This window comes from Streptomyces sp. NPDC048600 (assembly GCF_055587025.1).
Window position 1 is genome coordinate 112,774 of record NZ_JBVJGZ010000019.1, and the last position, 56,431, is coordinate 169,204.

Here is a 56,431-nt window from a genome sequence, read left to right on the forward strand (position 1 = left end):
CCGGGTGACCTCGGCGGGCCTGACCGAGCAGGTCGAGTTCGTGCTGCACCACGCGGCGCGCGGACTGCGCCTGGTGCTGGTCACCCGTACCGAACCCCTGCTGCCGCTGCACCGCTACCGGGCCGCCGGCACCATGACGGAGATCCGCAACGCCGAGCTGGCCTTCACCCCGGAGGAGGCGGCCGCGCTGCTGAAACTGCACGGGCTGGACCTGAGCGTGCAGGCGGCCGGCTCGCTGGTGGAACGCACCGGCGGCTGGGCGGCGGGCCTGCGGCTGAGCGCGCTGGCGGCGCGGGAGACCCTGGACCCGAGGGCGTATCTGAAGGAGTTCGAGGCGGGGCAGAGCACGGTCGCCGACTTCCTGCTGGCCGAGGTGCTCAAGCGGCAGCCCGACGAGACCCAGGAGCTGCTGCTGCGGGTGAGTGTCCTGGAGCGGTTCTGCCCCGACCTGGCGAACGCGCTGACCGGCCGGGGCGACGCCGGGCCGATCCTGGACGAGCTGCGCCGCCAGAACGCCTTCGTCGACCAGCTGGGGCATTCCTGGTACCGGCTGCATCCGCTGTTCCGCGAGATCCTGCGGTCCCACCTGGAGGTACGGGCGCCCGGCCTCGCGCCCGTGCTGCACGGGCGGGCCGCCCGGTGGCTGCGGCACGCCGGGTTCCTGCCCGAGGCGCTCACGCACGGCGCCGCCGCGGGCGACTGGGAGTTCACCGCCACGGCGCTGGTGGACGACCTGGCGATCGGGGAGCTGTTCACGGGACTGCGCACCGACACGATGGACGAACTGTTCTCCCGTATGACGCCCGAGGCCCGCGGCCCGGCGGCGGATCTCGTCCGCGCGGCCCGCGCGCTGTCGCACTGCGACGTCGACCACGGTCTGGCACATCTGCACCGCGCGGAGGAGACCCTGGCCGCCGAGACGTCCGAGCCCGCGGCGGCCCGGCTGACCGCCGCGCTGCTGGACGTGCACACGGCCCGGCTGGGCGGCGAGCCGGACAAGGCGGAGAAGGCCGCCGAACGGGCCCGGCAGCTCCAGGTGGAGGTCCCCGAGCGGCTGCTGGACGAGCACCCCGAGCTCAACGCGCTGCTCCTGACCCACCTGGGCACCGCTCGCCTGTGGGCGGGGCGGTTCGACGAGGCGCGCGAGGCGCTGTCCGCCGTCGTCGGGGCCACGGGCGAGGCCGCCACGGCGCTGCCCCGTCAGGAGTGCCTGGGCCATCTCGCGCTGATCGACTACCTGGCCGGCTGGCCGAGCCGGGCGGAACGCAAGGCGCTCGCGGCGCAGGCCGAGACGGAGCGGTTCGGCCTCCCCCCGTCGGCCGGTTCCGGCGTCGGCCCCCTGGTGCGGGCCGCCGTGGCGGTGGAGCGCGACGAGCTGGACGAGGCCCAGGGTCTGCTGGAGGAGGCCGCCTCGTCCGGTCTGGTGGGCCAGGACCCGGTGCTGAGGGCGGGCAGGGCCATCGCCTCGGGGCGGCTGATGCTGGCCCTCGGGGACGCGCGGGCCGCGCTCGCCGCCGTGGAGCCGGTGGTCGCCGCGGGAGTCGGCTCGCCGTGGGTCCAGGGCCAGGCGGCCGCCATCGCCGGGGCCGCGCAGCTGGCGGAGGGCCGCGCGGAGGAAGCCGCGCGCACCCTGCTGGACGCGCCGGAGGACCAGGTGGTCTGCCGGGTGGAGGCGGCACGGGCGCTGGTCTCGACGGGCCGTCCCGACCGGGCGACGGCCCTGCTCGACGCCGTGCCGCCCGGGACCGCCGCCGGTCCGGCCGTCACCGTCCGGGCGCTGCTGGTGCGGGCGCAGGCCGCCGACCGTGCGGGGGACACCGCGGGCGCGTGCCGGGCGCTCGGCCGCGCGCTGGCCCTCGCCCGCCGCGAACGGCTGCGGCGGCCGTTCCTGGAGGCCGGCCCCTGGGTCCGGCCGCTGCTGGAGAGCGAGCCGCTGGCCGCACTGGCCGACGGCTGGCTCGGCGTCGGTCCGCACCCGCCCGGGCGCACGGCCCACCCGCAGCGCCGGCTCGCGCGGCCGGAACCACTGGTGGTGGAGGACCTCAGCGCCCGTGAGCACGACGTCCTGGTGCGGCTGTCCCGGATGATGTCCACGGAGGAGATCGCCGAGGACCTCCACGTGTCCGTGAACACCGTGAAGACCCACCTCAAGAGCGTCTACCGCAAGCTGGCGGTGAACCGGCGCACCGAAGCCGTACGCCGCGGGCGGGAGCGCGGGCTGTTGTGACGCGGGACCGGCCGGCGCGCTCCCCCGTGGCGGGTGAGGCGCCGCCCCGGCGTTTCGGGTGCCATGGCAGGGGCGGCACAGCCCACCCCCGCCGGACGCGTCTCTGCCGGGTCGGGGCCGGTCGTTCGACATGGTCGAGGTGACAGGGTGCGGCACTGGCAAGCTCTGATGGTCCTCGGGACGGCCCAGTTCCTGATGGTGCTGGACACGTCCGTCATGAACGTCTCGATCAGTCAGCTGGTGGAGGACTTCGACACCGAGGTCACGGCCATCCAGGCCGTCATCACGCTGTACGCGCTGGTGATGGCCGCGTTCATGATCGTCGGCGGCAAGCTCGGCGACATCCTGGGCCGCCGTCGGCTGTTCCTGATCGGCCTGGTCGTCTACGCCGTGGGCTCGGGGCTCACCGCGGTCGCCCCGACCGTCTGGGTCCTGGCCCTGGGCTGGTCGGTGATCGAGGGCCTGGGCGCCGCGCTGGTGCTGCCCGCGATGGCCGCGCTGGTCGCCGAGTCCTACCGGGGCGCGGACCGGGCGGTCGCCTACGGCGTGATCGGCGGACTGGCCGGCGCGGGCATCGCCGTGGGCCCCCTGCTGGGCGGCTGGGTCACGACGTATCTCACCTGGCGGCTGGTGTTCGCCGGGGAGGTCGTGGTGGTCCTGGCCATGCTGCTCTGCCGACGGGTGATCAAGGAGACCCCGATGGCCGGGCCGCGCCCCCGGCTGGACGCGGTCGGCGCCGTCCTGTCCGCGACCGGGCTGGCGCTGGGCGTGCTCGGCGTGCTCCAGAGCGGCACCTGGGGCTGGGTGGAACCGCGGAACCCGCCGTTCACGGTCTTCGGGTTCGCCCCGACGCTGTTCGTCATCGGGGCCTCGGTGGCCGTGCTCGCCGGGTTCGTCCGCTGGCAGCACCACCGGGTCGACCAGGGCACCGACCCCCTGGTGCATCTGCCGCTGCTGCGCAGGCCCGCCGTGCGGTCCGGGCTGCTGACGCTGCTGAGCCAGAACCTGATCCTGCTCGGGCTGTTCTTCGCCATCCCGCTGTATCTCCAGGTGGTCCAGGGCTTCGACGCGTTCGAGACCGGGCTGCGGCTGCTCCCGGTCTCGGTGAGCATGGTCGTCGCCTCGTTCTGCGCCTCGCGGTTCGCCCGCGGGGTGAGTCCGCGCCGGATGGTCCGGGTGGCCCTGCTGACGCTGGCCGCGGCCATCGTCTGGCTGCTGGCCACCATCGACCCGGTGATCGACGACGGCCAGTTCGCGGGCGCCATGGCCCTGCTGGGCATCGGCATGGGCCTGCTGGTGTCGCAGCTGGGCAATGTGGTCCAGTCGGGCGCCACGGAGGAGGAGCGCAGCGAGGCCGGGGGGCTGCAGTACACGGCGCAGAACCTGGGTTCGGCGCTGGGCACCGCGTTCATCGGGTCACTGCTGATCGGCGCCCTCGCCACGGCGTTCACCAATGAGATCAAGGACCATCCGGCGGTGTCGGACGCCGCCCGCGAGCAGGCCGGTATCGCTCTGGAGGCCGGGATCTCCTTCGTCCCCACCGATCAGGTCGAGGCGGCCGCCGAGCAGGCGGGACTGCCGGCCGCCGAGGTGGACGCCCTGACCGACTCGTATGCGTCGGCGCAGCTCAAGGGCCTGAAAGCGGGTGTCCTCGCGGCCGGGGCGATCACCCTCGCGAGCCTGCTCGTCACCTCTCAGCTGCCCGGCGCTCCGGTGGGCGGCGCCGACACGTCCGCCCCGCGCCCGGGGGCGGGGCGGAAGAAGTGACGCGCCTGCCGTGGCCGGGCCGCGGCCCCGAGGCCGTCGCCCGGCGGGCCGAGCGGCGGGCCCACACCGACTACACGGGCGGTGTCTACGGTTCGATGCTCGCCGCCTCGGTGGTGCTGGGCGCGGGCACCCTCGGGGACTTCCCCCGTGTGCAGCTGGTGCTGATGCTGCTGCTGACCGGTGCGGTGTTCTGGCTGGCGCATGTGCACGCCCATGTGTTCGGGGCCCGGCTGGCGCGGGATTCGCTGGACTTCGCGGCCGTGCTGAGGGTGTGCCGGGAGGAGTGGCCGATCCTGCGGGCCGCCGTGCCGCCGGCCGTCGCGGTGGCCGTCAGCCCGCTGTTGGGCCTGGACATGACGGGCACGGTGTGGCTGGCGCTGGGCGTCGCCGTGGCGGGTCAGGTGGGCTGGTCGGTGGAAGCGGCCCGGCGGGCGGGGGCCTCCTGGGGGCTGGTGGGCGTCTCCGCCTGTGTCAACCTGCTGTTCGGACTGGCGATCGTCGCGTTGAAGCTGATCCTCAAACACTGAGGTGGTGTCGGCCGCCTGACGCCGTTGCCGCTGGTTCACCTGTTCGGGGTGAGGCCGGACGGGTGAACGGGAGGGACGATCTCAGTGCGGGGTCCACTCCGCCCGCCCCACGCCACCCGCGGGAGGGCCGCTCATGCGCTACGAGATCCGCGTCGACGGGCTCATGTCGGAAACGATGACCAAGGCGTTCCCGGAACTGGAGCACGTGGTCATGTCCGGCCAGACCGTCCTGTTCGGCCCGGTCATCGACGAGGCCCAGCTGTACGGACTGCTGGCCCGCTGCCAGTCGCTGGGACTGCGGGTGGTGGAGATGCGGCGGGTGCCGGAGTGAGCGTCGCGGGGTGACAAGTGAGGTGCCCGGTACCGGAGTTCGGTACCGGGCACCTGGCCCGATCTGTGTACCGGGCAGCCGGCCCGGTCTGCGTTCGGGGCAGCTCGCCCGATCTGTGCGGCCCCCCGCCTCATGCCCCGCTCACAGCATCGACGTCCCGCTCTGCCCCGCTCACAGCATCGATGTCCCGCTCAGAGCATCGTCCGCGCCGTCACCCGCCCCGAGCGCACGGCCTCGCCGAGCGCCTCGAAGTCCCGCTCGTTCTGGTCGGCGTACGCCTGCGCGAACTCGGCGAGCGCGTGCTCGAAATGCTCGCCGCCGCCGAGGTACGCGGCGATGGCGACGGGGTCGCCGGAGCGCGCGTGGGCGCGGGCCAGGCTGGCGCCGCACACCTGGGCGAACAGCCGCAGCATGTCCGGACCCATGGTCTCGGGCCGGGCGATGCCCTTCCAGTCGCGCAGCTGGCGCACGTAGAAGTCGCGGCCCTGTCCGTCCAGGCCCGTCACATGCGTCCAGCCCAGGAAGATGTCACTGGTCGTCTGGATGAGCCGCTGCCCGCTGACGACCCGGCGGCCCTGGTTGTCGTACGGCTCGCCGCCGGTGTACGGGGCGAGCACCGACGTCTGCGCCTCCTTGGCCTGGAGCAGCAGCGGGTCCTCGTCGTCGCGGCCGAGCAGGAGCATGATCCAGCAGCGGGTGCCGACGCTGCCGACACCGACGACCTTGCGGGCCAGGTCCACCATCCGGAAGTGGCTGAGCAGATGCCTGCGTTCGGAGGACAGGGTCTCCGCGTAGCTCTCCACGACCGCTGTGAGCTCCTTCTCGACGCCGGCCGCCTCCGGGGAGTCGGCCGCCACGTCGGCGAGCGGGGTGATGAGCGGCGGGTCCGGGGCGATCCGGCGGCCTTCGGGAGTGTTCGTGGTCAGCTTCTCGAAAGCCTCCATCTGGGTCCGGCTGCGGGCCTTGGCCGTGGCGCGTGCGGTGCGCCGTCGCTCCTCCTTGTCCATCTCGGACGCCATCAGCTTGCGCAACTGGTCGGCCTCGTCGAGGGCGTACCAGATGTCGAGGGTGCGCATCCCGGCGAACTCCCGCATCCGCTCGCGGTAGGAGCGCGCGGCCTCCCGGGCCGTGGCCTTCTGCACGTCGGCCGGGAACTCGTTGGCGCGGGAGGCGATGACGAAGCTGGCGGCCAGGCGCTTGACGTCCCATTCGAAGGGGCCGGCCAGGGTCTCGTCGAAGTCGTTGATGTCGAACACCAGACGCCGCTCGGGCGAGGCGAGCAGCCGGAAGTTGAGCAGGTGGGCGTCTCCGCACAGCTGCACCGTCAGCCCGGAGTGCGGGGCGGGACCGAGGTCGGCGGCCATGATGGCGGCCGCGCCCCGGTAGAAGCGGAACGGCGATTCCATCATGCGGCCGTACCGGATGGGCACCAGGTCCTGCACGCGGGTCGCCGACTGCCTCTCGATGATGTCGATGGGGTCCGGCCGTCCGGCCGGATCGAACCGTGCCTGGTCCGCGCGGGAGACCCGGGTACGGGCGTTCCGGCCGGCGTCGGCCCGCTCCGCAGGCGTCGGGGTGGGGGTGAGCGCGCTCTCTGCCGTCATGTCCGGTCTCCTTCTCCCGCCCCCTGCCTGAGATCCGTGCGCCCCATGGCGGGCGACGGTCCGTGTCCACCCTCACCGGCGCCGTTCGCGCCCGGATCACCCGCCGTGGGTGATCCGGGCGTCCGGACGGGGCGGCACTGTGGGCCGGGTGGGTTCTCCGCAGCCCGTCCCGCCGGCTGTCCGCCGGCACTCCTGTCGATCCGCCGAGGAGGAGCCATGACCGAATCGCGCACATCGGCACAGCCGGCGTCAGGAGCGGGGCCCGGCGGGACGGGCGAGACCGAACAGGCGCTGGCGGAGCTCGGCCGCTCCTGGACCTGGCTGCTCGCCTCGGCGTTCGCCACCCTGATCCCCGGCATCCTGCTGCTGGTCTGGCCGGACGTGACGCTGCACGTGGTGGCTGTCCTCATCGGGCTGTATCTGCTCGTGGGCGGTGTCTTCCGCTTCGTGGCGGTGTTCGCCCAGGAGCGCGGCGACCGGCTCACCGGGCTGCTGCTCTCGGTGCTGTTCGTGCTGGCCGGGGTGCTGTGTCTGCGCAATCCGCTGCAGACCATCGCCGCGCTGTCGGTGATCGTCGGCGTGGTGTGGCTGGTGTCCGGGATGCTGACCGCCTACGCGGCGATCGCCACGAAGAGTCTTCCGCACCGCGGCTTCGTCTTCGGCGCGGCCCTGCTCGGCATCGTCGCGGGCATCGTGGTGCTCGCCCTGCCGAGCGAGTCCGCCGTGGCCCTGACCCGGCTGCTGGGCCTGTGGATGGTGCTGATGGGCGTGGTCGAGGGCGCCGTCGCCTTCGCCTGGCGCTCCGCGCTGCGCCGCGCGGGCATCCCCGGGCATCCGGCCCCCTGACGGGTTCGCCCCGCGATCACCCGATTCGGGTGAGGACGGCGGGTGCCGGGCCGGGCACGCTGAGAGTGCAGTCAACGGCCACCGGTGAGCGGGGCCGGGACGGAGGCAGAAGATGAGCACTGCGACCTACCTCGCGTACGACTACCCACTGCTGAGCATGTTCTGGACCATGCTGTGGTTCTTCCTGTGGATCCTCTGGTTCATCCTGCTCTTCCGGATCATCGTCGACATCTTCCGTGACGACGCTCTGAGCGGCTGGGCCAAGGCGGGCTGGCTGGTGTTCGTGATCCTGCTGCCCTTCCTCGGCGTCTTCGTCTACGTGATCGCCCGGGGCAAGAACATGGGACGCAGGGAGATCGCCCAGGCGCGTGAGCAGCAGCAGCAGTTCGACGACTACGTCAGGGAGACCGCCGGCGGGGGACAGAAGTCCAGCGCCGACGAGCTGAAGAAGCTGGCGCAGCTGCGTGCCGACGGCCACATCTCCGAGGACGAGTACCGCCGCGCCAAGGAACTGGTCCTGTCCGACTACGGACCGGCGGGCGCCAAGCACGAACCCACTGCCCCGGCCACCGGCGCCTGAGCCCGGCGACCGCAGGGAGAGGAGCACCCACATGACCACGTCCGCGACCGGCACCGGCCGGCCCTCGTCGGCGAAGCAGAGCTGGGCCGAGGGACTGACGGTCTTCGCCGCGGTGATGCTGATGATCGAGGGAATCCTCGACATCATGCGCGGCATCATGGCGATCGCCAACGACGACGTCTTCCTCACCACCCCGAACTACGTGTTCGAGTTCGACCTGACCGCCTGGGGCTGGATCCACCTGATCCTCGGTGTGCTGGCCCTGCTCGTGGCGTACGGCCTGTTCACGGGGGCGACCTGGTCGCGGGTGGCCGGCGTGGTGATCGCCTCGCTCGTCATCATCGCCAACTTCCTGTCCCTGCCCTACTACCCGGTGTGGTCGATCGTGGTCATCGCACTCTCCGCACTGGTGATCTGGGCCCTGTGCGTGAAGCGCACCGGAACGGCCGCCCACTGAGCCGACACGCATCGCGCGGAGTTCCGCCCGATGCGGTGGGACACCTCTCTCGCGCGTAGTGTGCGTGCGGCCCGCCCTCGTCTGAACGGAAGGCGACGGCGGGCCGTACGCATGTCTACGGGCCAGGTACGGGAGGACCACGGGTGTCGCAGGTCGCGGGACAGCCTACGGACACGAAGGCGGAGGGGGCTCAGGAGGCGGAGCGGGAACAGGCCGATCCCGACGCCGCGCGCAAGCAGGCCGAGCGGGAACCGGACGTCGAAGGGGAACAGCCGGCCGAGACGCCCCCGTCACCCGGATGGCGGCAGCGGTATCCGCGCACGGTCCGGGCCGCCGCGCTCACCGCCTCCGTCCTGGCCGTGGCCCTCCCGCTGTGCGCCCTGCTGCTGCCCAACCGCCTGGAACGGCTGTCGTTCTGGGCGTTCCTGCGCATCCCCGGCGAGGGTGTCCTGCTGGCCGGGCTGTTGCTCGTCCTGCCGCCCAGGCCCCGGCGGTTCGTGGCGGCGGGCGCCGGGGCGCTCCTCGGTCTGGTCACCGTACTGAAGTGCCTGGACATGGGCTTCTACCAGGTGCTGGCCCGCCCCTTCGACCTGGTGCTGGACTGGATCCTGCTGGACGACGCCGCGGAGTTCGTCCGCGAGTCGTTCGGGCGGACCGGGCAAGTGGTCGCCGTGGGCGGGGCGTCGGCGCTGCTGCTCGTGGTGATCGCGCTGATGACCCTGTCGACGATGCGGCTCGCGCGGCTGCTGGACCGTCACCGTCCGGTGGCGGCGCGCACGACCATGGTCCTCGGCACCGCGTGGATCGTCTGCGTGACCTTCGCCGTGCCGGGCATCGGCGCCCCACTGGCGACCAGGGGAACCTCCGAATTCCTCGGCAACCGCGTGGAGATGGTGCGCGCGGGCATCGCGGACGCCGAGGTCTTCGAGAAGGAGGCGGCGGTCGACGCCTTCGCCGCCACCCCGCCGGACCGGCTGCTGACCGGGCTGCGCGGCAAGGACGTGCTGTTCACCTTCGTCGAGAGCTACGGCAGGACCGCCGTCGAGGACCCCGACATGGCCGCGCGGGTCGGCGCGGTGCTGGCCGACGGCACCGCGTCGCTGAAGGCGGCCGGGTTCGAGGCGCGCAGCGGCTGGCTGCGCTCCCCGGTGACGGGCGCGGGCAGCTGGCTGGCGCACTCCACCTTCCTGTCCGGACTGTGGATCAAGAACCAGCAGCGCTACCGCAGTCTGACCACGAGCGACCGGATGACCCTCACCGGCTACTTCCGCAAGGCGGGCGCGTGGCGCACGGTGGGCATCGTGCCGGGGGTGCGCCGCGCCTGGCCCGAGGGCCGGTACTTCGGCCTGGACCACATCTACGACTCGGAGCGACTCGGCTACCAGGGACCGTACTTCAGCTGGTCGCCGGTCCCGGACCAGTTCAGCATGGAGGCCTTCGAGCGCCTGGAGCACGGCCGGGCGGACCGTGGGCCGCTGATGGCCGAGATCATCCTCGCCTCCAGCCACAACCCCTGGGCGCCGGTCCCGCGCATGATCGACTGGGAGGACCTGGGCGACGGCTCGGTGTTCCACGGCATCGCGGAGGAGGGCAAGGACCCCGAGGAGGTCTGGCGGGACCCCGACAGCGTGCGCACCGAGTACCGGCGGGCCATCGAGTACTCGCTGCGCAGCCTGACCGGCTGGCTGGAGCGCTACGGCGACGACGACACGGTCCTGGTCTTCCTGGGCGACCACCAGCCGGTGCCGACGGTGACGGCCGGCAGCACCAGCCGGGACGTCCCGGTCACGATCGTCGCCCGCGACCCGGAGGTGCTGGACCGGATCGCCGACTGGGACTGGTCGCCGGGCCTCAAGCCCGCGCGGACGGCCCCGGTGTGGGACATGGACCTCTTCCGCGACCGCTTCATGACGGCCTACGGCGATCAGGCCGCGAAGAAGCCCGCGACCCGGTCGGCGAACCGCTCCGGGTCGTCCAGCCAGGGGTAGTGGCCCGCGCCGGACTGCACCACGAGCTCGGCGTGCGGGAAGACCTCGGCCGCCCGCCGGGCGAGCTCCGGCCGCGGCCCGCCGTCGGCGCCGCCCGCGTACACGAGCACGGGCGCGGTGAGGGCGGCGAGCGCGGCCAGGGTGGTGGGCGGGTCGTAGGCCCCGGCGGAGCCGTAGCGGTCGCAGGCCTCCTCGTTGGTCTGCTCCACCTCGCCCGCGGCGTGCGCGGCGGCGCCGGCGTCCCAGCGGCCGTAGAAGAAGGGCAGCAGGGCGTCGTCGAAGTCGCCGCCGGAGAGCCACTTCTCGTAGGCCGGGAAGGCGTCCGCGAACCAGGGCTCGTGCGCCCGCTGCCGGGCGGCGGCGAGCCGGTGCGCGGGGGTGGCGGGCATGCCGAGGGCCCAGGGCGTGGCGGTGATCAGCGCGAGCCGCCGCACCCGGGCCGGATACCGGGCGGCGTAGAGCATCGCAAGGCTGCCGCCCGCCGAGTGCGCGAGCAGGTCCATCCGTTCCAGCCCGAGGTGGACCCGCAGCGCCTCCACGTCGTCCACCAGCCGGTCGCAGCGGTACGTCGCCGGGTCCGCGGGTACCTCGGAGTCGCCGGTGCCGCGCAGGTCGAGCCGGGCCAGCGGGCGCCGCGCGGCCAGTCCGCCCAGGTCGCCGAGGTAGGCCGAGGCCCGCATCGGCCCGCCGGGCAGAACGACCACGGGCTCACCACTCCCCCCGAGCGAGTGGTGGGCCAGGACGGTTCCGTCGTACGCGGCGAAGGTCGGCATGCGGCCGATCCTGTCCCCTTGACGGCGTGGACGACAACGGAGTTTCGGCGGGCCGGAACCCCGTCGCACCGGCGGGACGCCGGCCCGGGAAGGGCGCGGACGTCCCGTCGGCGGGACGCGCGGATCAGTCGGGCAGCCGGTCCAGGACCCACTCGCCGATCTCGGGCGTCATGATCGCGTGCGGGTCGTTGTTCTCGGAGAGCAGGAAGTCGTCGAGGTCGGACTGGTCCGGGGGCAGCCGGTCGATGTCGGCGTACAGGTCGTCCTGCCGGTCCAGGTCACGGACGGAGACCGCGCTGACGGACGGCACGAAGCAGACGGAACGGCGGGCCAGGTCGATGTTCTCGCCGATGGCGGTGAGGGTGTCGCCGACGATGCCGAACGACTCGAGGGTGCCGCCGGGCGCGCCGTCCAGCTCCGGGAAGCCGCGCGTGGCGATCGGGTGGGGGCCGCCGAGGATGCCGTTCAGCACGGCCACCTCCGCCGGGTCGCCCTTCGCCTGGGCCAGGAAGTACGTCCCGTCGAAGAGCGGACCCGAGCAGCTCAGGGCCTTCTCCCCGGCACGGACGCCGTTGCCCACGCCGTCGCCGCGTCCGCTGGAGACGCCGAGCAGACGCGGGATGCGCGGCCAGGAACCGACCCGCTCGAGCGCCTCCAGGAACTCGGTCCGCATCGGGCTCTGGCACGGTGTGCCGTCCACGCCGTCCAGGTACTGCCAGAGCATCTGCTGCGCGGCCGGACTGCCGATCTGGCGCAGATAGGTGTCGTCGGCCGGGGCGAGGTAGTGCGCGAACGCCTGGAGGCCGACGGGCACCCACGCCCCGCGGTGCGGGGTGTCGAACGAGACGTAGACGCCGACGCGATGGTCCATGCGCTGCATCTCCATCTTGGCCAGCGCGTACCGGGCGACCATGCCACCCATGCTGAAGCCGCCGACCGCCATCCGTGCGTCGCCGAGCTGCTCCGCGATCGTCCGCATGAGCGCGGCGGTCATCGTCTCGGCGTTGCGCAGGATCGACTCGCTGCGCTCGTCGAAGCCGACGAGGACCAGCGTCCGGCCGCGGGCGCGGAGCCGGCTGACGAACGGGAACCGGCCGTTCTCCAGGCCGTCGTAGAGCTGGTCGAAGTCGGTCGGGCCGAGGTTGAACCCGTCGGCCAGGACGACCGGGCGCATCACTCCCTGTTGGCCCTGTCCGTAGTACACGCGCGCGCTGCCGCCCGGCAGCTGCCACGTCTCGTCGGCCTGGGGCGCGGCGGGTACCGCCGGTGCGGCCAGCGGGGTCACGAGTCCCATCGACGCGGCCGCCTTTCTGGCCTTGTCGATCTTGCTGTCTGCCATGTACGTCCCTTTCGGCGCTGACGGCAATTGCTTCACGGCACCTTTCGCCGGGCACATCCCGATTTACTCATGCATGAGGCATATTTCACCGGACGGGATGATCACCGGTCAGCGCGTTGACGCCCCCGCGGGCCGCGACACCGGCGAGGAATCCCGGGCCACCCCCTTGCCAGGCACCCCGGGCGACTGGATAACTGATCCCTGACACCACGACCGAATGATCGGTCGCCCGAATTGGCACGGTTGGTGAGAGAGGCGGTCCCATGGCGGACACGACGGAGCTGCTGGACGCGGGCGAGCGCCTGGACAGGGACGAGCTGCGCGCCCTGCAACTGGACCGGCTGCGCGCCTCGCTCCGTCACGCGTACGCGAACGTGCCCTTCCACCGCGAGGCCTTCGACAAGGCGGGAGTCCGTCCCGAGGACTGCCACACCCTCGCCGACCTGGCCCGCTTCCCCTTCACCACCAAGGCGGACCTGCGCGAGAACTACCCGTACGGAATGTTCGCCGTGCCCCGCGAACGCGTCCGCCGGCTGCACGCCTCCAGCGGCACGACCGGCCGTCCGACCGTGGTCGGCTACACCGACGACGATCTGTCCATGTGGTCCGACATGGTGGCCCGTTCACTGCGCGCGGCCGGCGCCCGCCCCGGCGACACGGTCCATGTCGCCTACGGCTACGGCCTGTTCACCGGCGGCCTCGGCGCGCACTACGGCGCCGAGCGCCTCGGCTGCACGGTCGTCCCGGCCTCCGGCGGCATGACCTCCCGTCAGGTCCAGCTGATCCAGGACCTGAAGCCGCGGATCATCATGGTCACACCGTCCTACATGCTGACCCTTCTGGACGAGTTCGAGCGGCAGGGCGTGGACCCGCGCGGCACCTCGCTGGAGGTCGGCGTCTTCGGGGCCGAGCCGTGGACCGAGGCGATGCGGGAGGAGATCGAGGAGCGGTTCGGGATCGACGCGGTCGACATATACGGCCTGTCGGAGGTGATCGGCCCGGGTGTCTCCCAGGAGTGCGTGGAGACCAAGGACGGCCTGCACATCTGGGAGGACCACTTCTACCCCGAGGTCGTCGACCCCCTCACCGGCGAGGTGCTCCCCGAGGGCGAGGAGGGCGAGCTGGTCTTCACCTCGCTCACCAAGCAGGCCATGCCGGTCGTCCGCTACCGCACCCGCGACCTGACCCGGCTGCTGCCCGGCACGGCCCGGGTGTTCCGGCGGATGAGCAAGGTGACCGGGCGCAGCGACGACATGATCATCCTGCGCGGGGTGAACCTCTTCCCGACCCAGGTCGAGGAGATCCTGCTGCGCACCCCCGCCGTCGCCCCGCACTTCCAGCTCCGGCTCACCCGCGAGGGCCGGCTGGACGCCCTGACGGTCAAGGCGGAGGCCCGCGCCGACGCCACGGCCGAGGCCAGGCAGGCGGCCGCCCGGTCGGTCGCGGCCGCGGTGAAGGACGGCATCGGGGTCTCGGCCGGGGTGGAGATCGTCGACCCCGGGACGCTGGAGCGCTCGGTGGGCAAGATCCGCCGGATCGTGGACGAGCGCCCGCGCTGAGCCGCCGCGGGCCGGTCCTGGGGAGCCCTCCCCCGGTTTGTGCCGGGACCGTCGGTCAGCCCAGCCGGTCCCGCAGCTCCCGCTTGAGGATCTTGCCGCTGGCGTTGCGCGGCAGCGCGTCGACGAACACCAGCCGCTTGGGCACCTTGAACGCGGGGAGCCGTTCCCGGACGTGGGCGAGCAGTTCCTCCTCGCCGACCTCGTCCCGGGCGACCACCACCGCGGTGATCGCCTCGATCCACTTGGGGTCGGGCAGGCCGATCACGGCCACCTCGCCGACCGCCTCATGGGCGTAGAGGGCGTCCTCCACCTGCCGGGAAGCGACCAGGACGCCACCGGAGTTGATGACGTCCTTCACCCGGTCGACGATCGTCAGATAGCCGTCGGCGTCCCGGACGGCGAGGTCGCCGGAGCGGAACCAGCCGTCGCGGAAGGCCGCTTCGGTCTCCTCGGGCTTGTCCCAGTACCCCTCGCACAGCTGCGGTGAGCGGTAGACGATCTCACCGGGGGTGTCGTCGGGGACGTCCTTGCCGTCCTCGTCGACCACCCGCGCGTCGACGAACAGCACCGTGCGGCCGCAGGAGGCGGGGCGGCCGTCGTGCTCGTCGGGGCCGAGCACCGTGGCCAGGGGGCCGATCTCGCTCTGCCCGAAGCAGTTGTAGAAGGCCAGCCGGGGCAGCCGCTCGCGCAGCCGGGCCAGCACCGGGACCGGCATGATCGAGGCGCCGTAGTACGCCTTGCGCAGGCCGTCGAGGTCGCGGGTGGCGAAGTCGGGGCGGTGGGACAGTCCGATCCATACCGTCGGCGGGGCGAACAGACTGTCCACACGGCCGGACTCGACGAGGTCGAACAGCACGTCGCCGTCGGGGGCGTCGAGAATGACGTTCGTCGCGCCGACGGCGAGATACGGCAGCAGGAACACATGCATCTGGGCCGAGTGGTAGAGCGGCAGCGCGTGCGCCGGGCGGTCCCCCGCGCTCAGGTCCAGCGCCGTGATCGCGCTCAAGTACTCGTGCACCAGCGCCCGGTGGGTCATCATCGCGCCCTTGGGCAGCGCGGTCGTGCCCGAGGTGTACAGCAGCTGCACCAGATCCTCGGTGCGCGGCTCGGGCCCGTCGTACGGCGGTGTCTGCCGCAGCCGCGCGAGCAGCGAGTCGTCCGCGTCCCGCAGCGGCAACGACCTTACGCCTGCGGGGAGTCGGCTCGCGAGGTCCGGGTCTGTGAGGACCAGCGTGCTGCCCGACTGCTCGATCAGGTACGTCAGGTCGTCGCCGGTGAGGTTCTGGTTGACCGGGACGTGCACCAGGCCCGCGCGGGCGCAGGCGAGGAAGGCGATGAGGTAGACGTCGGAGTTGTGGCCGTAGGCGGCGACCCGGTCCCCCGGTGCGAGGCCCTCGGCCCGTAGGGCGGAGGCCGCGCGCGACACCGCGTCGTCGAGTTCCTCGTACGTCCAGGTGCGGTCGTGGTACGTCAGCGCGCGGCGGGCGGGGGTGCGGCGGGCGGTTCGTCGCAGCACGCCGTCGACCGTGCTGCCGTGTCCTGGCGTCATGCCACATCCTCGGCCGGGCGGCCGCGCAGGGTCAAGCACCCTCCCCCGGGCCGTGCAACGCCGCGGCTCTCCGCCGTTCCGCCTGCCACCCCAACAGCCCCTCCCTCAACGGGGTTGCCACCCACGCCCCCACGCAGCACGACTCCGAGCCACGTCATCCACACCCTTTCGCGCAGTTCCCCGCGCCCCCTAAGGACTTCGACTGCGCGTTTGTTCGTGGCCGTTCGCGCAGTTCCCCGCGCCCCTTCTGGACTTCGGCTGCGGGCCGTCCGTAGCCGATCGCGCAGTTCCCCGCGCCCCTTGAGGACTTCGGCTGCGGGCCGGTTGTGGCTGATCGCGCAGTTCCCCGCGCCCCTGAGGGGGGGTGGTCTGGGGGGTTGATCATGGGCTGATCAGCGGGGTCCAGCGCCCCTCAAAGGCCTGGATGCTTGGGGTGTTCGGGCTTGGGGTGGTGTTCTTCATGTCTCTGCAAGGCAGCCGTGCAACACCCCAGGGGCGCGGGGAACTGCGCGAGCGGCCATCGGGCACCCGCACACGGCGACGTGCATCAGCCGGCCACGAGCTGTCCGACTCGTATTCAGGCCCGTTCGGACCAGTACGGGTCCCGGAGGCGGCGTTTGTAGAGTTTGCCGTTGGGGTCGCGGGGCATGCGGGCGACGAAGTCCACACTGCGGGGACGCTTGTAGCCGGCCAGAAGCCGCCCACAGTGTTCGAGAAGCTCCGCGGCGAGCGCGGACCCGGCCTTCCGGCCCGGGGCGGGTTCGACGACGGCCTTGACCTGCTCGCCCCACTCGTCGTGCGGCACACCGAAGACCGCGGCGTCGGCGACAGCCGGATGGGCGAGCAGCGCGGACTCGATCTCCGCGGGGTAGATGTTGACCCCACCCGAGATGATCATGTCGATCTTGCGGTCGCGCAGGAAGAGATAGCCGTCCTCGTCGAGATGGCCGAGGTCACCGACCGTGAAGAAGTCGCCGACCCGGTTGCGGCGCGTCTTGTCCTCGTCCTTGTGATAGGCGAAGCCACCCGTGGTCATCTTCATGTAGACCGTGCCGAGTTGCCCCGGCGGCAGAGCCTTCCCGTCGTCGTCGAGGACCGCGAGCTCGCTGATCGGCCAGGCCCGGCCGACCGTGCCGGGCTTCTTCAGCCAGTCCTCGGCGGTCGCGAAGGCACCACCGCCCTCGCTGGCCGCGTAGTACTCCTCCACACAGGTCCCCCACCACTCGATCATGGCCCGTTTCACATGGTCGGGGCAGGGCGCGGCGCCATGGACCGCGTGTCGCATGGAGGAGACGTCGTAGCGGCGGCGGACCTCCTCCGGGAGGGTCAGCAGACGGTGGAACTGTGTCGGGACCATGTGCGTGTGGGTGCACCGGTGGGCGTCGATCAGCCGCAGCATCTCCTCGGGCGTCCACTTGTCCATCAGCACCAGTTGATGGCCGATGTGCAGCGAGGCGCCGGCGAACTGGAGCACGGCCGTGTGGTAGAGCGGCGAGCAGACCAGATGGACGTTGTCGTCGTACGGCCGAATGCCGAAGATGCCGAGGAAGCCGCCGAGGTAGGCCTCCTCGGGCGGCTTTCCGGGCAGCGGGCGGCGGATGCCTCGGGGGCGTCCGGTGGTGCCGGACGTGTAGTTCATGACCCAGCCGAGCGTGCGGTCGCCGGGGACCGACTCCGGCTGCCCGTCGAGGAGTTCGGGATAGGGCCGGAAGCCCTCGGCGCTGCCGACGGCGTAGCGGCGGGCGCCCGGGAGCCCCGCCTCGTCGGCCGCGTCGCGGGCGGCCCCGGCGAACCGCTCGTGCGCGATCAGCACCTTGGCGCCGGAGTCGGCGACGATCCAGGCGATCTCGGGACCCACCAGGTGGTGGTTGACGGGCACGAGATAGAACCCGGCCTGCTGGGAGGCCAGATAGGCGGTGAGGAACTCCGGGCCGTTCGGCAGTACGACGGCGAAGGCGTCCCCGCGCTCGAGGCCCGCGGCGCGCAGGCCGTGGACGAGGCGGTTGGCGGCGCCGTGCAGTTCTCCGGCGGTCCATGGCGTGCCGTCGGCGGCGACGAGGACGGTGCGGTCGGGCTCGGCGGTGGCCTGGGCCCAGAATCCGGCGGGAGGTGTGCTCATGGGCGGCCGCTCCTTCCGGCGGGTGACGAGGTGGGGGCGAGTCCGGCGCGCGGTGTGCCCGTCATCGGCCGTTCCTCCCCGCGATGCGGTTGACACGGTCCACGGCCCGTTCGAAGCCGCGGGTGAGGTCGTCGAAGACCTCCTGGACGCTGCGTTCGCTGTTCATGCGGCCGACGATCTGGCCGACGGGTGTGCCGAGCAGCGGTTCGACCTCGTGCTTCTGGATGCGGGACACGGCCTCGGCGACGAGGAGTCCCTGGAGGGGCATCGGGAGCGGGCCGGGCCCGGCGGGGTCGTCCCAGGCCTCGGTCCAGGCGGTGCGCAGCTGGCGGGCGGGCTTCCCGGTCAGCGCGCGGGAGCGGACGGTGTCGCCGGAGCCGGCCGCGAGCAGTTTGCGGGTGAGGACGGGCGAGCGCAGCCCGGCCTCGGTGGTGGTCAGCCACAGGGAACCCAGCCACACGCCCTGGGCGCCGAGCGCGAGGGCCGCGGCGACCTGCTGCCCGCTGCCGATGCCGCCCGCGGCGAGGACGGGCAGCGGGGCGACGGCCTCGACGACCTCGGGGGTGAGCACCATGGAGGCGATCTCGCCGGTGTGGCCGCCGGCCTCGTACCCCTGGGCCACGACGACGTCGATGCCCGCGTCGCGGTGCTTGAGGGCGTGCCGGGCGCTGCCGGCGAGGGCGGCGACCAGTACGCCCCGCTCCTGGGCGCGGGTGACCACGTCGGCCGGGGGCGAGCCGAGGGCGTTGGCGAGCAGCCGGATCGGGTAGTCGAAGGCGACGTCGAGCTGGGTGCGGGCGACCTGTTCCATCCAGCCGGTGATCCGCCAGCCGGAGGCCTCGCCCTCGGCGAGCCCGGGCACCCCGTACCGGGCGAGGGTGTCGCGCACGAACGCGCGGTGCCCCTCGGGGATCATCGCCTCCACGTCGGCCTCGGTGACGCCCTCGACCTTGCTGGCGGGCATGACGACGTCCAGGCCGTACGGCCGTCCGTCCACGTGCGCCTCGATCCAGTCGAGGTCGCGCTTGAGGTCGTCGGGGGCGGTGTACCGCACCGCGCCGAGCACGCCGAACCCGCCCGCCCGGCTGATGGCCGCGGCGACCGCGGGGAACGGCGTGAAGCCGAAGACAGCGTGCTCGACGCCCAGTTGCCGGCTCAGCTCCGTCTGCATGGGCGCAGGATGCCCGAGTCCCCCGGATGACGGAAGAGGTTCTCTGACACATCGTCAGATTCGTGGACGGGAGCCTGCCGCCGAGCGCGGTCGCACGGCAGGACGGACCCCGGACACCGCGGATACCCCAGCCCCCGGACGGACCCAGGGCCCGGGCAGACGCTAAGGCGCGGTCTCCAGCACCGCCATCGCCGCGTTGTGCCCCGGCACCCCGCTCACGCCGCCCCCGCGCACCGCGCCCGCCCCGCACAGCAGGACGTTGGCGTGCGGGGTCTCCACGCCCCAGCGGCCTGTCCCGTCCTGCGCGTAGGGCCAGGACAGCTCCCGGTGGAAGATGTTGCCGCCGGGCAGCCGCAGGTCGCGTTCCAGGTCGAGCGGGGTCTTCGCCTCGATGCAGGGGCGGCCGTCGGTGTCGGTGGCCAGACAGTCGGCGAGGGGCTCGGCGAGATGGGCGTCGAGCTGGGCGAGGGTGAGTTTGAGCAGTTCCTCGCGGACGCCGTCGTTGTCCCGGTCGAACAGCCGGGCCGGGGTGTGCAGCCCGAACAGGGTGAGCGTCTGATAGCCCTGCTCGACGAGGTCGGGGCCGAGGATCGTCGGGTCGGTCAGGGAGTGGCAGTAGATCTCCGAGGGCGGCGCGGCGGGCAGCTCGCCGGCGGCGGCCTGGCGGTGGGCCTCGGCCAGCTGCTCGTAGCCCTCGGCGATGTGGAAGGTTCCGGAGAACGCCTCACGCGGGTCGACCGCGGCGTCCCGCAGCCTCGGCAGCCGCTTGAGCAGCATGTTCACCTTGAGCTGTGCGCCCTCGGCCGGGGCGGGCGGCTCGGCGCCGGTCAGCGCGGCCAGCGCCTGCGGGGAGGCGTTGACCAGCACGTGCCGGGCGCCGACGACGCCCTCGCCGTCGGCCGTGCGGTAGGTGACCTCCGCCGTACGGCCGTCCGTGTCGATGCGGACCGCCTCGTGGCCGGTGGCGATGACGGCACCGGCCTCGCGCGCGGCAGAGGCGAGCGCGTCGGTCAGCGCGCCCATGCCGCCCACGGGCACGTCCCAGTCGCCGGTGCCGCCGCCGATGACGTGGTAGAGGAAGCAGCGGTTCTGGGCCAGCGAGGGGTCGTGGGCGTCGGCGAAGGTGCCGATGAGGGCGTCGGTGAGGACCACGCCGCGGACCAGGTCGTCGGCGAAGCGGTCCTCCACGGCGACCCCGATCGGCTCCTCGAACAGGGTCCGCCAGGCCTCCTCGTCGCCGACCCGGTGGCGCAGTTCCTCCCGGGTGGGCAGCGGTTCGGTGAGGGTGGGGAACACACTGCGGGCGACCCGGCCGGTCATGTCGTAGAACCGCTGCCAGGACGCGTACTCGCGCTCGCCGCCGGTGAGCCGGGCGAAGGCCTCGCGGGTGCGCTGTTCGCCGCCGCCGACGAGGAGTCCGGTGGGACGGCCGTCGCGCTCGGCCGGGGTGTACGAGGAGATGGTGCGCGAACGGACGGCGAAGCGCAGGCCGAGGTCGCCGACGATCTTCTCGGGGAGCAGGCTGACCAGGTAGGAGTAGCGCGACAGCCGGGCGTCGACGCCCGCGAAGGGGCGGGTGGACACGGCCGCGCCGCCGGTGTGGCCGAGCCGTTCCAGGACCAGCACGGAGCGGCCGGCGCGGGCCAGGTAGGCGGCGGCGACCAGGCCGTTGTGGCCGCCTCCGACGATCACGGCGTCGTAGGAGCGGGCTGCGGGGGCTTCCTCGGGTGCGGACATGGTTCTTCGTAACACGAGGTGATCACCGGCGGCCAGAGGGCGGTTTCCGCCGCGGCCGGCTCCCGGGTCCGAGCCGGGCCATGGCCCGCAGGATGTGCTGGGGCGGCAGCTGCCACCGCAGTCGCGCCGGGATCAGCCGCAGAAGCAGCCCGGCCGCGCGCAGCCCGCGGGTGACGGCGACGGGCTTCGGGGCGGGCCTGCCGTACAGCTCGTGGGCGTGGGCGGGGAGCGAGGCGTAGGCCAGGCGCGCGACCGGCCGCCACAGCAGGGCGCGCAGCGGCAGCAGCAGGGGATGGACGGGCGGGCCGCGCAGGAAGTCGTCCACCTCCACCGCCTCGGCCCCGGCGGCGAGTTGGGGCCGTACCCGGGCGAAGTAGGCGGCCAGCTCCGCCCGGTCGGCGGGGACGGTCGCGGGGTCGAGGCCCACCAGGCGGGCGCTGACGAGGTGTTCGCGGACGTAGCGGTCGGCCTCGGCGTCGGTGAGCGGGTAGCCGGAGCGGCGCAGCACGTGCAGATAGGAGTCGATCTCGGCGCAGTGCACCCAGAGCAGCAGTTCGGGTTCGTCGATGCCGTACGACTCCCCGGTGGCGGGGTCGGTCGCGGTGAGCCGGGCGTGGATGCCCCGGACCCGGGAGCCGGCCCGCTCGGCGGCCTCGGTGGTGCCGTAGGTCGTCGTGCCGACGTAGCTCGCGGTGCGCAGCAGCCGGCCCCAGGCGTCACGCCGGAAGTCGCTGTTCTGGGTGACCCCGCGCACCGCGCGCGGATGCAGGGCCTGGAGGTAGAGCGCCCGGACCCCGGCGATCCACATGATCGGGTCGCCGTGGCACTGCCAGGTGACCGACTCGGGACCGAACAGTCCCGGGTCTCCCGTGCGCGTGTCCGCCATGGACAGCAGGTTATCGCCGCACCTTCGGCATGCCGAGGCCGATCCAGGAGATGATCTCGCGCTGGATCTCGTTGTTGCCGCCGCCGAAGGTGAAGATGACGGCGGAGCGGTAGCCGCGTTCGAGTTCGCCGCGCAGGACCGCGCCCGCGGAGCCCTCCTTGAGCGCGCCGGGGGCGGCGGTGACCTCCAGGAGCCAGGCGTAGGCGTCGCGGCGGGCCTCGGAGCCGTAGACCTTGACGGCGGAGGCGTCCTGGGGGGTGAGGGTGCCGTTCTGGAGGGCGCCGACCATCTGCCAGTTGAGGAGCCGGAGTGCCTCCAGCCGGACGTGCGTCCGGGCCAGGCTGCGGCACACCCAGGGCAGGTCGAGGACCCGGCGGCCGTCGGCGAGCTTGGTCTGCGCGGCCCAGTTCCGGACGTCGTGCAGGGCGCGGACGGCCATGGTGCCGTGGGCGGCGAGGGTGACGCGCTCGTGGTTGAGCTGGTTGGTGATGAGCCGCCAGCCCTGGTTCTCGGCGCCGACGCGGCGGTCGGCGGGGACGCGGATGTTCTCGTAGTGGCTGGCGGTGGTGTCGTGTCCGGCGAGGGTGTTGATGAGGGTGCAGGAGTAGCCGGGGTCGGTGGTCGGCACCAGGAGCATGGTGATGCCCCGGTGGGCGGGGGCGTCGGGGTCGGTGCGCACGGCGAGCCAGACCCAGTCGGCGGTGTCGCCGTTGGTGGTCCAGATCTTGTGGCCGTCGACGATGTAGTCGTCGCCCTCCCGCACGGCCCGGGTCTTCAGGGCGGCGAGGTCGGTGCCCGCGTCGGGTTCGCTGTAGCCGATGGCGAAGTCGATCTCGCCGGAGAGGATGCGCGGCAGGAAGTACGCCTTCTGCTCGTCGGTGCCGTAGCGCATGATCGTCGGGCCGACGGTGTTCAGGGCCATCAGCGGCAGGGGCACTCCGGCCTGGGCGGCCTCGTCGAAGAAGACGAACTGTTCGGTCGGGGTCAGGCCGCGGCCGCCGTACTCCGTGGGCCATCCGACGCCGAGCCAGCCGTCGGCTCCGAGGCGGCGGATCGTCTCGCGGTAGAAGCGCTTCTGGGCGGCCGGGTCGGCGTGCCGGGCGTAGGCGTTGTCCGGTACCAACTCGGCGAAGTACGCGCGCAGTTCGCTGCGCAGCCGGAGCTGCTCGGGGGTGTGGTCGAGATGCACGGCGTCTCCAGTCTCGCGCTGGGCCGGTCCTGACGGCGCACACCGTAGAACGTGTTCCAGAAATTGGGAACGCCCGCGCCGTGAACACCTCCCGTGACCATGCGGACACCCATGGTCATTTGCCGTCCGCCGTCCCTCCAGGGGGTGTTCGGTGCCTGATACGCGGGTATTTTGGCTGGTATGAGTACCGCTTCGATGCAGCTGGCCGATGCGAGCGGTCTCCTCAGTCTGGGGATGTTCGGTGTCGGCATCGTCCTTCTGGCCGTGCTGGCCGGCAGCTTCTGGCTGGGCAACCGCATCCGCAGCGAAGAGCCACCCCGGCCGAAGCCGGAGGAACAGCCTCATCTGCCGGAGGGCGGCCCGGTCCACGAGATCCGTGAGAACCGCGAACCCGAGGAGATCCCGAAGACCCCCAAGGGCGAACGGCCCCTCACCCCGTACGAGCTGTCCAACTCGCAGACCCGGGCCAGTGCCAAGAAGGAACGACCACGGTGGAGCAAGGGCAGCAGCGGCTCCTTCGGCGGAGGAGGACTCGGGGCCCACTGAGCCGCCCCCGGCACACCCGGTATCCGTCACCACCCACCCCGACCGGCGCCCGGCCGGCGCGGTCCCGTCCCGCAGGGGTTCAGTCGGGCAGCGTCAGCTGCACCGTCTCCCCCGGTTCGAGGCGGACCTCGCGGCCGGGCAGCCGTACGTCCACGGGTCCGGCGTCGGAGTGCGGCACGGTGATCTCCAGCCGGCCGTGCCGCAGCCGCAGATGGATGCCCCAGTGGCGGCGGTGGCGCAGGGAGAAGCCGTAGCTGGACAGCTCCGGCAGCGGGACGGGGTCCAGATGCAGGGCGCCGTCGCGGGCCTCAAGACCGGTCAGACCGCGCTGGACGAGGTCCAGGGTGCCGGCCATGGCGCCCAGGTGGATGCCCTCGCCGGTGGTGCCGCCCTGGACGTCGGCGATGTCGCCGCGCAGGGCCTCCTGGCAGAACTCCCAGGCCTCCGCGCGCCGGTCGCGGGCCAGCACCCAGCCGTGCACCAGGCCGCTGAGCGTGGAGCCGTGGCTGGTGCGGTGCAGATAGTGGTCGACCGTGCGCCGCCAGATGTCGTCGTCCAGCAGCACACCGAGCCGGGAGAACAGGCCCTTCAGCGCGGACGGCCGGAACAGATAGCCGAGCATCAGCACATCGGCCTGCTTGGAGGCCCGGTAGCGGTTGACCGTGTCGCCCTCGGCCTCCAGGATGCGGTCTAGGCGCCGGATGTCGTCGTAGCGGGCCCGGTAGCCGCTCCAGTCCAGCTCGGCCAGCTCGCCGTAGCCGTCGAACTGGCTGATGACGCCCTCGTGGAAGGGCACGTACAGGGTGCGCGACACCTCCTCCCACAGCTCCAGCTCACCCTCGTCCAGGCCGGTGCGCTCGCCCAGTTCGCGGCGCCGCGGCTCGGGCAGGCCGCTCAGCACGTCCAGGGTGCGGGCCAGCACCCAGGCGGCGGTGACGTTCGTGTACGCGTTGTCGTCCAGGCCGGGCTCGGCGGCGTCGGGGTAGGCGTCGTGGTACTCGTCGGGTCCCATCACCCGCCGGATGCGGTGCCGGCCGAGGTCTTCGTCCCAGACGGCCGCGTCCGCCCAGAAACGGGCGATCTGGAGCAGCATCTCGGCGCCCTTGGTGTGCAGGAACTCCACGTCCCCGCTGGCGTCGCAGTACCTGAGCACGTTGTAGGCGATGGCCGAGCCGACGTGGTACTGCAACCGGGAGCGGTCCGGCAGCCAGCGGCCCGAGCGCGGGTTGAGATGCACCCGCTGGGTCTCCTCGCGGCCGTCGCTGCCGCTCTGCCACGGGTACATCGCGCCCCGCCGCCCGGCGTCCCGGGCCGCGGTGCAGGCCTGCTCCAGACGCCGGTGCCGGTAGCGCAGCAGGGCGCGGGCCACCTCGGGAAAGTGCAGGTCCAGATACGGCAGCACGAACAGCTCGTCCCAGAAGACATGGCCGCGGTAGGCCTCGCCGTGCAGTCCGCGCGCGGGTACGCCGACGTCCAGGTCGGCGGTGTGCGGGGACAGCGTCTGGAGCACATGGAACATGTGCAGCCGCAGGATGCGCCCGGCCTCACCGGGCACCTCCAGGTCGGCCCGGCGCCACAGCTGGGCCCACGCCGTGCGGTGCGAGTCGAGCAGCGCGTCGAAGTCCGCGGCCCGCTCGACCCGGGCGACCGCCGCGAACAGCGGGTCGCTGATGGCCGGGTCGTGGGAGGTGTGCAGGGCGACGATCTTGTCGACGGTGGCGGTGTGCCCCGGCCGCAGGGTCAGGCGCGTGCACTGGACGGTGCGTGAACGGGTGTGCCGTACGGCGACGGGCTCCGCGCAGTCGAGCCGGGCGGCCATGCCGATGCGGATGTCGGAGGTACGCGTGCGGCAGCGCAGCCACGCCGTGTCGGCGTCGGCGGTGCCGGTGTGCACATGGGTGAGGTGGTGGCCGTCCAGATCCCGGTAGCGGGTCACTCCCGCGTTGCTCACCCCGCCGTCCAGCGCCGCCTCGACCTCCAGCTCCCCGGTGTGGCCGTGCGCGGTGAACTCGGTGCGCAGCGCGGCCAGATGCGGGTCGGCCATGTGTGCCAGCCGCAGCTGCCGCACCCACAGGGTGCCGCCCTCCGCCAGCGCGTAGCGGGTACGGCGCTCCAGCACACCGTCGGTGAGGTGCAGCACCTGCGCGTGGTCGAGCACCTCGGCGGTGTCCGGGGTCAGCCAGGCCCCGCCATGGGTGCGGAAACGCAGCGGCAGCCAGTTGGGGACGTTGACCATGTCCTCGTTCTCGACCGCCCGGCCCGACACGTGCGAGACCAGCCGGTTGTAGCAGCCCGCCACATAGGTGCCCGGGTAGTGCACGTCGTCGGCCGCGCACTCGGGCAGCGCGCCGCGGGTCGCGAAGTAGCCGTTGCCGAGTGTGCACAGCGACTCGCGCAGCCGCTCGTCGGCGGGCTCGTAGCCCTCGTACTCCCAGGTCCAGCCCGTCACCGCGCCTCCTTGTCGGCGGCCGTCCTACGGTCTTGAGCCCCCCGGCGTCGTACGGTCCTGCCCTCGGGGTGCCCGGTCAGCCGGGTGTCGCCCGGGCGGCGTCCAGGCCGGCGACCCTGGCCATGTTCTCCCGGTCCTCGGCGTCCTCGCTGGGCGAGGCGGCGAACCAGGCGTCGAGGATCTCCTTCAGCAGGGGTTCCGAGGTCAGCCGCAGGCTGAGGGCGAGGACGTTGGCGTCGTTCCAGCGGCGGGCGCCGTCCGCGGTGCCGGCGTCCGTGCACAGGGCCGCGCGGACCCCGGGCACCTTGTTCGCCGCGATCGACGCCCCGGTGCCGGTCCAGCAGCAGACCACCGCCTGGTCGGCGCCGCCCTCGGCGACCTCGAGGGCGGCGGCCGCGGAGCACACCGCCCACCGAGGGTCGTCGCCCGCGCGCAGGGCCCCGTGCTCGCTGACGTCGTGGCCGCGCTCGCGCAGTTCCACGACGAGCCGCCGGGCAACGGGTTCGTCCATGTCGGACGAGACGGAGATCCGCATGCTTGGGAGCGTACCGGTGGCCCCGGGCTCAGCGCCGCTTGAACTCCACCGGGCCGGCGTTCATCTCGACGGCCCCGTCGGGGTGCAGCACGGGGCGGCGCTCGGTCATCCGGCCGCTGTACGCCTCGACGTGCCGGATGGCGGCGCCGTCGGGGTCGGTGAAGTCGACCAGGGCGATGGCCACCCAGTAGCGGGTCTTGGTGTTCTCGAACAGCGGCACGGTGACCGTGGAGCCCCGTCCGTCGGTGACGACGACCTTGGCGCCGAAGCTGCGGAAGGACCCGAAGCCGTTGCTGACGGCGGAGTACGCGCACAGCAGGACGTAGCCCTGCCGGTCGGGGCGGACGATCCGCACGGTCTCCTTGCCGGGGACCCTGGCGTCGCCGTCCAGCTGGATGTGGGGCGCCTGCTTCAGCGCGCCCTTCTGGTTGTAGTAGACGACGTCGGCGCCCTTGCCCTTCTTCGCCGTGCCCCTGGCCGGGGCCGGGGAGCCCGTCGCGGGCAGTGGCTCGCCCTCCGGCCTGTGGCCGGACTTCACGACGGTTCCGGGGGTCCTGGCACCGCGCAGGGCCTTGTGGGCGGGCACGAACAGGGCGTACAGGTCGAGGTCGGCGCCCCGGCGGCGGCGTTCGTCACTGCCTCCGTCCCATTCCAGGGTGGCCGTGACGACGAGTTCCTGGTCCTGCTTGTCGAGGCTGATGGTGGCCTGGCTGCCCTTGTCGAGGCTGACGGTGCCGAGCGGGGGTTTGCGCAGGCTCATGGGGGCGGACGGGGGCTGGGCGGGCCGGGGAGGCTGTGCCGCGGTGTCGCGCGGCCCGCTCGCGTCCTCGGGCCCGGCCACGACTGCGCCCTCACCCTCGCCCTCGCTCCCGTCGCCGTCCTCGGCGACGTCGATGCCGAAGTCGGTGGCGAGGCCCGCCAGGCCGTCGGCGTAGCCCTGGCCGATGGCGCGCAGCTTCCAGCCGGGGCCGCGCCGGTACAGCTCCATCAGCAGTACGGCGCGCTCGCCGTCAAGGAGGGGCGGCGGCCGGAAGTCGACGGGTTCGGCGCCGTCCTGACGGGCCCGGACGAGCACGTCACGGACGGCGGAGAAGGTGCGCGAGGTGTCGTCGGGGTCGCAGCTTCCGACGAGCACGACCCGGTCGACGTCGGCGGGCAGCGCGCCGGGGCGCACCTCGACGCGCTCGGGCCCGGTGGCGTCGGCGGGCAGATGGCGCACGGCCCCGGACTCGGCCTCGGGCTGGTTGTAGAAGACCAGGTCGTCGTCGGAGCGGACCCTGCCGTCCGCGGTGACCAGCAGCGCGCTGAGGTCCACCTGCTCACCTTCGGCGTGCAGTTCCGCCGTGACCGGATCTTCCCCTACCGCCGTGTTGCCGCCCTTGCCGAGCTCCGGCACGCCGCCCACCCCCTGTGGTTCCCCGTCGACTTCCGGCCACGATGTCATATCGGGTCGGGATTCGGGGAAGCGTCGCACAGCGGCGCGGGCCGGGCCGCCCCACCGTCGCGCCGGGCGTGGGCGTCCAGGTGGGCCTGGATGTACGGCACGGCCACGGTGTGGAGTTCGCCGTCGACGAAGGCGGGCTGGACATTGACCTCGAAGACGACCCCGCCGTTCTCCACGGCCAGGTCGACCCCGGCGAAGGGCAGTCCGACCGACGCGGTCGCGGCGACGGCCAGCTCGGTCAGCCGGGGGGCGAGATCGGGCGGGGCGATGGGCACGGGGACGGCGCCCTGACAGGTGTTGCAGGGGGTGTCGGGCGAGGACTGGATGTGCTCGCGGGCGTGCACGACCTCGCCGTGCAGCACGAACACCCGGAACTGGTGGCGGGCGCCGCCGGTGGTGATGTTCCCCGCGTCGCGGGACAGCAGCCAGTCGGTGCCCCGCAGGGCGTAGTGGTCGGCGGCCCGGCGCAGGGATTCCGGGCCGGTGACGTGGAAGGTGTCGTCGCCGCCGGTGCCGACGACGGGCCGGGCCCAGGCGTCGCCGCCGAGCTTGTCCAGGGCCGCGGCCGCCTCCTCGTGAGCGGGGCCGGACAGCAGGAGCGTCTCCATGTGGCCGACGCCGTCCCGCCGGAGGCGTTCGACGGTGAGGTGCTTCTCGGTCGCCGCCCGCCAGGCGTCGGGCCGGGACGCGAGCGTGACCGGGCCGTACCGGTCCAGCAGCAGCTGGAGCGGGGCGAGCGCGCTCCTGCGGTGCGGCGGGATCTCGTAGAGGACGACGATGTCGGGCACCAGGTCCAGCTCCTCCCCGGGCAGGACCAGGCGCAGGCCGTCCGGGTCCGGCACCGCGCGGCCGAAGCCGCCCGGGACGAACTGCCGGGAGTCGACGCGGACCGGCGGGGCGCCGGTGAGCAGGTCCACCGCCTGCGCGAGGACGTCCGCGCAGCCTTCGGTGGACGTGGGGTCGGCGATCAGGGCGATGCACGGTCGGGACACAGGGCCTCCAGCGGTCGGCGACGCGCCGGACCGCGCCGGGCGGCGCGGTCCGGACGTCTCACGGGTGGTACCTGTCACGCGCGTGGTCAGCGGCACATGCCCTCGGCCGGACCGCTCCCGGCCCGCGCGGTGGTGCCGCGGCCGGACGGCGGCCCGGGCCGGCCGGTGACCGAAGGGTGAGCGTCGCCCTGCCGACGGGGCTCAGGGCGACGGAAAGCCACACTGTAGGCGCCGCCTCGCGACCGGGGCAGGGCGCATACGCCCCCATGTTCCGCTCCCGGCTCTGCGCCGTCCGCCCCGTCCGTGCGCCGAGCGGTTTCAGGCCCCGGCCCGCTCGGGCCCGCGACGGCCGGGCCGGGCGTCCGGCAACCGGGCGGCACGCCAAGGTTCCTGGCGATACGGTCGTCGCATGAACGGTGATCTTCGGGGCTGGCGCCCGTGCCTGCTCGCCGGGGCGGTGTTCGCCGTCTGCATGGCCGGCACGACGCTGCCGACGCCTCTCTACGGGCTCTACCAGGAGAAGTTCGACTTCTCCGAGCTCACCGTCACCGTCGTGTACGCCGTCTACGCCCTCGGGGTCATCGGTGTGCTGCTGCTCGCGGGCAACGCCTCGGACGCCGTGGGCAGACGGCCGGTTCTGCTGTGGGGCCTGGGCTTCGCCGCGGTGAGCGCCGTCTGCTTCCTGAGCGCGAGCGCGCTGGGCTGGCTGTACGCGGGCCGGCTGATGTCGGGCCTGTCGGCCGGCCTGTTCACCGGGGCGGCCTCGGCGTACGTGATGGAACTGGCCCCGCGCGGCGGCTCCTCACGGGCCACCCTCGTGGCGACCGCCGCCAACATGGGCGGGCTGGGCTGCGGTCCGCTGCTCGCGGGGGTGCTCTCGCAGTACGCCGACTGGCCTCTGTATCTGCCGTTCGCCGTGCATCTCGCCCTGGTGGCCCTCTCGGCGCTGGTCCTGGTGCGGCTGCCCGAGACCGTGCGGGAGCGGCGCCCGCTGAGCACCGTACGGCCGCAGAAGCCGGAGCTGCCGCCGAGCGTGCGGCCCGTCTTCGCGCCGGCGGCGGTGGCCTCCTTCGTGGGCTTCGCCCTGTTCGGGGTGTTCACCTCCGTCAGTCCGTCCTTCCTCTCGCAGTCGCTCGACGTGCACAACCGCGCGGTGAGCGGGCTGGTCGTCGCGCTGGCCTTCTTCGCCTCGACGGCCGGGCAGTCGGTGGTCGGCCGGGTCGGGGTGAGCCGTTCGCTGCCGCTGGGCTGTGTCGCGCTCCTCGGCGGGCTGGCCCTGCTGGCCGCGGCGCTGCACTGGGACCTGCTGCCGCTGGTGGTGCTGAGCGCGCTGGTCGGCGGCGCCGGGCAGGGGATGTCGTTCCGCGGCGCGATGGCGGCGGTGGCGCGGGCGGCCGGGTCCGAGCACCGGGCCGCCGTCATCTCGGCCCTGTTCGTGGTGGCGTACACCGGCATCTCGCTGCCGGTCATCGGCGTGGGCCTGCTGGTGGGACCGATCGGCCTGGAGGGCGCGGGTCTGGTCTTCATCGCCTGCATGGCCCTGCTGGTGACGGGCGCGAGCGTGTATCTGCTGCGGCGGCCGGTGCCGGCTCCGGAGGCCGGCGTGGCGCGCTAGGTCCTGTCGTCGGCGGATTCCCGTCCGCCCCGCGCCGCCTGGCGTGACATCCACGTGACCTTCTTCCCCGCAAGGCAGATACTGACCGGCAGGGCTCACCAGGAGGTACGCATGAAGATGCTGATCAACGTCCCGGAGACCGTCGTCGCGGACGCGCTGCGTGGAATGGCCGCGGCTCATCCCGAGCTGACCGTGGACGTGGAGAACCGGGTGATCGTACGGCGGGACGCCCCGGTGGCCGGGAAGGTCGCGCTGGTGTCCGGCGGCGGGTCGGGCCACGAGCCGCTGCACGGCGGGTTCGTGGGACCGGGCATGCTGTCGGCGGCCTGTCCGGGCGAGGTGTTCACCTCGCCGGTACCTGACCAGATGGTGCGCGCGGCGGCGGCCGTGGACAGCGGGGCCGGGGTGCTGTTCGTGGTGAAGAACTACACCGGCGACGTCCTCAACTTCGACATGGCGGCCGAACTCGCCGAGGACGAGGGCATCCAGATCGCCAAGGTCCTGGTCGACGACGACGTGGCGGTCGACGACAGCCTCTACACCGCCGGCCGGCGCGGCACGGGTGCCACGCTGTTCGTGGAGAAGATCGCGGGCGCCGCCGCCGAGGAGGGGCGGCCGCTGGAGCGCGTGGAGGCCATCGCCCGCCGGGTGAACGAGAGTTCGCGCAGCTTCGGCGTCGCGCTGAGCGCGTGCAGCACGCCCGCCAAGGGCAGCCCCACCTTCGATCTCCCGCCCGGTGAGCTGGAGTTGGGCGTGGGCATCCACGGCGAGCCCGGCCGGGAGCGGCGGCCGATGATGACCTCGGGCGAGATCGCCGACTTCGCGGTGCACGCGGTCCTGGAGGACCTGTACCCGCGCGATCCGGTGCTGGTCCTGGTCAACGGCATGGGCGCGACACCGCTGTTGGAGCTGTACGGCTTCAACGCCGAGGTTCAGCGGGTGCTCGGCGAGCGCGGTGTCGCCGTGGCCCGCACGCTGGTCGGGAACTACGTCACCTCCCTCGACATGGCGGGCGCCTCGGTGACGCTCTGCCGGATCGACGAGGAGCTGCTGCGGCTGTGGGACGCGCCGGTGCGCACGGCCGGGCTGCGCTGGGGCATGTGAGAGGGCTGTAGAGAGCCGCACGACGTACCTACCACGCAAGGAGATCCAGTGCTCGACGCCGATTTCTTCCGTCGCTGGATGACGGCGACGGCCGCGTCCGTCGACCGGGAGGCGGAACGGCTCACGGAACTCGACTCCCCCATCGGGGACGCCGACCACGGCAGCAATCTCCAGCGGGGCTTCCGGGCCGTGGCGGCCGCCCTGGAGAAGGACCCGCCCGGCACCCCGGGCGCGGTGCTCACCCTCGCCGGGCGGCAGCTGATCTCGACGGTCGGCGGCGCCTCCGGTCCGCTGTACGGGACGCTGCTACGGCGCACCGGCAAGGCGCTCGGGGACGCGCCGGAGGTCGGTGAGAAGGAGTTCGCCGACGCGCTGCGGGCGGGTGTCGAGGCGGTGATGGCGCTCGGCGGAGCCGCGCCCGGCGACAAGACCATGATCGACGCGCTGGTGCCCGCGGTGGACGCGCTGGGCGATTCCTTCGCCGCCGCGCGCACGGCCGCCGAGGAGGGCGCCGTGGCGACCGTTCCACTGCGGGCGCGCAAGGGCCGGGCCAGCTATCTGGGTGAACGCAGCATCGGCCATCAGGACCCGGGGGCGACCTCGTCCGCCCTGCTGATCGCCGCACTGGTGGAGGTCGCGGGTGAGTGACGAGAAGCTGGTCGGGATCGTGCTGGTGTCCCACAGCGCCCAGGTGGCCGCGTCCGTGGCCGAACTGGCGCTGGGGCTGTCCGGCGGCGGGACGGCCGTGCCGGTGGCCCCGGCGGGCGGCACCGGGGACGGCGGGCTCGGCACCAGCGCCGAGCTGATCGCCGCCGCGGCCGCCTCGGTGGACCGGGGAGCGGGGGTCGCCGTCCTCACGGACCTGGGCAGCGCGGTCCTCACGGTCAAGGCCCTGCTCGCCGAGGGCGACGAACTCCCGGACGGCACCCGGCTGGTCGACGCGCCCTTCCTGGAGGGCGCGGTCGCGGCGGTGGTCACGGCCGGGACGGGAGCGGACCTGGACGCGGTGGCCGCCGCGGCGGCGGAGGCGTACGACTACCGCAAGGTGTGAGGCGCGGGAGGCGGGGCGTGCGGGGCAGGGTGGCGCCGGACCGGGCCGCTCGGACGCCGGGCGGCCTCGGCGCGGCTCGGGCTTAGGGCCAAGGGCCCTAGTCCGGGTTCGTGGCGACGAACCGCTGGGCCAGCCGTTCGCCCAGTTCCTCGGCGGCCGCCCTGCTCTCGATGGGTGTCACCTTCGAGTCCCTGAAGACGATGTAGGTGACTCCCGAGGGCGTGCCTCCGCCGTGCGGGTCGGGGTTGATGCCGAGGGCCTCGGCGGTGGCGTAGGAGGCCTCACCGATCAGGTCGGCGGGGCCCTTGTCACCGACCACGGCGTACTGGACGCGGTCGCGGTAGACCACGGCCGCGACCGCTCCCCCGCCCGCGCCGGACTCGCGGTGGTCCCAGACGGCGCTCGGCACGGGGACGACGACGTACGGCAGCCGCTGGGCGTCGAGCGGCTCTCCGTCGGACTGCGCGTAGGCCGTGCCGGAGGAGAAGTAGGGGTCGGTGGCGCTGTTGCAGCGGAGGGTGGACTGCCCGTCGCAGTCGATGTCCATGTCGGCCTTCCAGAACACCACGTCCTCGGTGCCGCAGATCGGGACCGTGGCGGGTTTTCCGCTGTCGGTGCGGTAGCGGCCGCGTGAGACGGGCGCGCAGTCCTGGACCTTCGCCAGCAGGTCGGCGGCGCGCACACCCGCGTCGGCACGCGCCGCCGGGGGGCCGGGCAGGCCCATGGACGCGGCGGCGGTTCCCGCGGAGGACTGGGTCATCGGGGCGAGCAGGGCGGCGCACGCCGCGGCCAGCGTCAGCGACTGGACACGCACGATAAGAGACCCTCTCCTGGCCGGTCTGACGGACACTCGGCCCAATCTGGCGCCGTTCGCGCCGTACGGCCATTTCGAGGGGGCCGGAAGGGTGTGCGCCGTCGGGGCGTTGGGCGGGAGGGTGGAGAGGACCGGGGTCCGCACGCGTGTGTCCGGCCGCGGACCCCGGCCGTCGGCGCGGGGACCAGCGACGACAGCAGGCCGCGCCACAGGCCTCAACTCGCCTTCCTGTGAGGAGAGTTCGGCCGTGAGGTGGTTCAGCGTACGTAACCCGCACCCCTGTTCGTCCACACCCCCTCTTGATGTGATCGCGTCAGCGGGGCCATATTGGTCCGGACCATTGCCGCCGTGCCGCCCCAGGAGGCAGAGCCGTGCGACGCGTTACCGTTCCCGCCGCGCTGCTCTGCGGCGCCGCCCTGCTGCTGACGAGCGCGTGCGCGCGGGAGGCCGGGGGCGAGCGCCCGCCCGGGGTGCCGACCGGCGTCACCGCGGAGGCGGGCAGCGCGACCAGCGTCCATGTGATGTGGAACCAGGTGACCGGCGAACCCCCGGTCAGCGCCTACGAGGTCTACCGGGGCCGCGACAAGGTCGAGGAGGTCCCCGCCGACCGGCACATGGTGGACGTCGTCCGGCTGCGGCCCGGCACCTCCTACGTCTTCACCGTGCGCGCCCGCGACCGGGACGGACGGCTCGGCCCGCCCAGCCGCGCGGTGCGCGCCTCGACGCCGGCCGCCGTCGCCGCCGACACCTCGGCGCCGTCCCGGCCGGGCTCACTGGACGGCCGGGCCGTCGGCAGCCGCGCGGCCCAGCTGACATGGGCGGCGGCCAGGGACGACCGGAAGGTGGCCTCGTACGACGTCTACCAGGGCGATACGAAGATCCACAGCGTCGGCGGGACGCAGACGGCCACCGTGGTCACCGGGCTGCGGCCGGGCACCCGGTACTCCTTCACCGTCCGGGCCCGGGACGCGGCGGACAACCTCTCGCTCGCGAGCGAGGCGGCGCGGCTCACCACGGCGCCGGGCGACGACCGGGGTGCGGCCACCGCGCCTGCGGACTTCCGCGTCGCCGCCCACCACGCCGACGGGGCGTACTACATCGACCTGACCTGGGTACCGCCGCGTACGGACGGGCTCGTCACGGAGTACCAGGTCCATCTGGACGGCCGCGCGGCCACCTCACTGGTCTTCGGCGGCCGGCCCCCGCGGGACCGGGCGTCGTACAGCTTCTACGTCGGCGAGAAGGCGAACGAGCGGCACCGGGTGCGGCTGCGGGCGAAGCTGCCCGACGGGACATGGGGTGCGCTGTCGGCGGAGCGCACGGTGACGACCGGGGACGGCAACTGACGCCGCGGGAGCCCGGTCCGGGCGAGGCGAGCGGCACCCGTCGGGGCCCACGGCTCACGGCGGACCGCTGACGGGGGCTCATCCGTCGGCCGTACGAGGTAATCCGTCACCTGCCCGGGGGCGGCCGGGGTGCGGGGCGGCACGGGGGCGCGTTGGCTGCCCCTGAGGCAGCACGGGCGTTCCCTATCTCGGCGGCGCAAGGGATGTACCGCCGACCGTGCCCCCGGAGGACGATCCATGAGCACTTCGACGCTCCTTGTGCGCGGTCTGACCGCGGCAGCCGCCGCCGCGCTGCCGCTCGCCCTCGCCGCGGCGCCGGCCGAGGCCCGCGCGTCCGGCATCTCGGTGAGCACCAGCGGCTCCACGGTGTCGGTCACGACCAGTTCCTGCAGTCTGATCAACGGCAGCTGGGGCAACGCCTCGCTGCTGGTCGGCAGCCAGGCCAACTTCGCCCAGGGCCGCCAGGTGGCCCTGACCGGCACACCCACGCTCCAGACCGGCGCGTGGTCCGACGTCAGTCCCGGCACCTACACGGTCGTCGTGGTCTGCTCCAGCGGGATCACCGCGGGCACCCAGGCGGTGATCGTGTCGTCCGGTTCCACGCCCACCGCCTCCGCCACGGTCACCCCCTCGCCCTCGCGCGGTGTGATGGGCGGCATGGGCGGCGGCATCCAGGACTACGGCACCCTCACCCTGGTCGGCGGCGGCGTGCTGGTGGCGGCCGGTGTGGGCGGGGCGGCCTGGTTCCTGCGCCGGAAGTCGAAGCCGTACCGGCTGTGACCGCGTCGCCCGGCCGCGGTGTTCACTCGCCGTCCGGCAGGGCGGCGAGTTCCTCCACCGCCTGACTCAGCCAGCTGGTCCAGAAGGTCTCCAGCTCGATGCCCGCCCGCAGCACCAGATGCTGGATGCGGTCCCGGTCGCTGTCCCGGCCCGGCGGGAAGTCCCGCTTCTCGATCTCCTCGTACTCGGCCAACTGCCGCCGGTGGAGGTCGAGATGGCGGCGCAGGTCGGCCTCGATGCCCTCGGTGCCGACCACGGCCGCGGCCCGCAGCCTGAGCAGCAGCACATCACGCTGCGGCTTGGGCTCCTGGGCCGCGGCCGTCCAGCGGGCCAGTTCGGCGCGGCCCGCGGGCAGAACCTCGTAGCTCTTCTTCTGCCCACGGGCCGGCTGCTCGCTCGGCAGCGCCCGGATGTAGCCCTCGGCCTCCAGCTTTCCCAGCTCGCGATAGATCTGCTGGTGCGTCGCCGACCAGAAGTAGCCGATCGACCGGTCGAAGCGACGGGTCAGCTCCAGCCCCGAGGACGGCTTCTCCACCAGGGCGGTCAGAATCGCGTGCGGGAGTGACATGAGGTCATCCTAGGGACGCCCCTCACAGGGCGGCCGCGACCTCCGTGCCCTGCTTGATCGCGCGCTTGGCGTCCAGCTCGGCGGCCACGTCCGCGCCGCCTATCAGATGCGCGCTGCGGCCCGCCGCGACCAGCGCGTCGTACAGCTCGCGGTGCGGCTCCTGCCCGGTGCACAGCACGACGGTGTCGACCTCCAGGACCGTGCTCTCCTCGCCGACCGTGATGTGCAGTCCGGCGTCGTCGATACGGTCGTAGCGCACGCCCGGCACCATGGTCACGCCGCGGTGCTTGAGCTCGGCGCGGTGGATCCAGCCGGTGGTCTTGCCGAGGCCCGCGCCGACCTTGGTGGTCTTGCGCTGGAGCAGGTGCACCTGGCGCGGCGGTTCGGGGCGCTCGGGGGCGGCGAGGCCGCCGGGTGCCGCGTAGTCCATGTCGACGCCCCACTGACGGAAGTACGTCCCCGGGTCCTCGTGCGCCTTGTCGCCGCCGTCGGTGAGGAACTCGGCCACGTCGAAGCCGATGCCGCCCGCGCCGAGCACGGCCACGCGGTCGCCGACCGGGGCGCCGTCGCGCAGCACGTCCAGGTAGCCGACGACGCTCGGGTGGTCGACGCCGGGGATCTCGGGGGTGCGCGGGGTGACGCCGGTGGCGACGACGATCTCGTCGTAGGCGCTCAGGTCCTCCGCCGAGACACGGGTCTCGAGGCGGACGTCGACGCCGTGCGCGTCGAGCTGGTGGCGGAAGTAGCGCAGGGTCTCGTCGAACTCCTGCTTGCCCGGGACCTTGCGGGCCACGTTGAGCTGGCCGCCGATCTCGCTCGCGGCGTCGAACAGCGTGACGTCGTGGCCGCGTTCGGCGGCGGTCACCGCGGCGGCGAGGCCGGCCGGTCCGGCGCCCACGACGGCGACGCGCTTGCGCAGCCGGGTCGGGGACAGCACGAGTTCGGTCTCGTGGCAGGCACGCGGGTTGACCAGGCAGGAGGTGATCTTCAGGCTGAACGTGTGGTCCAGACAGGCCTGGTTGCAGCCGATGCAGGTGTTGATGGCCTCGGGGCGGCCCTCGGCGGCCTTGTTCACGAACGCGGCGTCGGCCAGCATCGGGCGGGCCATCGACACCATGTCCGCGGTGCCGTCGGCGAGCAACTGCTCCGCCAGCTCGGGGGTGTTGATGCGGTTGGTGGTGACCAGCGGGATGCTCACCTCGCCCATCAGGCGCTTGGTGACCCAGGTGTAGGCGCCGCGCGGCACGGAGGTGGCGATGGTGGGGATACGGGCCTCGTGCCAGCCGATGCCGGTGTTGATGATCGTCGCGCCGGCCGCCTCGATCGCCTTGGCGAGGGTGATCACCTCGTCGAGGCTGGAGCCGCCGGGGACCAGGTCGAGCATGGACAGCCGGTAGATCAGGATGAAGTCGTCGCCGACCGCCTCGCGCACCCGCCGCACGATCTCCACCGGGAAGCGCATGCGGTTCTCGTAGGAGCCGCCCCAGCGGTCGGTGCGGTGGTTGGTCTGCTGCGCGATGAACTCGTTGATGAGGTAGCCCTCGGAGCCCATGATCTCCACGCCGTCGTACCCGGCGTGCCGGGCGAGGCGGGCCGCTTCGGCGTAGTCGTCGATGGTCCGCTCGACCTCGGCGTCGGTCAGCTCGCGCGGCGGGAAGGGGCTGATCGGCGCCTGGATCGGGCTCGGGCCGACCAGCTCCTGGTGGTAGGCGTACCGGCCGAAGTGCAGGATCTGCATCGCGATGCGACCGCCCTCGCGGTGCACGGCGTCGGTGATCTCCCGGTGCTGCTCGGCCTCCGCCTCGGTGGTCATCTTGGCGCCGCCGGGGTAGGGCCGGCCCTCGTCGTTGGGCGCGATTCCGCCGGTCACGATGAGGCCGACACCGCCACGGGCGCGCTCGGCGTAGAAGGCCGCCATGCGCTCGAAGCCGCGCTCGGCCTCCTCCAGGCCTACGTGCATCGAGCCCATCAGGACGCGGTTGGGCAGCGTGGTGAAGCCCAGGTCGAGCGGGCTCAGCAGGTGGGGGTAACGGCTCATCGGGCCCTCCGTGCGCGGTGTGGTTCCTCTGTTGTAGAGGACCGCGCACGGATTATGCAACTAGTTGCAGAACGAGGTGAGGGGCTTGTGGCCGACGTCACCGGCTTTCGAGCAGGACGTGCAGCTCCCTCTCCTGGTCGCCCGAGGTGGTGGCGAGGTCACGCACGCTGAACAGGGGGTCCAGGGTGGTGCGCAGGCGGTTGATCGCCCAGTAGCCGCCCTGGGCGTCGACCTCGACGCTCGCGGTGAGTCGGGCGGGCGGGGGGCACTGGTGGGCCTCGGTGACCTCGAAGGTGCCGAGCCACACCATGGGGCGGGTCTCGTGCAGCTGCTGGGGGACGTCGTCGCTGGCGCGGTCCGACTCGAAGCAGGCGCAGAGTGCGTCGAAGACGATCCTGGCGTCCTCCTTGCTGCAGCCGCTGATCTCGACGGAGACGGATTCCTCGTGCGGTCGGTCCTTGTCCATCGTGATCGCTCCTTTCGTTGGGCCCGGCCCCGCGCGGGTTTCCGTGGAAAGGGGCCACATGCCTAGAAAACCACCGATTTCTTGGGCGGGCACCAGGGGTTTTGAGCGGGGGGTTCGAGCGGGGTGGGTGGGGGCGGGCTTGGCGTGTGGGCGGGTGCGGGTGCGTTGGGGTTGGTCGCGCAGTTCCCCGCGCCCCTTTCTCGGCGGTGGTCGGGGGGTGCCGCGAGAGGGGCTCGGGGGCTTGATTTGCGGGTGCGGGTGCGTTGGGGCTGGGCGGGCAGTTCCCCGCGCCCCTTTCTCGGCGGCGGTCGGGGGGTGCCGCGAGAGGGGCTCGGGGGCTTGATTTGCGGGTGCGGGTGCGTTGGGGCTGGGCGCGCAGTTCCCCGCGCCCCTTAGGGGGCGCGGGGAGCCTCGGGGGTCAGGTGCGGGTGAAGCGGTAGGTCTTGCTGTCGGTGAGGACGCAGAAGCCCGGGGAGATGACGATGACGCGGAGGGTGGCGGTGCGGCGGTCGTAGTCGATGCCCTCGGTCTCGAAGGAGCCGGAGCAGCCGCTGCGCAGGGGCAGCTGGCGCAGGGCGGTGACGCGGCCGGACACGTCGGAGGTGCCGGGCGTGGCGGCGAGGTCGATCTGGAGGAGCGGCTTGGTCATGCCGAAGAGCGAGCCCTCCGGGTCGTCGGAGGAGCAGAGCAGGGTGGTGGGGCCGGAGAAGTCGCAGCCCTGGACGTCCCGTACGGCACGGTCCAGACGGACCGTCGAGACCTGCGGGAGGTTGGCGGAGGGCGAGGTGCCGGGGTTGACGCCCGGCGTCGGGAACACCAGCAGCCGGGTCATGGTGCCCCACTCCCCCGCCAGCATCCACTGGCCGTCGGGCGAGATCGCCACCCAGGAGTTGTTCAGCGCCTCGCCCGGGCTCAGCGCGTGGACGTACTCCGACCAGGCACCGCCCGGCGCCTGCACCCGGAACATCTTCGCCGCGCCGGAGTCGCGCTGGTAGGGCTCGATGTAGTAGCCGCCGTACGACGCGTCCGGGTCGCCGACGTGGTTCCAGCCCCGGCTGGAGAGGCCGACGGGGATGGTCCCGATGCCGGTGTACCGGTTGGGGCTCCCCGCGGGCACCTCCACCGACGTCAGGCCCTGGCTCTCGTCCAGCGGCCGGGCCCGGTCGGAGCCGACCTCCACCCAGTTGTCGGCGGCCGAGGCGGGCGGCGCGGCGGACAGTACGGCGGCACTGGCGAGAGCGACGAGTCCGGTCAGGACGGCATGACAACGTTGCCGGGCACGCAGGCGCATCGAGTCGGCTCCTCGGGTCGGGGGGTGGGTTCCGCTCGGCGCACAGTCTGGCGTGACGAAGTAGTCATGTACAGACCAACACTGGAACGCGGTGCCGGCCTAGAGACCCCCGGCCCGCAGGGCGAGTTCGGCCGCCGGGCGGCAGGGGCGGCCGTGCTGGGCGCAGCGCTGCTCGAAGCCGGGCGGGAGCCAGCCGCGGGACAGCAGGCGTGGGTGGGCCGGGAAGGCGGTGACCGCGCCGAGGGCGAAGGCCAGTGACGCCCAGGGCGTGTGCAGTCGGACCGCCGCCTGGCGGCCGTCCATGCCGAAGAAGGTCGCCTGGAGGACATCGGCGGCCACCAGCTCGATGGCGCTCAACGCCCGCCATTCGAGGTCGAGTTGCGCGGGGTGCGCGAAGTGGAGCCGGTGCGGGGTGAGCGTGACCTCACCCGGTCCGTCGGGAATCCAGCGCGGCTGGGCGTCCCGCTCCGCCTGACGGCGACGGGCCGCGTTGCCGATCGCCGAACCCACCATGCTCCCGATCACGAAGGAGGGCCTGCCGAACGCCATGACATTGCTGTGGGTGTACTGACCGTTCCCGAGCGCCCGCCAGGTCAGCCGCTGCCCCGGCCCGACCACGAGGGCGCGTTCCCCGTGCAGCAGCCTCGCCGTCGTGGCGACCAACGGCCTGCGGTCCACCCGCCCTTCGAGCACATCGGCGAGGATGTCGCACGAGCGCCAGAGGCACTCGTCGAACGGCGTCCATAACGGCCCGCCCGGGTCGGCGGGCGGCGGTACGGAAGGGTTGACCACTGGTCGCTCCAGCTCCCCCGTGTGGGATCGACAGTTGCGTGGTTCCGGTCGGGTGCACTCGGATTCTCCCGCCGATCGGCCCTCCGGAGGACTCTCATGCCACAACTCGTCGCATCAGGGGTGACCGGCAGCAGGCATCCGATGACGCACGGTGCCCAAGCGTCACTCTCCGCGCATGGAGTGTGTGGCCGACCGCGGCCGGGTGATGCGGTTCCCGCAGCTCAACGCCCCCGCGAGCGCGCTCCTCACCCGTACGGGCGCCGCCTCACCCGTCCCCGCCGCCACGCTTCCGCCGGCACCGTCCCGTAGGTCCCGATACGCCCCGGACACCCCCGACCCGTCCGTTCACCGGGACGAGACCACCCGCCCTGAGGGATGGTGGAGACGGACGGTGTGGCGTATGAGAGATGGTTGAGCGTAGTACGGCATGGGGAGTCGGCACGGGGGACGGCGTGCCGGGAGGACGGGTGAAGGCGGTGCGTTCGATGGGTGCAGCCGGGCCTCCTGTGACGGCGGGCGGTGAGCCGGTGCGCGGTCCCTCGCGGCCCAGTGGGCTGCTGGACGTCATCGGCGTGGCCTCGATCGTGCTGGACGACGAGGGCCGGATCGTGCTGTGGAGCCCGCAGGCCGAGGAGCTGTTCGGGTACTCCGCCGAGGAGGCGCTCGGCCGGTACGCGGCGCAGATCATGGTGCACGAGCAGCACATGGAGCTCGTCATCAAGCTGTTCGCCGACGTGCTGGCCACCGGCGAGGGCTGGGCGGGCGCCTTCCCGGTACGGCACAAGGACGGCTCCACCCGGCTGGTCGAGTTCCGCAACATGCGTCTGCTCGACGACCGGGGCGACGCCTACGCCCTCGGCCTCGCCGTCGACCAGACGACCGTGCGCCGGCTGGAGCGGGACGTCGCCCTGTCCGACCGTATGGTCGAGCAGTCCCCGATCGGTCTGGCGGTGCTGGACACGACCCTGCGGTACGTCTCCGTCAACCCGGCGCTCGAACGCATCGACGGTGTCCCCGCGGACGAGCATCTGGGCCGCACCACCGGCGAGGTGCTGCCCCACCTGGACGTGAGCGAGCTCCAGGACGCAGCGCGCCAGGTGCTGGCCACCGGACGGCCCGTGGTGGACCGCTCGGTGGTCGGACGCATCCCCGCCGACCCGGACGCGGACCACGCCCTGTCGGTGTCCCTGTACCGGCTCGAGGACTCCCTGGGCACGGTCCTGGGCGTCGCCGTGTCGGTCGTGGACGTCACCGAGCAGTACCGGGCGGGCGTCGAGGCCGAGACCGCCCGGCGCCGGCTGGCCCTCATCGCGGACGCCTCCGCCCGGATCGGCACCACCCTGGATCTGGACCGCACCGCCGGTGAACTCGCGGACGTGGCCGTGCCCGAGCTGGCCGACGTCGCCGCCGTGGACCTGCTGGAGGCGGTCTTCACCGGGCGCCGCACCAGCCTCGGTCCGGCCCAGGCCGCCGTGATCCGGGCCCTGGCGGTGCGCGCCGACCGCTCGCCGCTGGCCCTGGAGGCGGCCGACCCGGCCGGGCAGATCACCCGCTACGGCGCCGACCGGCTGATCACCGAGTGTGTGCGCACGGGCCGCCCGATGCTGCTGCCGCACGTCACGGAGGCCGACCTGCCGCGGATCGCACGCTCCGGCGAGACGGCCGGGCTGCTGGGCCGGGCGGGCGTCCACTCCTACCTCGCGGTGCCGCTGATCGCCCGCGGCGAGGTGCTGGGCGCGCTGGACCTCAAGCGCACCCGCAACCCGCTGCCGTTCACCGACGACGACGTGCTGCTCGCGCGGGAGCTGGCGGCCCGCGCGGCCGTGCAGATCGACAACGCGCGCTGGTACCAGAACGCCCGCGACACCGCTCTCACCCTCCAGCGCAGCCTGCTGCCCAGCCACCCGTCCGTGACCGGCGGACTGGAGGTGGCCTCGCGCTACCAGCCCGCGGGGGCCACCACCGAGGTCGGCGGCGACTGGTTCGACGTCATCCCGCTGGACGGCGGCAAGACCGCGCTGGTCGTGGGCGACGTGATGGGCAGCGGCATCTCGGCGGCGGCGACCATGGGGCGGCTGCGCACCGCCACCACCACCCTCGCCTCGCTCGACCTGGACCCGGCGCTGCTCCTGGAGCACCTCGACCGGATCACCGCCGACCTGGACCAGGCCATCGCCACCTGCCTGTACGCCGTCCACGACCCGGCGCGCGGAGAGTGCAGGATCGCCAACGCGGGCCATCTGCCGCCCGCCCTGATCCGGGTCGGCGACGACCCCCAGCTGCTCGACCTGCCGACCGGGGCTCCGCTGGGTGTGGGCGGGGTGGCGTTCGCGACGACGGCGTTCGACTTCCACCCCGGCGACCAGCTGGTCCTGTACACGGACGGGCTGGTGGAGACCCGCCGCCACTCACTGGACGAGCGCCTCGACACCCTGCTCGACCTGCTGCGCGGCCCCACCCGGCCGCTGGACGAGATCTGCGACCTGCTGGTGCACACCCTGCACCACCCGGACAACCACGACGACGTGGCCCTGCTCATCGCCCGCGTGCGGGACGAGGACTGAGCGGGGCAGCGCGGCCGTCGGCTCGCCCGCGTGCGCGACGAGGACTGAGCGGGGCCGCCGGCTCGCCCGCGTCACGGGAACGAGCCGGACCGGCCCCGCTCTCGGCGGTGTCAGGCCCCGCTCAGCCTTCGTCCGGCATACCGCCCGCGTGGTCGCCGTACGGCACCGGGCGGCCCGTGAAGGCGTCCAGCAGCACGCGGTCGCCGACCGGCTCGGCGAGCTTCACCGTCACCTCGGTGAACCGGAGGTCGGCGGTGCAGTTCCCGTCGCTCGGGTCGCGGATCCATCCCGAGAGCACGACCGAGCCGTCCGTCTCCAGCACGTCCGCGGCGGGGCCCTTGTCGCAGGAGCCGTGACCGGCCAGGACGGTGACGGAACGGCCGTCCCGTGACGTCCGTACGAACTGCTGGAGCGGCCACTGCTCGTTGCTGGGCGAGTCCGCGGCGGGCCCGATCGGGGGCTCGGGCTGTCCGGACGGGTCGAGGGCGACGCGCTTCAGCGGCGTGTCGTAGCCGTCGAGGGTGAACAGCCAGGCCGGGACCGTCGCCGGGCCGCGGCTGGTGACCAGTTTCATCGTGCCGAGCCGCGCCCCGGTGACCACCAGCTCGGGGCCGTCCCCGCTGTTGCGGTCCAGCTTCGCCAGCGTCTCGCGCGCGTCCATCATCGGCAGGGTCAGCGAGCGCCCGTCGGCCCAGGCGACCTCGCCCTTGTCGCGGTCGGAGGCGGGCAGTTCGCCGCGCAGGCCGAAGTTCCGCGTGAGGTACGCCTCCTTGTCGGCGCCGTTGCGGAAGGCGTTCTCGGGTGTCTCGACCACGTCCGCCATCGGGTAGAAGCCGCGCCGGTAGACGTCCGCCGCCGTGGAGCCGTCCCAGGCCTCGGCCACCCGCCGGGCACGTTCCTGGGTCCCGCCGGGCCGTTCGCCGTCGCCGACGCGGGTGGTGCCGTGAGGCCGGGTCTGCTCGCCGCAGCCGGTGGCGGCGGCCGCCGCCAGGGCGGCGACTGCACAGAGAAGTCGGACGGTGCGGTTAGGCATGGGTTCCCCCCTGGGACCGTGAAGTGGTGCTCCTTCGACGCGGGGACACCGCGCGACGTTCACGGGAACGGGCGAAATCCGCCGGGCGGCCATCGGACGTGGCCCGCCGGGGCGACGTGGCCGGGGACGCCCGCCCCGACGCGCGACTACTACGCCGTCAGACGCACGACTCCTACGCCTTCACAGGAGGCGGGCTCACCGGGCCCGGGTGCCGATGACCACCTGGGCGTAGAGCTCCTCGTCCTCGGCGACCCGGGTGGCGAGCCCCGCGGCGGTGAAGGCTGCCGTCGCCGCGAGGGCCTGGCGCTCACTGGTCTCGATCAGCAGGAGGCCGCCGGGCGCCAGCCAGCCGGGCGCCCCGGCGGCGACCCGGCGCAGCACGTCCAGCCCGTCGGCGCCGCCGTCGAGGGCGACGAGGGGCTCGTGGTCACGGGCCTCGGCGGGCAGCAGGCCGACCTCGCCGGTCGGGACGTAGGGGACGTTGGCGGCCAGGATGTCGATCCGGCCGCGCAGTTCACCGGGCAGCGCGTCGAAGAGGTCGCCCTGGTGGACGCGGCCGCCCGCGGCGGCGGTGTTGCGGGCGGCGCAGCGCACGGCGGCGGGGTCGATGTCGGCGGCGTGCAGCTCGACCGGGCCGAGCGCGGCGGCAAGGGCGGCGCCGACCGCGCCCGAGCCGCAGCACAGGTCCACCACGACCCGGGCGCCGGGCCGTTCGGCGAGGGCCTGGCGGACCAGGAACTCGGTGCGGCGGCGCGGCACGAACACACCGGGTTCCACCACGATCCGGCGGCCCGCGAACTCGGCCCAGCCCAGGACGAGTTCGAGCGGCAGCCCGGACGCGCGCCGGTCGGCCATCGCGGCGGCCTCCGCCGGGGTGCGGGCGGTGGCGAGGATCAGCTCGGCCTCGTCCTCGGCGAAGACGCACCCCGCGGCCCGCAGGGCGGCGACGAGGGCGGACCGGGACGCGGGGCCGGAGCCGGAAGTGGTGGTGGAATCCGTGGAAGTCATCGAGCCGCCAGCCTACCCAGTGATCACCTGGCCACTGCCTCCCGGCAGCGTCCCGCGATCCTCGATCCGGCGATCCGCGCCCCCGGCCCACCCCAACCCGCCGCCCTACGCGCTCCCGGATGCCGTGGGCGACGGCGAGGGTCAGACGGCCGGCGAGGCCCTCGCCACGGGCGGCCGGGTCCGTGCACACGATGCTGATCTCGGTCCAGCCCGGCGGACGGAGCCGTTCACCGGCCATGGCGACCAGTACCCCGCCCCGGGCGGATGCCCAGACAGGTGCCCATGTCGATGGTGCGGGGCAGGAAGAGGCCCCGGCCGGGTGCGCTCGACCAGGGCGAGCATCTCCGGGACGTCGGCGGGCCCCGGCACCACGGCCTCAGGGTCGGGCGCGGCGGCCAGACCGTCGTCCACCAGCTGCACCCCGTCCATCTCGAAGGTGATCTCCCACCCTGCCGGGACCCGCCCCAGGAACGCCGGCGGAGGCACCTCGGCGCCGGGCCCGGCGAGCGCCGCCAGGTCGGCCCGGTCCTGGGCGTCAGGGGCGTCGGGCAGGGCCGGCCAGGGCGAGACGTCGAGCGGGTAGCGCAGCACCCGGCCGCGCCGCTCGGCGAAGCGGGCGTGGGGGCCCGAGAGGGAGGCGAGGGCCGGGTTGTCCAGGACGTGTGCGCTCATGCCAGGTCCGATCCCGTGCCGCCGGAGCCGTATTCCCGCAGCTCGGCCGTGTTCGTACGGCATTGACGATCGCGCAGGCCGGGGACGCGTCCCGGTGCGCGTACGGTTGAATGTGTAAGCAACACGAATGCGTCTTCTCGTAGGCACCCCCTTCCGCTCGTAGGCAGGCACCCTCTTCCATGAACGTCACCCGAGGCTTCTCCGGGCGGCCGCGCGTCGACCGTCCCGGACTGCCGCCCGGCCAGTACGACGCGGGCGACGACTGGCCCGTCCTGTCCGCCGAGGTCACCCCCGACCTCACGCCCGAGAACTGGACCTTCCAGGTCGACGGCCTGGTCGAGCGGCCGCGGACCTGGGACTGGGAAGCGGCGCACGCGCTGCCCGGGTCGGTGTACGAGGGCGACATCCACTGCGTGACGAGCTGGTCGAAGTTCGGTGTGCGCTTCGGCGGGGTGTCCCTCGACACGTTCCTGGACGCGGCGGGCCCGCTGCCCTCCGCCACCCACGCCGTGGCCTGGTCGCACACCGGCTACACCACCAATCTGCCGCTCGCCGACCTGACCGGCGGCAGGGCGTGGATCGCCTGGGAGTTCGACGGCGAGCCGCTCGCCCCGGAGCACGGCGGCCCGGCCCGGCTGCTGGTGCCGCACCTGTACTTCTGGAAGAGCGCCAAGTGGATCGCGGGGGTGCGGCTGCTCGACCACGACGAGCCCGGCTTCTGGGAGCAGAACGGCTACCACCAGCGCGGCAACCCGTGGGAAGAGCAGAGGTTCACCGGTGACTGACACGACCTTCGCGCCCCCGGCACGGTTCGCGATCCCCGGCCGGATCTCCGTGCCCACACACGTGGCCACGGCCTGGCAGAGCGCGACGATCACCGAGATCCGCCGGGAGACCCCGCGGGCCTCCACCTTCCGCTTCGCGGTGCCGTCCTGGGCGGGCCATGTGCCCGGCCAGCACCTCCAGCTGCGGCTGACCGCGCCGGACGGCTACACCGCCCAGCGCCACTACTCCCTCGCCTCCGCGCCCGACGGCTCCGGGCACATCGAACTGACCCTGGACCATGTGGCGGACGGCGAGGTCTCGGGCTGGTTCCACACCGAGGCCCGCGTCGGTGACAGCGTCGAGGTACGCGGCCCGCACAGCGGCTTCTTCGCCTGGCCGGGCGACCGGGCCGCGCTGCTGATCGGCGCCGGTTCCGGAGTCGTGCCGCTGATGTCGATGGTCCGCCACCACCGCGCGCGGGGCCTCACCGTGCCGCTGCGCCTGGTGGTGTCCGCGCGCAGCCCCGAGGAGCTGATCTACGCGGCCGAGTACGGCCCCGAGACGACTCCGGTGTTCACCCGCGGCGCGCCCGAGGGTGTGCCCGTGGGGCGGCTGACCGGTGCGCATCTGGCCGGGCTGCTGGCCCAACCGCCCGCCGGGGGCTGGGAGGCGTACATCTGCGGCTCGGACTCCTTCGCCGAGCACGCCTCGCGGCTGCTGGTCGCGGCGGGCCAGCCGGTGGACCGCATCCGCATCGAGCGCTTCGGCTGACCTCGCGGCCGGCCCGGCCGCACGGGACGGCCGCACCGGACCTTCCACGGAACACCGGCGTCCGACCACTCGGCTTCCGGCCGTCCTCCGCCCGTCTCCCGGTACTTCGGTGAACGATGAGCGTTGTCCGGGTACTTGAAGGGCGAGGGCACTCCACGCGCCGTGGCGAGGAGGTCGGTGTGCGAACCGGGTTGCGCGAGTGGGCGTTGCGGCCGAACCGGCTGCGCCGCCGTTCGGACGTGGTCGAGGCGTGGACGGTGATGACCGCCGCCGTGCTGCTGGTCCTGGTCGCGCCGCTGGCGGGTCTGGCGGCGGGCGCGCTGGCGTACGGCGAGGCCGCCTCGGCGGCACAGGCGCTGCGAGCGGAGCGGCGTGAGGTCCGGGCCGAGGTGCTCGGAGACATGCCGCCGCCACTGCCCGCGCTGCAGGGCGGGCGTCCGGTCACCCAGCACGCCACCGTGCGCTGGCGCGGGCCGGAGGGCACGGCGGGCACCACGCGCGCGGCGGTTCCGGCGGACGCCCGGCGCGGTGACCTGGTCGAGCTGTGGCTGGACCCGCGCGACCGTGCCGTCGCGCCGCCTCCGGACGCCTCCTCGGTGTGGCAGCACACCTTCGCGATGGGCATCTGCGGCGCGGGCGGCACGGCGGGCCTGGTGCTCGCCGCCCTCACCCTGATCCGCCGCGTCGCCGCCCGGCGCCGGCTGGCCGAGTGGGAGCGGGACTGGGCGCGCGTCGAACCGCGGTGGACGGGCCGCCGGGGCTGAGGCACGGGCGGACTCCGGGTACGGGAGGCACGGGCGGACCCTGGGTTCGGGAGCGCGGGGCGAAGTCAGGGGGTCCGGAGCCGACAGGCCTGCGAGGGGCGAGGCCAGAGGCCCGGAGACGGCGGGGCCTGGTTCCTGTGCACGCTCCCACGTACGGTGTGGTCGATCACCCGCGTCCCTACCGAAGGCGGTCCTGCATGGCCCTGTTCGACCTCCCCCTGGACGAGCTCCGCGAGTACCGCAGCGAGTCCGCCGCCCCGGAGGACTTCGACTCCTTCTGGGCCAAGACCCTCCAGGAGGCGCGCGAGTTCGATCTGGACGCGCGGTTCGAACCGGTCGACACGGGACTGTCCACGGTGCGGGTGTACGACGTGACGTTCGCCGGGTTCGGCGGCCACCCGGTGAAGGGCTGGCTTCGGCTGCCGGCGGACGCGGCCGAACCGCTGCCGCTGATCGTGGAGTTTGTCGGGTACGGCGGCGGACGGGGCCTGCCCCACGAGCACCTGCTCTGGGCCTCCAGCGGCCGTGCGCACTTCACCATGGACACGCGCGGCCAGGGCAGCGTCTGGGGCGGAGGCGGCGGCACCGCCGACCCGGTGGGCGGGGCGCCCGCGTACCCGGGCTTCATGACGCGGGGCGTCGACGCCCCCGAGAACTACTACTACCGCCGGGTGTTCACCGACGCCGTGCGCGCGGTGGAGGCGGCCCGTTCGCATCCGCTGGCGGACGCCTCGCGGACCGTGGCGGTCGGCGCGAGCCAGGGCGGCGGCATCACGCTCGCCGTCGGCGGCCTGGTGCCCGGCCTGGTGGCGGTGGCGCCGGACGTGCCGTTCCTGTGCGACTTCCCGCGCGCCACGACCCTGACGGACCGTCACCCGTACCGTGAGATCGGCCTGTACCTCAGGACGCACCGCGGCCGTACCGAGGACGCGCTGCGGACGCTGTCGTACTTCGACGGCGTCCACTTCGCCGCCCGCGGCAGCGCGCCCGCCCTGTTCTCCGCGGCCCTGGAGGACCAGACCTGCCCGCCGTCGACGGTGTTCGCCGCGTTCAACGCCTGGGGCGGCGCCGACAAGTCGATCGAGGTGTACGACTTCAACGACCACGAGGGCGGCGGCCCGTACCACGAGGCGGCCAAGCTGCGCTGGGTCCGGACGTACGCCTGACGGCCGTACACCCGAGGGACGTTGCCCGTCAGGTACGCCGCGCGCCCGGAGCGCCTGCCCCCTTCTTCCGTCCAGTCCGACCAGTCGGTACGGTCATCGGGCCCGGCCTCGTGAGGCGGCCGGGGTCCCGACGGACGACGGAGGGGTTCATGCCCGAGCAGGCGCCCGAGGTGCACGGCCGGTGCGACGCGCGGTTCGCCGCGGTGCGCACGGCGTTCGAGGAGAACTTCCGCGACCGCGGTGAGCTGGGGGCGGCGGTCGCCGTCACCGTCGACGGAGTGACGGTCGTGGACCTGTGGGGCGGGTGGGCCGACGCGGCCCGTACCCGCCCCTGGGAACGGGACACCCTGGTCAACGTCTGGTCGACCACCAAGGGCCCGGTCGCGCTGTGCGCGCACATCCTCGCGGACCGGGGACTGCTCGACCTGGACGCGCCGGTGGCGTCGTACTGGCCGGAGTTCGGGGCTGCGGGCAAGGAGAAGGTGCTCGTACGGCATCTGCTGTCGCACCGGGCCGGGCTGTCCGGCCTGCCCCGGCCGCACTCCGTGGCCGACCTGTACGAGTGGGAGACCACCGTCGACCGGCTCGCCGCGGCGGAGCCCTGGTGGGAGCCGGGCACCCGCTCGGGCTATCACGCGCTGACGTACGGCCATCTGGTCGGCGAGGTCGTCCGGCGGGTGTCGGGGCTGCGGCCCGGGGCGTTCCTCGCCCGCGAGGTCACCGGGCCGCTCGGGATCGACTTCACGATCGGGCTGCCCGAGACGGAGTCCGGGCGGGCGGCCGAACTGGTGCCCACGCGCGACACCACGGGACAACGCGCGGCCGCCTTCGGCCAGTTGCCGCCCGCGGGAGTTGCCGCGCTGGCCAACCCGCTGGTCGGGGCCGCCGAGGCGAACAGCCCCGCCTGGCGGGCCGCGGAGATCCCGGCCGCCAACGGCCACGGCACCGCGCGCGCGGTCGCCGCCCTGTACGGCATCCTCGCGGGCGGAGGCACGTACGACGGCCACCGGGTGCTGTCCGGCCCGGCGGCCGAGCGGGTCCGGGAGGGCCAAGGGGCGTGCCGGGACCTGGTGCTGGGGGCGGGTTTCGGGCACGAGACCGAGATCGCGCTGGGTCTGTGGCTGAGCGGCCCGCACGGCTCGTTCGGGCCGAACCCGCGGGCTTTCGGCCACGACGGGGCGGGCGGCTCGTGCGGGCTGGCGGACCCGGAGGCCGGGGCGTCACTGGGCTATGTGATGAACCGCATGGGCACCCGCCTCGCCGACGATCCACGCAAGTCCGCCCTGGTGGAAGCCCTTTACCGCGCACTGTGAGGCCCGTGCGGGGCATACGGTTTCGGACGAACCATCAGATCGCCCTTCCCAACTGGTTTAGACCAATGCTAGATGTGGTGGCACAATGAGCCCGCACGGCTACGGCACGTCACCAACAGGAGGCGCGGCATGGCCCGCACCACTCCGCAGGAACCACTTCCCTCAGCAGGAGTCGAAGGAGACCATCCCCTCTACCGGCGCATCGCCTCGGAACTGCTCGGCGAGCTGCGCGACGGCACCATCCCGCCGGGCGAACGCCTGCCCGGCGAACGCCAGTTGGCCGAGCACTTCGGTGTCAGCCGGGAGACCGTACGACAGGCGCTGGAAGTGCTGCGCCGCGACGGACTGGTCTCCACCGACCGGCGCGGCAGCCACGCCGTCCTGCCCGTCTCGGCGGTCGAGCCGCCGTCCGCACTGGCCTTCCCGGTCGGCTCCGGCAGCCCCGGGGAACTCGACCGGGCCACCATCACCTGGGAGACCCCGCCGCCGGGTCACGCCGAGGCCCTGGGGCTCGCCCCGCGGCGCCCGACGCTGGTCCACCGCTACGAGTCGGCGGCCGCCGACGGCAACGGGCGCCGCACGGCGGTGTCGTCCTTCTCGGCGGTGGCGCTCGCCGAGGTCGAGGAACTGGCCCGCTACCGCTATCGCGCGGACGGCACCGCCTCGGCCCAACTGCGCCGCGCCTACGACTGGATGCGCCGGGCCGGGCTGACCCTGCACCATCGCGACAGCATCACGCCTCTCCCGGACACGCCTTCGGTCCGGGTGACGCGGCTGGTGCACGACCAGTTCTCCCGGCCGCTGGAGATCACCGACCTGGTGGTGGACGCCCGGCAGGACGCCCTGGTCTACGAGTTCACCGTTCCCGCGGCCGGCTGAGCCCCGGCCGCTGGACGCCGGGCGAACACCGCCCGGACCCGGGGGCTGCCGTCACGGCGCCGCCCGAACTCGTCGAGCGCCCGCAACTCGACCAGGAATCCGGCCCGTTCCAGCTCCCGGGTCACATCGGCGAGCCGGAAGGTGCGGTAGTACATCACGAACGGGGGCCGCCACAGGGCGTTGCGCACCCGCATCACCACGTCGAAGCCGAGCAGCATCCAGTACGCGGCCGAGAGCGGGCGGGGCGGGGCGACCAGCGGGAAGGCGAAGCACCCGCCCGGCCGCAGCGCGGCGTGCACGCCGGCGAAGAGGCCGGGCAGCTCGCGGGGCAGGAAGTGCCCGAACGCCCCGAAGCTGACCACCAGGTCGAAGGCGTCCCGGCCGAAGGGCAGGGCCCGCGCGTCGGCGCGGACCCAGGCGAGCCGGGGCGCGGCCGCGCGGGCGGCAGGAGGTGTCGGCGCCCCGGGTACCGGGGCGTCCCGGCGCCCGTCGGCGGGGCGCGGCCGCGCTCCCCCGACGCGCCGCCGGGCCACGTCGAGCATCCCGGCGCTGAAGTCCACCCCGGTGACACTGCGCCGGCACACCCCGGCCAGCGCGCCCACGCCGGCACCCGTGCCGCAGCACAGGTCGAGCCCGTCCTCGTACGGCCGGTCGCGGCGCAGTTCGGCGGCGACCGCCCGCAGCACCGAGTCGGGTGTGCGGAACGGGGTGTGGTCGAACTTCGGCGCGAGGAGGTCGTAGCCGCGCTCGACGGACGACAGGGCCTGTACGGCCAGTTCGCGCAGGGTGGGGCCTTCGGGACTGAACATCCCCGTCAGGGTAGACCCGCCACTACGCGTGCAGCCGCACCGGCAGCGTCCGCACACTGTTGCCGACGAAACTGGCGTGCCGGACGAGGCCGCCCTCCGGGACCGCGAGATCGAGGTCGGGGAAGCGGGTGAACAGCCGCTCGAGCGCGATGCCCGCCTCCAGCCGGGCCAGCGGCGCGCCGAGGCAGTAGTGGGCGCCGTGGCCGAGGGAGAGGTGGCGTACGGCGTCCGCGCGGCGTGGCCGGGTGACGTCGAACCGGCCGGCGTCCGGGCCGTACGCGGCGGTGTCCCGCCCCGCGGCCGAGTAGCCGGCCAGCACGGGGGTGCCGGCCGGGACGACGGTGCCGTCGACGGTGAGGTCGCGCACCGGGTAGCGGAACGGGAAGTAGCTGACCGGCGCGTCCCAGCGCAGGGTCTCGTCCACCACGTCGCCCCAGCCGGCCTCGCCCTTGCGGACCAGGTCGAGCTGTTCGCGGTGGCCGCACAGGGCGCGTACGGCGTTGGTGATCAGGTTCAGGGTGGTCTCGTGCCCGGCGATGATCATCAGCACCAGGGTGCCGATCAGCTCCTCGTGGGACAGCCGGTCGCCGTCCTCGTCGCGGGCGGCGATCAGGGCGCTGGTCAGGTCGTCGCCGGGCGACTCGGCCTTGGCGGCGGCGATCGCGCCGAGGACGGCGACCAGTTCCCGGTTGGCGGCCACGGCCTGGGCGGGCCCGATGTCGGTGGCCACGACCTGGCTGGACAGCTGGTGCAGCCGGTCCCGGAACTCCGGTGCCACGCCGAGCAGTTCGCCGATCACGCCCATCGGCAGGGGCAGCGCGAAGTGCCGGCGCAGATCGGCGACTCCCCCGTCGGCGGCCGCGCGGGCCAGGCCGTCGAGCAGGGTTTCGGTCAACTCCTCGACCCTGGGGCGCAGTTCGGTCACGCGCCGGGTGGTGAACGCGCGGCTCACCAGGGAGCGCAGCCGCCGGTGGTCGTCGCCGTCGGCGGTGGTCATGCCCCGTACGGTGGCGAAGGTCGCCAGCGGCCAGCCCTCGGGTATGCGGCCCTCACGCAGGGCGGTGAAGTGCCGGGCGTCCTTGGCGACATCGGGGTGGGCCAGGAACTCCTTCAGGGCCTCGTGCCCGAGCACGGCCATGCCCTCGATCCCGCCGGGCAGCAGCACCCGCGCGACGGCGCCCTCGGTGAGCAGCCGCGCGTTGTCCGCGTGCGGGCAGCCGCCGGCCGGGTCCAGGCGATGGAGCGAGGTGGTCACCGGTGAACTCCTAGGTGGTGAGGGGGCTTTGCGCCGGGCGGCGTTCGATTCTGCCCGTTCGGCAGACGCGGGGAAACACCCGTCGGGGTGTCCTGTGGCTCGATCCGCACCCATCTGTCCACCGGCTGGGCCAGGATGCTCCCATGACCCCCGACGAGCACGCCGAGCTGATGCGGGCCAACCAGGCCAACTGGGACGCCCGTACGCCGGTCCACGTCGCGAGCCGCTTCTACGGCATCGACCAGGACCTGGACCCGGCCCGCTGGTTCGCGCCGTTCGAGTGGGAGGACCTCGGCGGGCTGGCCGACCGGGACGTGCTGCATCTCCAGTGCCATCTCGGCACCGAGACGGTCGCGTTCGCCCGGCGCGGGGCGCGGACCGTCGGGCTGGACTTCTCGCCCGCCTCGGTGGAGGCCGCGCGGCGGATCGCGGCCCGCGCGGGCGTCGAGATCACCTATGTGCGGGCCAATGTGTACGACGCCGTGCGGGCCGTCGGCGAGAAGCGCTTCGACGTCGTCTACACCGGCAAGGGAGCCCTGTGCTACCTGCCCGACCTGGACGCCTGGGCGGACGTCGTGGCCCGGCTGCTGCGACCGGGCGCGGTGCTGTACGTCGTGGAGTTCCATCCCCTGCTCAACGCCCTGGGCCCGACGCCCGGGCCGGGTGAGGGTCCCGAGCTGCTGCTGCGCCACGACTACCTGGCCGGGGCCGGGCCCGTGCACCGCGACGCGCGCCGCACCTACACCGACGGCCCGGACGTCGAGGGGGCCACCGACAGCTACGAGTGGATGCACGGAATAGGAGAGGTCGTCACGGCGTTGACCGGGGCGGGACTGACCGTGCGCACCCTCCGCGAGACCGACGAACTGCCCTGGCAGCGCTGGCCGCACATGGAGCAGGCCCCGTCCGGCTGGTGGCGGCTCCCGGAGCCCCGCGTCCCGCTGATGTACGCCCTGTCGGCGACGCTCTGATCCCTCGTGCCGCACCGTCTGTGCTACGGTGCGGTGAGCACTTGTGTACGCCCCGTCCGGGGCGCCGGTGCGTGTTCCGTTTCTCCTCCGCCGTGGGCCCGTCCGTCGGATCTCTCCCGGACCAGCCACTCCGGCTTCCTCGCACCACCTCGTGAGCAGGGCTTTCCGCCGTACCCGAGGTGATGTCGTCCGCCGCGCCCGCAGGACCTTTCCCGCGCGGCATCTCCCTTCCCCGTGCCCCGCCCCCGTGCCGTCCTCGAAAGGACCGCCTCTCATGACCACCACACTCGAACACCCCCCTGTGCAGCAGCCCCCGGTACGGCCGGCCACCGGTGTCCTGGACATCGGCGCCGACGGGAAGGGGTACCTGCGCGGCCCGGACTGCCTGCCGACGCCCGCCGACCCGCAGGTCTCCGCCGCCCTGATCCGTCGTCACGCCCTGCGCAAGGGCGACATCGTCGAGGGACGGCTCGGCGACCGGCGCGCCCTGGCCGAGGTCGGCCTGGTGAACGGCCGTACGCCCGAGGAGCTGCGCGGCCGGCCGCGTTTCGGCGACCTCACCCCGCTGCACCCGAGCGAGCGGTTGCGCCTCGAACACCCCGCCTCCGGCCTGGCGGGCCGGGTCGTCGATCTCCTCGCCCCGGTCGGCAAGGGTCAGCGCGGGCTGATCGTGGCCCCGCCCAAGACCGGCAAGACCGTGCTGCTCCAGCAGCTCGCGGCCGCCGTCGCGGGCAACCACCCCGAGTGCCGGCTGATGGTCGTGCTGCTCGACGAACGCCCCGAGGAAGTCACCGACATGCGGCGCTCGGTGCGCGGCGAGGTGTACGCCTCGACGTTCGACCGCGCTCCCCGGCAGCACATCGCGCTGGCCGAACTGGTCGTGGAGCGCGCCAAGCGGCTCGTGGAGGCGGGCGAGGACGTGGTGATCCTGCTCGACTCGCTGACCCGGCTGTGCCGCGCCCACAACAACGCCGCCGCCTCCGGCGGCCGCACCCTCAGCGGCGGCGTCGACGCGGCCGCGCTGCTCGGTCCCAAGCGGTTCTTCGGCGCGGCCCGGACGGCGGAGGAGGGCGGCTCCCTGACGATCCTCGCCACGGCCCTGGTGGAGACCGGTTCCCGCGCCGACGACTACTTCTTCGAGGAGCTCAAGAGCACCGGCAACATGGAGCTGCGTCTCGACCGTGAGCCCGCCTCCCGCCGGGTCTTCCCCGCCGTCGACATCCAGCGGTCCGGCACCCGCCGGGAGGAACTGCTGCTGGCCCCGGCCGAGTCGGCCGCCGTCCGCGCCCTGCGCCGGGCCGTCACCACCCGCGACGGGCACACACACCTGGAGACCCTGCTCGGGCGCATGCGGGAGACGCCGGACAACGCGACGTTCCTGCGCCGGATCCAGCCGACCCTGCCCGCGGGCTGACGGCCCCTTCTACCTCGCGCGGCCCCGGTTCGCACGCGGGCCTAGGACAACCGGGTGCTCGCGCGGCCCTCTCGGCGAGGGCAGCGCGGCGGAAGCGCGCGGCGTTCCTAGGTTGACCGTATGACGATCGGATTCTCTTCCCGCGGCTCCCGGATGGCCGTATCCACCTGTGCGTTCGGGATGACCGGCCTGCTCGCGCTCGCCCCGGTCGCGGCCGCCGCCCCGGCCGGTACGGACCCGGGCGGTCCGCGGGCCGCGGCGCCGTCGACCGCGCTGCTGTACGGTCCGGGGACTCAGGTGCGGCCCCGAGGCGGGGCGCCGAAGGTGCCGGACGTGTCCGCCCTGTCGTGGGTGGTGGCCGACGCCGACAGCGGTGCCGTGCTGGCCGCGCACGACGCCCACCGCAAGCTGCCGCCGGCCAGCACGCTGAAGACACTGTTCGCGCTCACCGTGCTGCCGCTCCTGCCCGCGGGGCTGCGGCACCAGGTGCGGGACGAGGAGCTCACCGGGATCGGCGCGGGCAGCAGCATGGTCGGGGTGGCCGAGAACCAGACGTACCGGGTGTCC

Annotated in this window: 48 protein-coding genes and 2 pseudogenes (2 of these 50 running past the window's edge); 26 read left to right on the forward strand and 24 right to left on the reverse strand. The window is 73.4% G+C overall.

Features of this window, described 5'->3' with window-relative positions; genetic code table 11:
- The 4 genes from ACZ6SQ_RS24750 to ACZ6SQ_RS24765 all read left to right on the forward strand — a co-directional run.
- Positions 1–2,227, forward strand: partial view of a winged helix-turn-helix domain-containing protein gene (locus tag ACZ6SQ_RS24750; protein ID WP_469565669.1) — the 3' portion only. The gene continues 449 nt to the left of window position 1, outside the view; the window shows 2,227 of its 2,676 coding nt (coding positions 450–2,676); its start codon lies off the left edge, out of view; the stop codon is at positions 2,225–2,227.
- A gap of 147 nt (positions 2,228–2,374) precedes the next feature.
- The gene (locus ACZ6SQ_RS24755; protein WP_469565671.1) at positions 2,375–3,994 is read left to right on the forward strand and encodes an MFS transporter; all 1,620 of its coding nucleotides are present in this window, start codon (positions 2,375–2,377) and stop codon (positions 3,992–3,994) included.
- Positions 3,991–4,521, forward strand: a complete 531-nt coding sequence (locus ACZ6SQ_RS24760) for a hypothetical protein (protein WP_469565674.1) — start codon at positions 3,991–3,993, stop codon at positions 4,519–4,521. Before ACZ6SQ_RS24755 ends, ACZ6SQ_RS24760 begins: the two co-directional genes overlap by 4 nt.
- A gap of 133 nt (positions 4,522–4,654) precedes the next feature.
- Entirely contained in the window at positions 4,655–4,852 is a 198-nt protein-coding gene (locus tag ACZ6SQ_RS24765; RefSeq protein ID WP_356689492.1) for a hypothetical protein, read from the forward strand.
- Between the two features lie 191 nt (positions 4,853–5,043).
- Here the strand turns inward: ACZ6SQ_RS24765 and ACZ6SQ_RS24770 are convergent, their stop codons facing one another.
- A complete protein-coding gene (locus tag ACZ6SQ_RS24770) occupies positions 5,044–6,456 on the reverse strand; it encodes a DUF2252 domain-containing protein (RefSeq protein ID WP_469565676.1) in 1,413 nt (470 codons plus the stop codon).
- 216 nt (positions 6,457–6,672) lie between these two features.
- Here ACZ6SQ_RS24770 and ACZ6SQ_RS24775 point away from each other — a divergent pair, with 216 nt between their 5' ends.
- From ACZ6SQ_RS24775 to ACZ6SQ_RS24790, 4 genes are all read left to right on the forward strand, one after another.
- Positions 6,673–7,302 carry an HdeD family acid-resistance protein gene (locus tag ACZ6SQ_RS24775; RefSeq protein ID WP_469565678.1) on the forward strand — a complete coding sequence of 210 codons (630 nt, stop codon included), beginning with the start codon at positions 6,673–6,675 and terminating at the stop codon, positions 7,300–7,302.
- Between the two features lie 112 nt (positions 7,303–7,414).
- Positions 7,415–7,882, forward strand: a complete 468-nt coding sequence (locus ACZ6SQ_RS24780) for an SHOCT domain-containing protein (RefSeq protein WP_469565680.1) — start codon at positions 7,415–7,417, stop codon at positions 7,880–7,882.
- A gap of 31 nt (positions 7,883–7,913) precedes the next feature.
- Positions 7,914–8,339, forward strand: a complete 426-nt coding sequence (locus ACZ6SQ_RS24785) for a DUF7144 family membrane protein (RefSeq protein ID WP_386379996.1) — start codon at positions 7,914–7,916, stop codon at positions 8,337–8,339.
- A gap of 143 nt (positions 8,340–8,482) precedes the next feature.
- Positions 8,483–10,327 carry a sulfatase gene (locus ACZ6SQ_RS24790; RefSeq protein WP_469565682.1) on the forward strand — a complete coding sequence of 615 codons (1,845 nt, stop codon included), beginning with the start codon at positions 8,483–8,485 and terminating at the stop codon, positions 10,325–10,327.
- Here ACZ6SQ_RS24790 and ACZ6SQ_RS24795 read toward each other — a convergent pair.
- Entirely contained in the window at positions 10,264–11,100 is an 837-nt protein-coding gene (locus tag ACZ6SQ_RS24795) for an alpha/beta fold hydrolase (RefSeq protein ID WP_469565684.1), read from the reverse strand. The genes ACZ6SQ_RS24790 and ACZ6SQ_RS24795 overlap by 64 nt on opposite strands.
- Before the next feature lie 124 nt (positions 11,101–11,224).
- Positions 11,225–12,439, reverse strand: coding sequence for an esterase/lipase family protein (locus tag ACZ6SQ_RS24800; protein WP_469565686.1), 1,215 nt, complete (start codon positions 12,437–12,439; stop codon positions 11,225–11,227).
- Positions 12,440–12,702: 263 nt separating this feature from the next.
- Here ACZ6SQ_RS24800 and paaK point away from each other — a divergent pair, with 263 nt between their 5' ends.
- Complete coding sequence (gene paaK, locus ACZ6SQ_RS24805) at positions 12,703–13,998, forward strand: phenylacetate--CoA ligase PaaK (RefSeq protein ID WP_469565688.1); 1,296 nt, start codon at positions 12,703–12,705, stop codon at positions 13,996–13,998.
- A gap of 55 nt (positions 13,999–14,053) precedes the next feature.
- Here the strand turns inward: paaK and ACZ6SQ_RS24810 are convergent, their stop codons facing one another.
- The 6 genes from ACZ6SQ_RS24810 to ACZ6SQ_RS24835 form a co-directional block, all read right to left on the reverse strand.
- Entirely contained in the window at positions 14,054–15,547 is a 1,494-nt protein-coding gene (locus tag ACZ6SQ_RS24810; protein ID WP_469565690.1) for a fatty acyl-CoA synthetase, read from the reverse strand.
- A gap of 577 nt (positions 15,548–16,124) precedes the next feature.
- The gene (locus tag ACZ6SQ_RS24815) at positions 16,125–17,666 is read right to left on the reverse strand and encodes an acyl-CoA synthetase (protein ID WP_469565692.1); all 1,542 of its coding nucleotides are present in this window, start codon (positions 17,664–17,666) and stop codon (positions 16,125–16,127) included.
- A 61-nt stretch (positions 17,667–17,727) separates the two neighbouring features.
- On the reverse strand, positions 17,728–18,837 hold the full coding sequence (locus tag ACZ6SQ_RS24820) for a nitronate monooxygenase (RefSeq protein ID WP_469565694.1): 1,110 nt from the start codon (positions 18,835–18,837) through the stop codon (positions 17,728–17,730).
- Between the two features lie 162 nt (positions 18,838–18,999).
- Positions 19,000–20,574, reverse strand: a complete 1,575-nt coding sequence (locus ACZ6SQ_RS24825; RefSeq protein WP_469565695.1) for a phytoene desaturase family protein — start codon at positions 20,572–20,574, stop codon at positions 19,000–19,002.
- A gap of 22 nt (positions 20,575–20,596) precedes the next feature.
- The gene (locus tag ACZ6SQ_RS24830; protein ID WP_469565697.1) at positions 20,597–21,460 is read right to left on the reverse strand and encodes an oxygenase MpaB family protein; all 864 of its coding nucleotides are present in this window, start codon (positions 21,458–21,460) and stop codon (positions 20,597–20,599) included.
- A gap of 10 nt (positions 21,461–21,470) precedes the next feature.
- On the reverse strand, positions 21,471–22,649 hold the full coding sequence (locus ACZ6SQ_RS24835) for an acyl-CoA dehydrogenase family protein (protein ID WP_469565700.1): 1,179 nt from the start codon (positions 22,647–22,649) through the stop codon (positions 21,471–21,473).
- A 180-nt stretch (positions 22,650–22,829) separates the two neighbouring features.
- On the opposite strand from ACZ6SQ_RS24835, the gene ACZ6SQ_RS24840 reads away from it, so the two are divergent.
- Positions 22,830–23,195 (forward strand): DUF6479 family protein, encoded by a 366-nt coding sequence (locus ACZ6SQ_RS24840; RefSeq protein WP_469565704.1) that lies wholly within the window; start codon positions 22,830–22,832, stop codon positions 23,193–23,195.
- Positions 23,196–23,274: 79 nt separating this feature from the next.
- Here the strand turns inward: ACZ6SQ_RS24840 and ACZ6SQ_RS24845 are convergent, their stop codons facing one another.
- From ACZ6SQ_RS24845 to ACZ6SQ_RS24860, 4 genes are all read right to left on the reverse strand, one after another.
- Positions 23,275–25,644, reverse strand: a complete 2,370-nt coding sequence (locus ACZ6SQ_RS24845; RefSeq protein ID WP_469565706.1) for a glycoside hydrolase family 65 protein — start codon at positions 25,642–25,644, stop codon at positions 23,275–23,277.
- Positions 25,645–25,720: 76 nt separating this feature from the next.
- Positions 25,721–26,179 (reverse strand): RpiB/LacA/LacB family sugar-phosphate isomerase, encoded by a 459-nt coding sequence (locus ACZ6SQ_RS24850; protein ID WP_386380009.1) that lies wholly within the window; start codon positions 26,177–26,179, stop codon positions 25,721–25,723.
- A gap of 28 nt (positions 26,180–26,207) precedes the next feature.
- Positions 26,208–27,575, reverse strand: a complete 1,368-nt coding sequence (locus ACZ6SQ_RS24855) for a TerD family protein (RefSeq protein WP_469565709.1) — start codon at positions 27,573–27,575, stop codon at positions 26,208–26,210.
- 44 nt (positions 27,576–27,619) lie between these two features.
- Positions 27,620–28,615, reverse strand: coding sequence for an ATP-grasp domain-containing protein (locus tag ACZ6SQ_RS24860; protein WP_469565712.1), 996 nt, complete (start codon positions 28,613–28,615; stop codon positions 27,620–27,622).
- Between the two features lie 409 nt (positions 28,616–29,024).
- On the opposite strand from ACZ6SQ_RS24860, the gene ACZ6SQ_RS24865 reads away from it, so the two are divergent.
- The 4 genes from ACZ6SQ_RS24865 (at position 29,025) to ACZ6SQ_RS24880 (ending at position 32,385) form a co-directional block, all read left to right on the forward strand.
- A complete protein-coding gene (locus tag ACZ6SQ_RS24865) occupies positions 29,025–30,230 on the forward strand; it encodes an MFS transporter (RefSeq protein WP_469565714.1) in 1,206 nt (401 codons plus the stop codon).
- Between the two features lie 111 nt (positions 30,231–30,341).
- Positions 30,342–31,334 (forward strand): dihydroxyacetone kinase subunit DhaK, encoded by a 993-nt coding sequence (dhaK, locus tag ACZ6SQ_RS24870; RefSeq protein WP_469565716.1) that lies wholly within the window; start codon positions 30,342–30,344, stop codon positions 31,332–31,334.
- Between the two features lie 48 nt (positions 31,335–31,382).
- On the forward strand, positions 31,383–31,982 hold the full coding sequence (gene dhaL, locus ACZ6SQ_RS24875) for a dihydroxyacetone kinase subunit DhaL (protein WP_469565718.1): 600 nt from the start codon (positions 31,383–31,385) through the stop codon (positions 31,980–31,982).
- A complete protein-coding gene (locus ACZ6SQ_RS24880; RefSeq protein WP_469565720.1) occupies positions 31,975–32,385 on the forward strand; it encodes a PTS-dependent dihydroxyacetone kinase phosphotransferase subunit DhaM in 411 nt (136 codons plus the stop codon). Before dhaL ends, ACZ6SQ_RS24880 begins: the two co-directional genes overlap by 8 nt.
- A 97-nt stretch (positions 32,386–32,482) precedes the next feature.
- Here ACZ6SQ_RS24880 and ACZ6SQ_RS24885 read toward each other — a convergent pair whose 3' ends face one another.
- Entirely contained in the window at positions 32,483–33,199 is a 717-nt protein-coding gene (locus tag ACZ6SQ_RS24885; protein WP_469565722.1) for a glycoside hydrolase family 75 protein, read from the reverse strand.
- A 371-nt stretch (positions 33,200–33,570) separates the two neighbouring features.
- Here ACZ6SQ_RS24885 and ACZ6SQ_RS24890 point away from each other — a divergent pair, with 371 nt between their 5' ends.
- Together ACZ6SQ_RS24890 and ACZ6SQ_RS24895 are read left to right on the forward strand one after the other, a co-directional pair.
- Positions 33,571–34,545, forward strand: a complete 975-nt coding sequence (locus ACZ6SQ_RS24890) for a fibronectin type III domain-containing protein (protein WP_469565724.1) — start codon at positions 33,571–33,573, stop codon at positions 34,543–34,545.
- Between the two features lie 237 nt (positions 34,546–34,782).
- Positions 34,783–35,325 carry a hypothetical protein gene (locus ACZ6SQ_RS24895; protein ID WP_469565726.1) on the forward strand — a complete coding sequence of 181 codons (543 nt, stop codon included), beginning with the start codon at positions 34,783–34,785 and terminating at the stop codon, positions 35,323–35,325.
- Between the two features lie 22 nt (positions 35,326–35,347).
- Here the strand turns inward: ACZ6SQ_RS24895 and ACZ6SQ_RS24900 are convergent, their stop codons facing one another.
- The 5 genes from ACZ6SQ_RS24900 to ACZ6SQ_RS24920 all read right to left on the reverse strand — a co-directional run bounded on the left by ACZ6SQ_RS24900 (position 35,348) and on the right by ACZ6SQ_RS24920 (position 40,480).
- Positions 35,348–35,893, reverse strand: coding sequence for a PadR family transcriptional regulator (locus tag ACZ6SQ_RS24900; RefSeq protein WP_469565728.1), 546 nt, complete (start codon positions 35,891–35,893; stop codon positions 35,348–35,350).
- A 22-nt stretch (positions 35,894–35,915) separates the two neighbouring features.
- Complete coding sequence (locus tag ACZ6SQ_RS24905) at positions 35,916–37,931, reverse strand: NADPH-dependent 2,4-dienoyl-CoA reductase (RefSeq protein ID WP_469565730.1); 2,016 nt, start codon at positions 37,929–37,931, stop codon at positions 35,916–35,918.
- A gap of 97 nt (positions 37,932–38,028) precedes the next feature.
- Complete coding sequence (locus tag ACZ6SQ_RS24910) at positions 38,029–38,397, reverse strand: hypothetical protein (protein ID WP_389322554.1); 369 nt, start codon at positions 38,395–38,397, stop codon at positions 38,029–38,031.
- Positions 38,398–38,815: 418 nt separating this feature from the next.
- Entirely contained in the window at positions 38,816–39,688 is an 873-nt protein-coding gene (locus ACZ6SQ_RS24915) for a hypothetical protein (protein ID WP_469565733.1), read from the reverse strand.
- 99 nt (positions 39,689–39,787) lie between these two features.
- On the reverse strand, positions 39,788–40,480 hold the full coding sequence (locus tag ACZ6SQ_RS24920; RefSeq protein ID WP_469565736.1) for a hypothetical protein: 693 nt from the start codon (positions 40,478–40,480) through the stop codon (positions 39,788–39,790).
- Positions 40,481–40,965: 485 nt separating this feature from the next.
- Here ACZ6SQ_RS24920 and ACZ6SQ_RS24925 point away from each other — a divergent pair, with 485 nt between their 5' ends.
- Entirely contained in the window at positions 40,966–43,044 is a 2,079-nt protein-coding gene (locus ACZ6SQ_RS24925) for a SpoIIE family protein phosphatase (protein ID WP_469565738.1), read from the forward strand.
- 121 nt (positions 43,045–43,165) lie between these two features.
- Here ACZ6SQ_RS24925 and ACZ6SQ_RS24930 read toward each other — a convergent pair whose 3' ends face one another.
- The 3 genes and pseudogenes from ACZ6SQ_RS24930 to ACZ6SQ_RS24940 all read right to left on the reverse strand — a co-directional run.
- Positions 43,166–44,077, reverse strand: a complete 912-nt coding sequence (locus ACZ6SQ_RS24930) for a hypothetical protein (RefSeq protein ID WP_469565741.1) — start codon at positions 44,075–44,077, stop codon at positions 43,166–43,168.
- A 195-nt stretch (positions 44,078–44,272) separates the two neighbouring features.
- Complete coding sequence (locus tag ACZ6SQ_RS24935) at positions 44,273–45,085, reverse strand: putative protein N(5)-glutamine methyltransferase (RefSeq protein ID WP_469565744.1); 813 nt, start codon at positions 45,083–45,085, stop codon at positions 44,273–44,275.
- Between the two features lie 109 nt (positions 45,086–45,194).
- Positions 45,195–45,757: pseudogene (locus tag ACZ6SQ_RS24940) on the reverse strand (GNAT family N-acetyltransferase); the annotation flags it as partial.
- Positions 45,758–45,936: 179 nt separating this feature from the next.
- Here ACZ6SQ_RS24940 and ACZ6SQ_RS24945 point away from each other — a divergent pair.
- The 6 genes from ACZ6SQ_RS24945 to ACZ6SQ_RS24970 all read left to right on the forward strand — a co-directional run bounded on the left by ACZ6SQ_RS24945 (position 45,937) and on the right by ACZ6SQ_RS24970 (position 51,415).
- Complete coding sequence (locus ACZ6SQ_RS24945) at positions 45,937–46,542, forward strand: sulfite oxidase-like oxidoreductase (protein WP_469565747.1); 606 nt, start codon at positions 45,937–45,939, stop codon at positions 46,540–46,542.
- Between the two features lie 31 nt (positions 46,543–46,573).
- Positions 46,574–47,293 carry a ferredoxin reductase gene (locus ACZ6SQ_RS24950; protein WP_469565813.1) on the forward strand — a complete coding sequence of 240 codons (720 nt, stop codon included), beginning with the start codon at positions 46,574–46,576 and terminating at the stop codon, positions 47,291–47,293.
- A 179-nt stretch (positions 47,294–47,472) separates the two neighbouring features.
- Positions 47,473–48,057, forward strand: coding sequence for an Rv1733c family protein (locus ACZ6SQ_RS24955; protein WP_469565749.1), 585 nt, complete (start codon positions 47,473–47,475; stop codon positions 48,055–48,057).
- 197 nt (positions 48,058–48,254) lie between these two features.
- Positions 48,255–49,223, forward strand: a complete 969-nt coding sequence (locus tag ACZ6SQ_RS24960) for an acetylxylan esterase (protein ID WP_469565751.1) — start codon at positions 48,255–48,257, stop codon at positions 49,221–49,223.
- Positions 49,224–49,372: 149 nt separating this feature from the next.
- On the forward strand, positions 49,373–50,536 hold the full coding sequence (locus ACZ6SQ_RS24965; RefSeq protein ID WP_469565752.1) for a serine hydrolase domain-containing protein: 1,164 nt from the start codon (positions 49,373–49,375) through the stop codon (positions 50,534–50,536).
- A gap of 129 nt (positions 50,537–50,665) precedes the next feature.
- Positions 50,666–51,415 carry a GntR family transcriptional regulator gene (locus tag ACZ6SQ_RS24970; protein ID WP_469565754.1) on the forward strand — a complete coding sequence of 250 codons (750 nt, stop codon included), beginning with the start codon at positions 50,666–50,668 and terminating at the stop codon, positions 51,413–51,415.
- On the opposite strand, the gene ACZ6SQ_RS24975 is transcribed toward ACZ6SQ_RS24970, so the two are convergent.
- Both ACZ6SQ_RS24975 and ACZ6SQ_RS24980 read right to left on the reverse strand, forming a co-directional pair.
- Positions 51,385–52,224 (reverse strand): class I SAM-dependent methyltransferase, encoded by an 840-nt coding sequence (locus ACZ6SQ_RS24975; RefSeq protein ID WP_469565756.1) that lies wholly within the window; start codon positions 52,222–52,224, stop codon positions 51,385–51,387. The two genes, ACZ6SQ_RS24970 and ACZ6SQ_RS24975, sit on opposite strands and share 31 nt — an antisense overlap.
- A 22-nt stretch (positions 52,225–52,246) precedes the next feature.
- A complete protein-coding gene (locus tag ACZ6SQ_RS24980) occupies positions 52,247–53,479 on the reverse strand; it encodes a cytochrome P450 family protein (RefSeq protein ID WP_469565758.1) in 1,233 nt (410 codons plus the stop codon).
- Positions 53,480–53,622: 143 nt separating this feature from the next.
- Between ACZ6SQ_RS24980 and ACZ6SQ_RS24985 the strand changes: the two genes are divergently transcribed.
- From ACZ6SQ_RS24985 to ACZ6SQ_RS24995, 3 genes and pseudogenes are all read left to right on the forward strand, one after another.
- The gene (locus ACZ6SQ_RS24985; protein ID WP_469565760.1) at positions 53,623–54,450 is read left to right on the forward strand and encodes a class I SAM-dependent methyltransferase; all 828 of its coding nucleotides are present in this window, start codon (positions 53,623–53,625) and stop codon (positions 54,448–54,450) included.
- Positions 54,451–54,724: 274 nt separating this feature from the next.
- Positions 54,725–55,864: a transcription termination factor Rho gene (gene rho / locus ACZ6SQ_RS24990; protein ID WP_469565762.1), complete on the forward strand. Its 1,140-nt coding sequence runs from the start codon at positions 54,725–54,727 to the stop codon at positions 55,862–55,864.
- Between the two features lie 180 nt (positions 55,865–56,044).
- A pseudogene (locus ACZ6SQ_RS24995) lies at positions 56,045–56,431 on the forward strand (D-alanyl-D-alanine carboxypeptidase family protein) (its annotated part continues 390 nt past the right edge of the window); the annotation flags it as partial.

What these genes read in the sequence shown, in the direction of transcription:
- ACZ6SQ_RS24765 (WP_356689492.1), top strand. Translation starts at nt 4,655, where the DNA reads ATGCGCTACGAGATCCGCGTCGACGGGCTCATGTCGGAAACGATGACC.
- ACZ6SQ_RS24770 (WP_469565676.1), bottom strand. Translation starts at nt 6,456, where the DNA reads ATGACGGCAGAGAGCGCGCTCACCCCCACCCCGACGCCTGCGGAGCGG.
- ACZ6SQ_RS24775 (WP_469565678.1), top strand. Translation starts at nt 6,673, where the DNA reads ATGACCGAATCGCGCACATCGGCACAGCCGGCGTCAGGAGCGGGGCCC.
- ACZ6SQ_RS24780 (WP_469565680.1), top strand. Translation starts at nt 7,415, where the DNA reads ATGAGCACTGCGACCTACCTCGCGTACGACTACCCACTGCTGAGCATG.
- ACZ6SQ_RS24785 (WP_386379996.1), top strand. Translation starts at nt 7,914, where the DNA reads ATGACCACGTCCGCGACCGGCACCGGCCGGCCCTCGTCGGCGAAGCAG.
- ACZ6SQ_RS24795 (WP_469565684.1), bottom strand. Translation starts at nt 11,100, where the DNA reads ATGCCGACCTTCGCCGCGTACGACGGAACCGTCCTGGCCCACCACTCG.
- ACZ6SQ_RS24800 (WP_469565686.1), bottom strand. Translation starts at nt 12,439, where the DNA reads ATGGCAGACAGCAAGATCGACAAGGCCAGAAAGGCGGCCGCGTCGATG.
- paaK (WP_469565688.1), top strand. Translation starts at nt 12,703, where the DNA reads ATGGCGGACACGACGGAGCTGCTGGACGCGGGCGAGCGCCTGGACAGG.
- ACZ6SQ_RS24810 (WP_469565690.1), bottom strand. Translation starts at nt 15,547, where the DNA reads ATGACGCCAGGACACGGCAGCACGGTCGACGGCGTGCTGCGACGAACC.
- ACZ6SQ_RS24815 (WP_469565692.1), bottom strand. Translation starts at nt 17,666, where the DNA reads ATGAGCACACCTCCCGCCGGATTCTGGGCCCAGGCCACCGCCGAGCCC.
- ACZ6SQ_RS24820 (WP_469565694.1), bottom strand. Translation starts at nt 18,837, where the DNA reads ATGCAGACGGAGCTGAGCCGGCAACTGGGCGTCGAGCACGCTGTCTTC.
- ACZ6SQ_RS24825 (WP_469565695.1), bottom strand. Translation starts at nt 20,574, where the DNA reads ATGTCCGCACCCGAGGAAGCCCCCGCAGCCCGCTCCTACGACGCCGTG.
- ACZ6SQ_RS24830 (WP_469565697.1), bottom strand. Translation starts at nt 21,460, where the DNA reads ATGGCGGACACGCGCACGGGAGACCCGGGACTGTTCGGTCCCGAGTCG.
- ACZ6SQ_RS24840 (WP_469565704.1), top strand. Translation starts at nt 22,830, where the DNA reads ATGAGTACCGCTTCGATGCAGCTGGCCGATGCGAGCGGTCTCCTCAGT.
- ACZ6SQ_RS24850 (WP_386380009.1), bottom strand. Translation starts at nt 26,179, where the DNA reads ATGCGGATCTCCGTCTCGTCCGACATGGACGAACCCGTTGCCCGGCGG.
- ACZ6SQ_RS24865 (WP_469565714.1), top strand. Translation starts at nt 29,025, where the DNA reads ATGAACGGTGATCTTCGGGGCTGGCGCCCGTGCCTGCTCGCCGGGGCG.
- dhaK (WP_469565716.1), top strand. Translation starts at nt 30,342, where the DNA reads ATGAAGATGCTGATCAACGTCCCGGAGACCGTCGTCGCGGACGCGCTG.
- ACZ6SQ_RS24895 (WP_469565726.1), top strand. Translation starts at nt 34,783, where the DNA reads ATGAGCACTTCGACGCTCCTTGTGCGCGGTCTGACCGCGGCAGCCGCC.
- ACZ6SQ_RS24900 (WP_469565728.1), bottom strand. Translation starts at nt 35,893, where the DNA reads ATGTCACTCCCGCACGCGATTCTGACCGCCCTGGTGGAGAAGCCGTCC.
- ACZ6SQ_RS24905 (WP_469565730.1), bottom strand. Translation starts at nt 37,931, where the DNA reads ATGAGCCGTTACCCCCACCTGCTGAGCCCGCTCGACCTGGGCTTCACC.
- ACZ6SQ_RS24910 (WP_389322554.1), bottom strand. Translation starts at nt 38,397, where the DNA reads ATGGACAAGGACCGACCGCACGAGGAATCCGTCTCCGTCGAGATCAGC.
- ACZ6SQ_RS24915 (WP_469565733.1), bottom strand. Translation starts at nt 39,688, where the DNA reads ATGCGCCTGCGTGCCCGGCAACGTTGTCATGCCGTCCTGACCGGACTC.
- ACZ6SQ_RS24925 (WP_469565738.1), top strand. Translation starts at nt 40,966, where the DNA reads ATGGGTGCAGCCGGGCCTCCTGTGACGGCGGGCGGTGAGCCGGTGCGC.
- ACZ6SQ_RS24930 (WP_469565741.1), bottom strand. Translation starts at nt 44,077, where the DNA reads ATGCCTAACCGCACCGTCCGACTTCTCTGTGCAGTCGCCGCCCTGGCG.
- ACZ6SQ_RS24935 (WP_469565744.1), bottom strand. Translation starts at nt 45,085, where the DNA reads ATGACTTCCACGGATTCCACCACCACTTCCGGCTCCGGCCCCGCGTCC.
- ACZ6SQ_RS24945 (WP_469565747.1), top strand. Translation starts at nt 45,937, where the DNA reads ATGAACGTCACCCGAGGCTTCTCCGGGCGGCCGCGCGTCGACCGTCCC.
- ACZ6SQ_RS24960 (WP_469565751.1), top strand. Translation starts at nt 48,255, where the DNA reads ATGGCCCTGTTCGACCTCCCCCTGGACGAGCTCCGCGAGTACCGCAGC.
- ACZ6SQ_RS24965 (WP_469565752.1), top strand. Translation starts at nt 49,373, where the DNA reads ATGCCCGAGCAGGCGCCCGAGGTGCACGGCCGGTGCGACGCGCGGTTC.
- ACZ6SQ_RS24970 (WP_469565754.1), top strand. Translation starts at nt 50,666, where the DNA reads ATGGCCCGCACCACTCCGCAGGAACCACTTCCCTCAGCAGGAGTCGAA.
- ACZ6SQ_RS24975 (WP_469565756.1), bottom strand. Translation starts at nt 52,224, where the DNA reads ATGTTCAGTCCCGAAGGCCCCACCCTGCGCGAACTGGCCGTACAGGCC.
- ACZ6SQ_RS24985 (WP_469565760.1), top strand. Translation starts at nt 53,623, where the DNA reads ATGACCCCCGACGAGCACGCCGAGCTGATGCGGGCCAACCAGGCCAAC.
- rho (WP_469565762.1), top strand. Translation starts at nt 54,725, where the DNA reads ATGACCACCACACTCGAACACCCCCCTGTGCAGCAGCCCCCGGTACGG.